Annotated in this window: 57 protein-coding genes, 3 pseudogenes and 1 riboswitch (1 of these 61 only partly in view); of the genes and pseudogenes, 30 read left to right on the top strand and 30 right to left on the bottom strand. The window is 63.5% G+C overall.

Features of this window, described 5'->3' with window-relative positions:
- The first annotated feature begins 261 nt into the window (after positions 1-261).
- Entirely contained in the window at positions 262-762 is a 501-nt protein-coding gene (locus ACFQDL_RS13870; protein WP_379909529.1) for a hypothetical protein, read from the top strand.
- Positions 763-854: 92 nt separating this feature from the next.
- Positions 855-1571 carry a tRNA-uridine aminocarboxypropyltransferase gene (locus ACFQDL_RS13875; RefSeq protein WP_379909531.1) on the top strand — a complete coding sequence of 239 codons (717 nt, stop codon included), beginning with the start codon at positions 855-857 and terminating at the stop codon, positions 1569-1571.
- 5 nt (positions 1572-1576) lie between these two features.
- Here the strand turns inward: ACFQDL_RS13875 and thiS are convergent, their stop codons facing one another.
- Positions 1577-1780 (bottom strand): sulfur carrier protein ThiS, encoded by a 204-nt coding sequence (gene thiS / locus ACFQDL_RS13880; RefSeq protein WP_379909533.1) that lies wholly within the window; start codon positions 1778-1780, stop codon positions 1577-1579.
- 229 nt (positions 1781-2009) lie between these two features.
- Between thiS and ACFQDL_RS13885 the strand changes: the two genes are divergently transcribed.
- The 6 genes from ACFQDL_RS13885 (at position 2010) to ACFQDL_RS13910 (ending at position 9964) form a co-directional block, all read left to right on the top strand.
- On the top strand, positions 2010-3398 hold the full coding sequence (locus tag ACFQDL_RS13885) for an aminotransferase family protein (RefSeq protein WP_379909534.1): 1389 nt from the start codon (positions 2010-2012) through the stop codon (positions 3396-3398).
- Between the two features lie 225 nt (positions 3399-3623).
- Positions 3624-5090: a MocR-like pyridoxine biosynthesis transcription factor PdxR gene (pdxR, locus tag ACFQDL_RS13890; RefSeq protein ID WP_379909535.1), complete on the top strand. Its 1467-nt coding sequence runs from the start codon at positions 3624-3626 to the stop codon at positions 5088-5090.
- Between the two features lie 262 nt (positions 5091-5352).
- Positions 5353-6462 (top strand): alanine dehydrogenase, encoded by a 1110-nt coding sequence (gene ald / locus ACFQDL_RS13895; RefSeq protein WP_379909536.1) that lies wholly within the window; start codon positions 5353-5355, stop codon positions 6460-6462.
- A gap of 64 nt (positions 6463-6526) precedes the next feature.
- Positions 6527-8290 (top strand): sulfoacetaldehyde acetyltransferase, encoded by a 1764-nt coding sequence (xsc, locus tag ACFQDL_RS13900; protein ID WP_379909538.1) that lies wholly within the window; start codon positions 6527-6529, stop codon positions 8288-8290.
- A 204-nt stretch (positions 8291-8494) separates the two neighbouring features.
- Positions 8495-9433 (top strand): bifunctional enoyl-CoA hydratase/phosphate acetyltransferase, encoded by a 939-nt coding sequence (locus ACFQDL_RS13905; RefSeq protein ID WP_379909539.1) that lies wholly within the window; start codon positions 8495-8497, stop codon positions 9431-9433.
- A gap of 231 nt (positions 9434-9664) precedes the next feature.
- The gene (locus ACFQDL_RS13910) at positions 9665-9964 is read left to right on the top strand and encodes a DUF6506 family protein (protein WP_379909540.1); all 300 of its coding nucleotides are present in this window, start codon (positions 9665-9667) and stop codon (positions 9962-9964) included.
- A 170-nt stretch (positions 9965-10134) separates the two neighbouring features.
- Here ACFQDL_RS13910 and ACFQDL_RS13915 read toward each other — a convergent pair whose 3' ends face one another.
- Positions 10135-10800 (bottom strand): hypothetical protein, encoded by a 666-nt coding sequence (locus ACFQDL_RS13915; RefSeq protein ID WP_379909541.1) that lies wholly within the window; start codon positions 10798-10800, stop codon positions 10135-10137.
- A 256-nt stretch (positions 10801-11056) separates the two neighbouring features.
- Here ACFQDL_RS13915 and ACFQDL_RS13920 point away from each other — a divergent pair, with 256 nt between their 5' ends.
- The gene (locus ACFQDL_RS13920; RefSeq protein ID WP_379909542.1) at positions 11057-11224 is read left to right on the top strand and encodes a hypothetical protein; all 168 of its coding nucleotides are present in this window, start codon (positions 11057-11059) and stop codon (positions 11222-11224) included.
- 76 nt (positions 11225-11300) lie between these two features.
- Here the strand turns inward: ACFQDL_RS13920 and ACFQDL_RS13925 are convergent, their stop codons facing one another.
- The 9 genes from ACFQDL_RS13925 to ACFQDL_RS13965 form a co-directional block, all read right to left on the bottom strand.
- Positions 11301-11822: a universal stress protein gene (locus tag ACFQDL_RS13925; RefSeq protein WP_379909543.1), complete on the bottom strand. Its 522-nt coding sequence runs from the start codon at positions 11820-11822 to the stop codon at positions 11301-11303.
- 89 nt (positions 11823-11911) lie between these two features.
- The gene (locus ACFQDL_RS13930) at positions 11912-13255 is read right to left on the bottom strand and encodes a TRAP transporter large permease (protein ID WP_379909544.1); all 1344 of its coding nucleotides are present in this window, start codon (positions 13253-13255) and stop codon (positions 11912-11914) included.
- A 12-nt stretch (positions 13256-13267) separates the two neighbouring features.
- Complete coding sequence (locus ACFQDL_RS13935; RefSeq protein ID WP_379909545.1) at positions 13268-13822, bottom strand: TRAP transporter small permease; 555 nt, start codon at positions 13820-13822, stop codon at positions 13268-13270.
- A 132-nt stretch (positions 13823-13954) separates the two neighbouring features.
- On the bottom strand, positions 13955-14971 hold the full coding sequence (locus ACFQDL_RS13940) for a TRAP transporter substrate-binding protein (protein ID WP_379909546.1): 1017 nt from the start codon (positions 14969-14971) through the stop codon (positions 13955-13957).
- A gap of 335 nt (positions 14972-15306) precedes the next feature.
- Positions 15307-15750 (bottom strand): hypothetical protein, encoded by a 444-nt coding sequence (locus ACFQDL_RS13945; protein WP_379909548.1) that lies wholly within the window; start codon positions 15748-15750, stop codon positions 15307-15309.
- A gap of 298 nt (positions 15751-16048) precedes the next feature.
- Positions 16049-16348, bottom strand: a complete 300-nt coding sequence (locus ACFQDL_RS13950; RefSeq protein ID WP_379909549.1) for a hypothetical protein — start codon at positions 16346-16348, stop codon at positions 16049-16051.
- Positions 16349-16781: 433 nt separating this feature from the next.
- Positions 16782-16988, bottom strand: a complete 207-nt coding sequence (locus tag ACFQDL_RS13955; protein ID WP_379909550.1) for a hypothetical protein — start codon at positions 16986-16988, stop codon at positions 16782-16784.
- A gap of 580 nt (positions 16989-17568) precedes the next feature.
- Positions 17569-17643, bottom strand: a riboswitch (cyclic di-GMP riboswitch).
- Between the two features lie 346 nt (positions 17644-17989).
- Complete coding sequence (locus ACFQDL_RS13960; protein WP_379909551.1) at positions 17990-19813, bottom strand: cobaltochelatase CobT-related protein; 1824 nt, start codon at positions 19811-19813, stop codon at positions 17990-17992.
- Entirely contained in the window at positions 19806-20789 is a 984-nt protein-coding gene (locus tag ACFQDL_RS13965) for an AAA family ATPase (RefSeq protein WP_379909552.1), read from the bottom strand. The genes ACFQDL_RS13960 and ACFQDL_RS13965 overlap by 8 nt, the downstream gene beginning before the upstream one ends.
- A 395-nt stretch (positions 20790-21184) precedes the next feature.
- Here ACFQDL_RS13965 and ACFQDL_RS13970 point away from each other — a divergent pair, with 395 nt between their 5' ends.
- The 9 genes from ACFQDL_RS13970 (at position 21185) to ACFQDL_RS14010 (ending at position 29463) form a co-directional block, all read left to right on the top strand.
- Positions 21185-22546 carry a molybdopterin-dependent oxidoreductase gene (locus ACFQDL_RS13970; protein WP_379909553.1) on the top strand — a complete coding sequence of 454 codons (1362 nt, stop codon included), beginning with the start codon at positions 21185-21187 and terminating at the stop codon, positions 22544-22546.
- A gap of 289 nt (positions 22547-22835) precedes the next feature.
- Positions 22836-23864, top strand: coding sequence for a molybdopterin dinucleotide binding domain-containing protein (locus tag ACFQDL_RS13975; protein ID WP_379909554.1), 1029 nt, complete (start codon positions 22836-22838; stop codon positions 23862-23864).
- Positions 23825-24139 (top strand): hypothetical protein, encoded by a 315-nt coding sequence (locus ACFQDL_RS13980; protein WP_379909556.1) that lies wholly within the window; start codon positions 23825-23827, stop codon positions 24137-24139. Before ACFQDL_RS13975 ends, ACFQDL_RS13980 begins: the two co-directional genes overlap by 40 nt.
- A gap of 12 nt (positions 24140-24151) precedes the next feature.
- Positions 24152-24289: a hypothetical protein gene (locus ACFQDL_RS13985; RefSeq protein ID WP_379909557.1), complete on the top strand. Its 138-nt coding sequence runs from the start codon at positions 24152-24154 to the stop codon at positions 24287-24289.
- Positions 24290-24301: 12 nt separating this feature from the next.
- Entirely contained in the window at positions 24302-24997 is a 696-nt protein-coding gene (locus ACFQDL_RS13990) for a 4Fe-4S dicluster domain-containing protein (protein ID WP_379909558.1), read from the top strand.
- 18 nt (positions 24998-25015) lie between these two features.
- A complete protein-coding gene (locus ACFQDL_RS13995; protein WP_379909559.1) occupies positions 25016-25945 on the top strand; it encodes a dimethyl sulfoxide reductase anchor subunit family protein in 930 nt (309 codons plus the stop codon).
- 78 nt (positions 25946-26023) lie between these two features.
- On the top strand, positions 26024-27391 hold the full coding sequence (locus ACFQDL_RS14000; RefSeq protein WP_379909560.1) for an NAD-dependent succinate-semialdehyde dehydrogenase: 1368 nt from the start codon (positions 26024-26026) through the stop codon (positions 27389-27391).
- 95 nt (positions 27392-27486) lie between these two features.
- Positions 27487-28233, top strand: coding sequence for a TSUP family transporter (locus ACFQDL_RS14005; RefSeq protein WP_379909561.1), 747 nt, complete (start codon positions 27487-27489; stop codon positions 28231-28233).
- Between the two features lie 108 nt (positions 28234-28341).
- Positions 28342-29463: a CapA family protein gene (locus ACFQDL_RS14010; protein ID WP_379909562.1), complete on the top strand. Its 1122-nt coding sequence runs from the start codon at positions 28342-28344 to the stop codon at positions 29461-29463.
- Positions 29464-29588: 125 nt separating this feature from the next.
- Here the strand turns inward: ACFQDL_RS14010 and ACFQDL_RS14015 are convergent, their stop codons facing one another.
- The 8 genes and pseudogenes from ACFQDL_RS14015 to ACFQDL_RS14050 form a co-directional block, all read right to left on the bottom strand.
- Positions 29589-31487, bottom strand: a complete 1899-nt coding sequence (locus ACFQDL_RS14015; RefSeq protein ID WP_379909563.1) for an ABC transporter substrate-binding protein — start codon at positions 31485-31487, stop codon at positions 29589-29591.
- A gap of 137 nt (positions 31488-31624) precedes the next feature.
- On the bottom strand, positions 31625-32362 hold the full coding sequence (phbB, locus tag ACFQDL_RS14020; protein WP_379909565.1) for an acetoacetyl-CoA reductase: 738 nt from the start codon (positions 32360-32362) through the stop codon (positions 31625-31627).
- 57 nt (positions 32363-32419) lie between these two features.
- Positions 32420-32920 (bottom strand): hypothetical protein, encoded by a 501-nt coding sequence (locus tag ACFQDL_RS14025; protein ID WP_379909566.1) that lies wholly within the window; start codon positions 32918-32920, stop codon positions 32420-32422.
- 134 nt (positions 32921-33054) lie between these two features.
- Positions 33055-33693, bottom strand: a complete 639-nt coding sequence (locus tag ACFQDL_RS14030) for a response regulator transcription factor (RefSeq protein ID WP_379909567.1) — start codon at positions 33691-33693, stop codon at positions 33055-33057.
- 108 nt (positions 33694-33801) lie between these two features.
- A complete protein-coding gene (locus ACFQDL_RS14035) occupies positions 33802-34113 on the bottom strand; it encodes an ATP-binding protein (RefSeq protein WP_379909568.1) in 312 nt (103 codons plus the stop codon).
- A gap of 218 nt (positions 34114-34331) precedes the next feature.
- A pseudogene (locus ACFQDL_RS14040) lies at positions 34332-35825 on the bottom strand (MASE1 domain-containing protein); the annotation flags it as partial.
- Positions 35826-35926: 101 nt separating this feature from the next.
- Positions 35927-37537, bottom strand: a complete 1611-nt coding sequence (locus ACFQDL_RS14045) for a BCCT family transporter (RefSeq protein ID WP_379909569.1) — start codon at positions 37535-37537, stop codon at positions 35927-35929.
- A gap of 127 nt (positions 37538-37664) precedes the next feature.
- Entirely contained in the window at positions 37665-38921 is a 1257-nt protein-coding gene (locus tag ACFQDL_RS14050) for a M24 family metallopeptidase (protein ID WP_379909570.1), read from the bottom strand.
- A 163-nt stretch (positions 38922-39084) separates the two neighbouring features.
- Here ACFQDL_RS14050 and ACFQDL_RS14055 point away from each other — a divergent pair, with 163 nt between their 5' ends.
- On the top strand, positions 39085-40014 hold the full coding sequence (locus ACFQDL_RS14055) for a LysR substrate-binding domain-containing protein (protein ID WP_379909571.1): 930 nt from the start codon (positions 39085-39087) through the stop codon (positions 40012-40014).
- 7 nt (positions 40015-40021) lie between these two features.
- Here the strand turns inward: ACFQDL_RS14055 and ACFQDL_RS14060 are convergent, their stop codons facing one another.
- Both ACFQDL_RS14060 and ACFQDL_RS14065 read right to left on the bottom strand, forming a co-directional pair.
- Positions 40022-40255, bottom strand: coding sequence for a hypothetical protein (locus ACFQDL_RS14060; RefSeq protein WP_379909572.1), 234 nt, complete (start codon positions 40253-40255; stop codon positions 40022-40024).
- Positions 40256-40515: 260 nt separating this feature from the next.
- Positions 40516-40863: a DUF3461 family protein gene (locus ACFQDL_RS14065; RefSeq protein WP_379909573.1), complete on the bottom strand. Its 348-nt coding sequence runs from the start codon at positions 40861-40863 to the stop codon at positions 40516-40518.
- A gap of 235 nt (positions 40864-41098) precedes the next feature.
- Between ACFQDL_RS14065 and ACFQDL_RS14070 the strand changes: the two genes are divergently transcribed.
- A complete protein-coding gene (locus ACFQDL_RS14070) occupies positions 41099-41335 on the top strand; it encodes a hypothetical protein (protein ID WP_379909574.1) in 237 nt (78 codons plus the stop codon).
- Between the two features lie 86 nt (positions 41336-41421).
- Here ACFQDL_RS14070 and ACFQDL_RS14075 read toward each other — a convergent pair whose 3' ends face one another.
- Entirely contained in the window at positions 41422-41817 is a 396-nt protein-coding gene (locus ACFQDL_RS14075; protein WP_379909575.1) for a DUF3461 family protein, read from the bottom strand.
- Positions 41818-42045: 228 nt separating this feature from the next.
- Entirely contained in the window at positions 42046-42408 is a 363-nt protein-coding gene (locus ACFQDL_RS14080) for a glutathione S-transferase N-terminal domain-containing protein (RefSeq protein WP_379909576.1), read from the bottom strand.
- A gap of 191 nt (positions 42409-42599) precedes the next feature.
- Between ACFQDL_RS14080 and ACFQDL_RS14085 the strand changes: the two genes are divergently transcribed.
- Genes ACFQDL_RS14085 through ACFQDL_RS14100 form a run of 4 tightly spaced genes read left to right on the top strand, consistent with a single transcriptional unit; the run spans position 42600 to position 46341 of the window.
- Positions 42600-43934, top strand: coding sequence for a vWA domain-containing protein (locus ACFQDL_RS14085; protein ID WP_379909577.1), 1335 nt, complete (start codon positions 42600-42602; stop codon positions 43932-43934).
- Positions 43935-43967: 33 nt separating this feature from the next.
- Positions 43968-44585, top strand: a complete 618-nt coding sequence (locus tag ACFQDL_RS14090) for a hypothetical protein (RefSeq protein ID WP_379909578.1) — start codon at positions 43968-43970, stop codon at positions 44583-44585.
- On the top strand, positions 44585-45658 hold the full coding sequence (locus ACFQDL_RS14095) for a sensor histidine kinase (RefSeq protein ID WP_379909579.1): 1074 nt from the start codon (positions 44585-44587) through the stop codon (positions 45656-45658). The genes ACFQDL_RS14090 and ACFQDL_RS14095 overlap by 1 nt, the downstream gene beginning before the upstream one ends.
- The gene (locus tag ACFQDL_RS14100) at positions 45655-46341 is read left to right on the top strand and encodes a response regulator transcription factor (RefSeq protein ID WP_379909580.1); all 687 of its coding nucleotides are present in this window, start codon (positions 45655-45657) and stop codon (positions 46339-46341) included. The genes ACFQDL_RS14095 and ACFQDL_RS14100 overlap by 4 nt, the downstream gene beginning before the upstream one ends.
- Before the next feature lie 146 nt (positions 46342-46487).
- On the opposite strand, the gene ACFQDL_RS14105 is transcribed toward ACFQDL_RS14100, so the two are convergent.
- A complete protein-coding gene (locus ACFQDL_RS14105; RefSeq protein ID WP_379909581.1) occupies positions 46488-46889 on the bottom strand; it encodes a putative signal transducing protein in 402 nt (133 codons plus the stop codon).
- Between the two features lie 160 nt (positions 46890-47049).
- Between ACFQDL_RS14105 and ACFQDL_RS14110 the strand changes: the two genes are divergently transcribed.
- On the top strand, positions 47050-47937 hold the full coding sequence (locus tag ACFQDL_RS14110) for a hypothetical protein (RefSeq protein ID WP_379909582.1): 888 nt from the start codon (positions 47050-47052) through the stop codon (positions 47935-47937).
- A gap of 106 nt (positions 47938-48043) precedes the next feature.
- Here ACFQDL_RS14110 and ACFQDL_RS14115 read toward each other — a convergent pair whose 3' ends face one another.
- Both ACFQDL_RS14115 and ACFQDL_RS14120 read right to left on the bottom strand, forming a co-directional pair.
- Positions 48044-48313, bottom strand: coding sequence for a ubiquitin family protein (locus ACFQDL_RS14115; RefSeq protein WP_379909583.1), 270 nt, complete (start codon positions 48311-48313; stop codon positions 48044-48046).
- A gap of 59 nt (positions 48314-48372) precedes the next feature.
- The gene (locus tag ACFQDL_RS14120) at positions 48373-49794 is read right to left on the bottom strand and encodes an aminotransferase-like domain-containing protein (protein WP_379909584.1); all 1422 of its coding nucleotides are present in this window, start codon (positions 49792-49794) and stop codon (positions 48373-48375) included.
- 285 nt (positions 49795-50079) lie between these two features.
- On the opposite strand from ACFQDL_RS14120, the pseudogene ACFQDL_RS14125 reads away from it, so the two are divergent.
- A pseudogene (locus ACFQDL_RS14125) lies at positions 50080-50511 on the top strand (LysE family translocator); the annotation flags it as partial.
- A 126-nt stretch (positions 50512-50637) separates the two neighbouring features.
- Here the strand turns inward: ACFQDL_RS14125 and ACFQDL_RS14130 are convergent.
- On the bottom strand, positions 50638-51363 hold the full coding sequence (locus tag ACFQDL_RS14130; RefSeq protein WP_379909585.1) for a sulfite exporter TauE/SafE family protein: 726 nt from the start codon (positions 51361-51363) through the stop codon (positions 50638-50640).
- 175 nt (positions 51364-51538) lie between these two features.
- Between ACFQDL_RS14130 and ACFQDL_RS14135 the strand changes: the two genes are divergently transcribed.
- Positions 51539-52426 (top strand): LysR family transcriptional regulator, encoded by an 888-nt coding sequence (locus ACFQDL_RS14135; RefSeq protein ID WP_379909586.1) that lies wholly within the window; start codon positions 51539-51541, stop codon positions 52424-52426.
- Here the strand turns inward: ACFQDL_RS14135 and ACFQDL_RS14140 are convergent.
- Positions 52368-52895, bottom strand: coding sequence for a GreA/GreB family elongation factor (locus tag ACFQDL_RS14140; protein ID WP_379909587.1), 528 nt, complete (start codon positions 52893-52895; stop codon positions 52368-52370). The two genes, ACFQDL_RS14135 and ACFQDL_RS14140, sit on opposite strands and share 59 nt — an antisense overlap.
- A gap of 154 nt (positions 52896-53049) precedes the next feature.
- Here ACFQDL_RS14140 and ACFQDL_RS14145 point away from each other — a divergent pair, with 154 nt between their 5' ends.
- Positions 53050-53484 (top strand): DUF3465 domain-containing protein, encoded by a 435-nt coding sequence (locus ACFQDL_RS14145; protein WP_379909588.1) that lies wholly within the window; start codon positions 53050-53052, stop codon positions 53482-53484.
- 118 nt (positions 53485-53602) lie between these two features.
- On the opposite strand, the gene ACFQDL_RS14150 is transcribed toward ACFQDL_RS14145, so the two are convergent.
- Positions 53603-54241, bottom strand: coding sequence for a DUF2238 domain-containing protein (locus tag ACFQDL_RS14150; protein WP_379909589.1), 639 nt, complete (start codon positions 54239-54241; stop codon positions 53603-53605).
- A gap of 57 nt (positions 54242-54298) precedes the next feature.
- Here ACFQDL_RS14150 and ACFQDL_RS14155 point away from each other — a divergent pair.
- Both ACFQDL_RS14155 and ACFQDL_RS14160 read left to right on the top strand, forming a co-directional pair.
- Positions 54299-54556: pseudogene (locus ACFQDL_RS14155) on the top strand (cupin domain-containing protein); the annotation flags it as partial.
- A 170-nt stretch (positions 54557-54726) separates the two neighbouring features.
- A complete protein-coding gene (locus ACFQDL_RS14160; protein WP_379909590.1) occupies positions 54727-54951 on the top strand; it encodes a cupin domain-containing protein in 225 nt (74 codons plus the stop codon).
- 173 nt (positions 54952-55124) lie between these two features.
- On the opposite strand, the gene dtd is transcribed toward ACFQDL_RS14160, so the two are convergent.
- Positions 55125-55485 carry the 3' portion of a D-aminoacyl-tRNA deacylase gene (gene dtd, locus ACFQDL_RS14165; protein ID WP_379909591.1) on the bottom strand. It continues 77 nt past the right edge of the window, so only the last 361 of its 438 coding nucleotides appear in the window; its start codon lies beyond the right edge, outside the window; its stop codon occupies positions 55125-55127.

Below are 55485 nucleotides of genomic sequence, written 5' to 3' on the forward strand. Positions count from 1 at the left end.
CTGTGCCTCCTCAAGGCAGGGCTCGTGCCGGTTGTTAGATCGGATAACGAGATGTTGCCGATTGTCGGGCTTCGTGACGTCGGCACTCTACCTGCACTTGCTCCTGCAGTGCAGGTATTTCCACCGTCCCTGGTGGTCCACCCAACTTGCATCTGTTCGCTAAGTCTAGCCGAACTGTCTTCTGCTGCAGTTGACCGGTGACAGGAAACGGGCGGACCTCTGTCATTGACCCCGCTGTCGCGAAAGGGGTAGGGTGGAAACATGCTGAATATTGCATCCTTTACCTTTCAGTACGATCAGCACGAGGATCGCATCCGCCTGATCGGCAATCTGAGCAACGGCCAGCCGCGCATCGACTTCTGGCTGACGCGCCGGCTCTGCCTGCGCATCCTCGGCGCTGCCGACCAGCTGGTACAGCAAACGTCGGAGCGCGTCAGCCACAGCCCGCGGGAGCACCGGGGCGCCATGGCCCAGTTCGAGCACGAGCAGGCGCGGCAGGCCATGCAGGTGGAGGAAGCGCCGCTCAAGACCCGGGACCGGGCGATGTTGCTGCATCGGCTCGATGCGAGCTTCCGAGACGGCCGCTACCAGTTGACGTTTTTTGCCGGCGACAGGGAAGAGGCGGCGGCGACCAGCATTCTCAACTATGCCGAGTTGCACCAGGTGTTGCACCTGATACACCGGGGTTGCGAGGTGCTCGAATGGGGTGCGCCGCCCAAGCTGTTCAGTAGCGGCGCCGAGGAAGCTCCGACACTGCAGTAGAGGTCTGTATGCAGCCTCGTCGCGGCATTGACAGGTTGCCGGGGGCTCCTTATAGTCCCCCGTCTTCCATCCGCAGTCACCGCCTGCCCGCCATGACTTCCAGTACACTTCATCCCCGCAAGCCTTTTGTTGCCCGCGGTTCCAACATCCGGCGCTGCGACAGTTGCCTGATGCCGCACCACCGCTGCATCTGCGAATATCGGGTGAGGGTCAATGCCCAGGCACGTTTCTGGTTGCTGACGCATCGCAAGGAGGTCTACAAGCCCACCAATACCGGGCGCCTGATCCTCGATACCATCGAGGGCTCCGAGGTGTTCGAATGGAGCCGCACGGAGCCTGAGGCGGGGTTTGTCGAGCAGTTGCAGAGCGAGATGTTCGATCCCTATATCGTCTTTCCGGAGGCCCCGGATTACTCGGATCGGATGGTCGAGTTCGAGCGCAAACCCGGGCGGGAACCGGTTTTCATCGTTCTCGACGGCACCTGGCGCCAGGCGCGACGCATGTTTCGCCATAGCCGCTACCTGGACCGGATTCCGGTGATCGAACCGCGTACGACGCGCCAGACCCGTTACGATCTGCGCACCCAGGTGGAGTCGCATCACCTGTGTACGGCGGAAGTGGCCGCCGCGATGCTGGAGCAGATCGGTGACGATGCCAGTGCGGCGGTGCTGGATGCCTACTTCCAGGTGTTCAACGAGTACTACCACGCTTCGCGCCGGACCCGGCCGATGAAGAACCTCGATGCCCCCAAGGAGCTGCTGGCACTGGCGCGCGACGTGCTCGATCTTGCCGCAAACCGCCCGGGCTGAGGTTTTCAGCCGCCGCCGATGGCGTGAACGATCTCGATCCGGTCACCGGGCTGCAGCCTGACATCCCGATAGAGGCTGCGGGGCACCACGGTTTCGTTCAGCTCGACCGCCAGCCGCCGGTTGCCGAGTTCGAGCTGTTCCAGCAGGTCCTTCAGTGTGGCCTCCGAATGCACCGGCATCGGATCGCCGTTGATCAGCAACTCAATCACCGTCCCATCTCCTTTCGAATCAGCAACCTGCATCTTCGTCGATCGCCTGCGCGGACATTAGCACCAGTGCGGCACTCGCGACTGGGCCAGCAGTGCGCCGCCTCCCTGGCATCATTCGGCGCAAATATCTGGTTCTAACCCGGCCGGGGCAATCGATTTAGCGTTGTAGTCATCCGCCGGACCCGGTCTCGGTCCGAACAATAAGAATGCCTGTCAGGAGGTGACACCCATGACTATCGATCTGAACGACTTCGACTCCTCCAAGGTGGTGGCCAGTGACCGCAAGCACGTCTGGCACCATATCACCCAGCACAAGCCGTTCGAGCAGAACGATCCGATGGTGATTGTCGAAGGCAAGGGCATGCGTGTTCGGGATGCCAGGGGCAACGAATACCTCGATGCGGTTTCGGGCGGCGTCTGGACCGTCAATGTCGGCTACGGCCGCGAGAGCATCGCCGATGCGGTGCGCGACCAGCTGGTGAAGATGAACTACTTTGCCCAGTCCGCCGGTAATGTCCCGGCCGCGTTCTTCGCCGAGAAGCTGATCGAGAAAATGCCGGGCATGAGCCGGGTGTACTACTCGAACTCCGGCTCCGAAGCCAACGAGAAGGCGTTCAAGATCGTGCGCCAGATCGCCCAGAAGAAATATGGCGGCAAGAAGTACAAGATCCTGTTCCGCGAGCGTGACTACCACGGCACGACGATCACCGCGTTGAGTGCCACCGGACAATTCGAGCGCAAGAACCAGTACGGCCCCTTCACACCCGGCTTCGTCGAGTTCCCCCACTGCTGCGAGTATCGCTCCCAGTTCGGTGACGTCAGCGACTACGGTGTGCGCGCGGCGCTGGAAATGGAGAAGGTGATTCTGGCAGAAGGTCCGGAAACCGTCGGTGCCGTCTGCCTCGAGCCGATCACCGCCGGTGGCGGCGTGATCACGCCGCCCCATGGCTACTGGGAGAAGATCCAGGAGATCTGCAGGAAGTACGATATCCTGCTGCATATCGACGAAGTCGTCTGCGGCCTGGGCCGTACCGGAACCTGGTTCGGGTATCAGCATTACGGCATCAAGCCGGATATCGTCACCATGGCCAAGGGGGTGGCGTCGGGTTATGCCGCCATCTCCTGTACGGTCACCACCGAGGAGGTGTTCGAGGCCTTCAAGGATGATGCCTCAGATCGCATGGGCTACTTCCGCGATATCAGCACCTTTGGCGGCTGCACGGCCGGTCCCGCTGCGGCACTGGCCAATATGCAGATCATCGAGGAGGAGAACCTGCTCGAGAACGTGACCCAGATGGGCGAGTACCTGCTCGGCCGCCTGCGCCAGTTGCAGGACCGGTACGAGGTGATCGGCGACGTGCGTGGCAAGGGGCTGTTCTGCGGTCTCGAGCTGGTCAAGGACCGCCAGACCCGAGAGCCGGTCGATGAGAGTCTGCCGATCGCGATCGCGGCGGACTGCATGAAGCAAGGCGTCATTATCGGGCGCACCAATCGCAGCTTCGAGCAGTTCAACAATACGCTCTGCCTGAGCCCGGCGCTGATCGCGACCCAGGCGGATCTCGACGAAATCGTCGAGGCGCTGGACAATGCCTTCGCCCGGCTGGCCCCGAACAGCTGATCCGCGTCCCCTGGCAGGGCTTGCCTGCCGACCCCGCCGGCGACCGTCCCATGACGGCCGCCGGCCTTTCACGTTTTGTGGCACGTTATTTTCCGACACCTTGCCGCTCTGATCGAGGGCCTAACTTGATATACTGAAAATCCGGTTCGGTTCCGGAAGTTCATCAGACCCATAACAAGAGCGCCCGCGCGTTACGGGCGTGATAACCAAGGTGACGGTTCGCGGATGTTTCAACTCTTCCATCTTTCGCCCGACAAGCCCACCAGCCTGCAGCAGCAACTGCGCGAGCAGATAGCCGCCGGCATTCTCAACGGCAACATACCGGTCGATACACCGCTGCCCTCCAGCCGCAAGCTGGCGAAGCTGCTCAATATCGCCCGCAATACGGTGGTGCTGGCCTATGAGCACCTGCTCGACGACGGTTATCTGATTGCCCGTGAGCGCAGTGGCTATTACGTCAACCCCGATATCCTCTCGGGCAAGGTCAAGGTACGTGAGATGCCCGACGAAGCAATGGAAGGCACACCGCCGGACTGGCAGAAGCTGCTCAAGAAGCATCCGGCGGAGCAGCAGAATATCGGCAAGCCGCGGGACTGGCAAAAGTATCCCTACCCCTTCATCTACGGCCAGTTCGACCCGAGCCTGTTCCCGACCAACAACTGGCGCGAGTGCTGCCGCGATGCGGTCACGGTACCGGCCATCCGCGACTGGGCCTCGGACCACTTCGACGACGACGACCCGGTGCTGGTGGAGCAGATCCGCACGCGCCTGCTGCCCCGGCGCGGGGTCTGGGCCGCGGCGGACGAGATACTGGTCACCGTGGGCGCGCAGCAGGCGCTGGATATTCTGGCCCGCCTGCTGCTCGACAAGGACAGTACGCTCGGTATCGAGGATCCCGGCTATGTGGATATCCGCAATATCGCCGCGCTCAATCCGTCCGGGCTGAAGCCGCTGCCCGTGGATCAGGACGGCCTGATCGTCGATGAGGGACTCAACGACTGCGACTGCCTCTATACCACGCCGAGCCATCAGTGTCCGACGACCGCGACGATGCCGATCGAGCGGCGCTACGAGCTGCTTCGCCGTGCCAACGAGCAGGATTTCGTCATCATCGAGGACGACTACGAGAGTGAAACCAATTTCAAGTCCAATCCGATCCCGGCCCTCAAGAGCCTCGACAAGAGTGGCCGGGTGATCTATATCGGCAGCCTGTCGAAGACGCTGGCCCCGGGGTTGCGTCTGGGCTACCTGGTGGGTGACGCGGCATTCATCCGTGAGGCCCGCGCGCTGCGGCGCCTGATGGTGCGTCATCCGCCGGCCAACAATCAGCGTTCGGTAGCGCTCTTCCTCGAGCGCGGTTACCACGATGCGCTGATCATGAATATCATGCGGGTCTATCAGGAACGCTGGCAGGAGATGGGAGCGGCACTGGCCGAGTACCTGCCGGACTCGTCCAGGAAGCCGAGTTTCGGCGGTTCCTGTTACTGGGTCGAGGGACCTGCGGGGCTCGATGCCCGCCTGCTGCGCAAGGAAGCGGCCGACCGCGGTATCCTGATCGAGCCGGGCGATATCCATTTCTTCGGCGACAATCCGCCGCTGAACTTCTTCCGCCTGGGCTACTCGTCGATCGCGACCGAGCGGATCCGTCCGGGAATCAAGGCGCTGGCCGAACTGATCGCGGACATGACCTGATGCGACGAGGGTGCCGGCCCGCAATGGGCTCGGCACTTTATGGAGTTTTGCTGCGCTTATCGCTGCAACATTCGATTTTTTCTGCGATTTTCCCCTTTCGATAACTCTCCAGCCGCACTGGACCCGTCTGGCGCAACATCTGCCCCGGAACTGGTTCTACTTTGGCAATGCCGCCACTCCTATTCTGGACTCCAAGGTTGGCCGAAACGATCCGGCCCCGACCTCGAATCCGAGTACAACAAGAATGACGGGAGTGGTGACAATGCTGATCGGAGTCCCCAAAGAGATCAAGAATCACGAGTACCGCGTCGGTATGGTACCCGCAAGCGTTCAGGAACTGTGCAGCCGCGGCCACCAGGTGATGGTGGAAGCCGGCGCCGGCGCCGGTATCGGTTTCAGCGACGATGACTACCGCGCCGCCGGTGCCGGCATTGCGGCCAGCGCGGAAGAGATCTTCGCCGAAGCGCAGATGATCGTGAAAGTGAAGGAGCCTCAGGCGGTCGAGCGCAAGCAACTGCGTCCGGGCCAGTTGCTGTTCACCTACCTGCACCTGGCGCCGGACCTCGAGCAGACCGACGACCTGCTGGCCAGCGGCGCGACCTGCATTGCCTATGAAACCGTCACGTCCGACAGGGGTGGCCTGCCGCTGCTGGCACCGATGTCCGAAGTCGCAGGGCGCATGTCGATCCAGGCCGGTGCCGCCTGCCTGGAAAAATCCCGCGGCGGCCAGGGCATGCTGCTCGGCGGCGTGCCGGGTGTCGAAGCGGCCAAGGTGGTCATCATCGGCGGCGGTGTCGTCGGTACCAATGCGGCACGCATGGCCATCGGCCTCGGTGCCCAGGTGGTGATCCTGGACCGCTCGGTCGACGTGCTGCGCCGGCTGGTGGGCGAGTTCGGTACCCGCGTCCAGACCGTCTACTCCAGCAAGGCGGCCCTGGAAGAGCACGTGCTCTCGGCGGACCTGGTGATCGGCGGCGTGCTGATTCCGGGCGCGGCGGCACCCAAACTGGTCACGGCGGAGATGGTGCGTCGCATGAAGCCGGGTTCGGCGGTCGTCGACGTGGCGATCGATCAGGGCGGCTGCTTCGAAACCTCCCGGGCGACCACCCACCAGGAACCCACCTACATGGTCGACGACGTGGTGCACTACTGTGTCGCCAACATGCCGGGCGCCGTGGCGCGGACCTCGACCCTGGCGCTGAACAACGCCACCCTGCCGCATATCCTCGAACTGGCCGACCTCGGCTGGGAGAAGGCGATACAGCGCGATCCCCACTTGGCCAACGGTCTCAATATCCATGCAGGCAACGTGACCTGTCCTGAAGTCGCCGAAGCCCTCGGCAAACCCTTTGTGCCCTACCAGGCCGCCTGAATCCATCCCTGAACCCAAGGGCGGCGGCGCTGCCGTCGCCACAGCAACAAGAAGGAATACAGTTATGGCACGTATGACTCCGAGTGAAGCGCTGGTCGAAACCCTGGTGGCCAATGGCGTCACCGACATCTTTGGCATCATGGGCTCCGCCTTCATGGATGCGATGGATATTTTCACCCCGGCGGGCATCCGCTTTATTCCGGTGGTGCACGAGCAGGGCGCCGGACACATGGCCGACGGCTACTCCCGCGTCAGCGGACGTCACGGCGTCTGTATCGCCCAGAACGGCCCCGGCATCACCAACTTCGTCACCGCCATCGCGGCCGCCTACTGGGCCCATAGCCCGGTGGTCTGCATCACCCCGGAAACCGGCTCCATGACCAACGGTCTGGGCGGCTTCCAGGAAGCGCAGCAGCTGCCGTTTTTCGAAACCATTACCAAGTACCAGGGACATGTCGCGAATCCGGCGCGCATGGCCGAACTGACCGGCCGCTGCTTCGATCGCGCCATGCTGGAAAACGGCCCGACCCAGCTGAACATTCCGCGTGACTTCTTCTACGGCGATATCGACGTCGAGATTCCGCAGCCGATCCGCATTGAGCGCAGTGCCGGTGGCGAGCAGAGCCTGGCCGAAGCCACCCGGTTGCTGGCGACCGCGAAGAACCCGGTGATCATCTCCGGTGGCGGTGTGGTCATGGCCGATGCGGTCGGCGAATGTGTCGCCCTGGCCGAGTTCCTCGGCGCGCCGGTGGTGAACAGCTACCTGCACAACGATTCCTTCCCGGCGTCCCACAGTCTCTGGTGCGGTCCGCTCGGTTACCAGGGTTCCAAGGCGGCGATGAAGCTGCTGTCCCGCGCCGACGTGGTGCTGGCGCTCGGTACCCGTCTTGGTCCGTTCGGCACCCTGCCGCAGCACGGTCTCGATTACTGGCCGAAGCAGGCCAAGGTGATCCAGGTAGACTGCGATGCCAAGATGCTGGGCCTGGTGAAGAAGATCAGCGTTGGTATCTGCGGTGATGCCAAGGCCGCTGCCACCACGCTGTTGCAGCGTCTGCAGGACACCGACGTCGAATGCCTGGTGACCAAGGGGGCACGCGCCGAGGAGATCGCCGCCGAGAAAGCGACCTGGGAACAGGAGCTGGACAACTGGATCCACGAGAAGGACGAGTTCTCGCTGGACATGATCGCCGAGCAGGAAGGCGAGGAGGGCAGCTACCTGCATCCGCGTCAGGTGCTGCGCGAGCTCGAGAAGGCGATGCCGGAAAACGTCATGGTCTCGACCGATATCGGCAACATCAACTCGGTCGCCAACAGCTATCTGCGTTTCGAGAAGCCGCGTTCGTTCTTCGCCGCGATGAGCTTCGGCAACTGCGGCTACGCGCTGCCGACCATCATCGGCGCCAAGGTCGCCGCACCGAACCGTCCGGCCATCTCCTACGCCGGTGACGGCGCCTGGGGCATGTCGATGATGGAGATCATGACCTGCGTACGCGAGAACATCCCGGTCACCTCGATCGTTTTCCACAACCGTCAGTGGGGCGCCGAGAAGAAGAACCAGGTGGACTTCTACAACCGTCGCTTCGTCGCCGGTGAGCTGGAGAACCCGAGCTTCGCCGACATCGCCCGCTCCATGGGGGCCGAGGGCGTCACCGTCGACAGGCTGGAGGATGTCGGTCCGGTCCTGAACGCCGCGATCGAGCGCCAGATGGAAGAGGGCAAGACCACGGTGATCGAGATCATGTGTACCCGCGAACTGGGCGACCCGTTCCGCCGCGACGCCCTGTCCAAGCCGGTTCGTCACCTCGAGAAGTACAAGGACTACGTCTGATCCGACGCAGATCCGAAAACCAGCCGGCCGGGGAAAACCCCGGCCGGTTTTCTGCGAATCCGGTTTCAACATTAAATCGTAGGTTGAGTGGCGTCCGAAGGACAAAACCCAACACCCGGGTCCCGGCAACATTGATGGGTTGCGCTTCGCTCCACCCATCCTGCGAACTACGGTAATAGCAAGAATCTCCGAGGGTTTAACGCCATGTTGAGCAAAATTCCCGTGGAATGTCCGGCCAGTCTGCTCGCGAAAGCGCGTGCGCTGCCGAAGGTGGCGACGGCGGTGGTCAACCCGGTCAACCGGGTGTCGCTGGAAAGCGCCCGGCTTGCAGCCGACGCCGGTCTGATCGAGCCGGTACTGGTGGGTGACAGTGACAGCATTCGCCGCCTCGCCGACGAGATCGAGTGGGATCTGGGCGCCATCCAGATCGAGACGGCCGGCAACGAGGGCGAGGCCGCCCGACTCGCCGCGGCCATTGTCGGCGCGGGCGATGCCCATTCGCTGATGAAAGGCCATTTGCATACCGACACCCTGCTGCGGGCAGTGCTGAGCCGCGAGGCGGGATTACGCACCGAGCGGCGCCTGAGCCATGTGTTCCACATGACGGTGCCGGGACACGAGCGGCCGCTGTGCATCACCGATGCGGTAATCAACGTGCAGCCGAGCGTGATCGACAAGGCCCATATCCTGCGCAATGCCATCGACCTGCTGCATGCACTGGGTATCGCCCGCCCAAAGGTGGCGCTGCTGTCCGGCACCGAAGAGGTCAGCCGCGCGATGCCATCGAGCATCGAAGCCGGCGAACTGGTCAAGCTGGCGGCGCTTGGCGTAATGCAGGATGCGATCGTCGAGGGGCCGCTGGCATTCGACAACGCCATTTCGCGCGAGGCGGCCGAACTCAAGGGCATCAAGAGCCAGGTGGCCGGTGACGCCGACCTGCTGCTGGTGCCCAATATCGAGACCGGAAACTGCATGTTCAAGCAGATGGTCTATTTCATGAGCGCCACGGCTGCAGGCCTGGTGCTGGGCGCCCGCGTGCCGGTCATTCTGACCTCCCGCGCCGACCCGCCGGCGGCCAGGCTGGCTTCCTGCGCGCTGGCGTCCGTTTACAGTCACTACCAGGACCATTCGGTGGCCGCCTGAGCCGCGTAGGGTGGAATGAGTGAAACGAATTCCACCGACTGCAACCAGGGTACTCCCTGGTCCAGTTCAATCAGCTTCTTTGCCGCCCGATATTCCCGGTGGAATTCTCGCCTTCGGCGCTCATTCCACCCTACATTGGCTCCAGAATTCTTGCGATTTTGGCGCTAAACGCCAGCCGCTGAGCGCGTTCTAATGGAATGGTCTTCTCAATCCTGAATACCGGAGGTACCGATGGCACTGGCACGTTACGGCTTTATCGTGAAAGGACCGGATCTGGAGCTGATCAAGCACCATGGCCGCATCAAGACCGAACTGTTCGATATGGCGGTTTCCGGCGTGCAGAACGTCGAGGAGGCGATGCTGGTGGCCCAGGAGCTGCTGACCAAAAGGGTGCAGCTGATCGAACTCTGCGGTGCCTTCAGCGCCGAGGAGGCCGACCGGATCCGTGAAGCGGTCAATGACCAGGTGCCGGTCGGCCGTGTGCAGTACAGCGAAGCCGAACGCGAGCGCCTGCAACGGGAGTTCGGCTGAAAGCGGCAGGAGACTGATTTCCTGAAAAGAGACGAAAGCCCTTTGGCCCCGGACGCCCAATCCGGGGCTTTTTTACGTGTGCGTGTAGGGTGGAATGAGGGAAACGAATTCCACCGGCCTTGGTGCCCGGATGCCCGCGTGAGCGGTGACAGGCATTTATCACCAGACCGCTACGACGTAAAGGTCGGGCGCAGCTCCTCGACCAGCAAGCGTCTCGGCCACCAGTCGCTCTGTGCCAGCAGGGTGTCGATCAATTCCCGCTCCCGCGGCTGTCCATAGCCGGCGGTCGGGCATTCATCCTGATCTTTCAGCGCCCTGAGCTGTTGCAGGCAGCCTTGATGGAAGCCGGCATAGCGGCCCGCCCCGATGCCGCGGCATGGAAATACCGGCAATTGCGGGCACAGAAAGAACAGCACCTCGCTGGCGGCGTCCGCGTCGCTGGCGGGCCCAAAGAGCTGAAGGCGTGCGGTTTCGACCAGTTCGATCGCCCGGATATCGCGTTCCGTCGCCCCGGGTTGGGCCAGCTGTACCCATTGCGGCTGCAGCTCTGCCCGTATGAAGCTGTCGAGCCGCGCCGCCATCTCATCGAAACTCAGGCCGTTTCCGGGCAATGCCCGGGCCGTCCAGAGAATTCGCAGATAGGTCTTGTCGACCAGCGTGCGCCCGGCATTGAGCCAGCCGTAACGGGCCGCTTTTTCCAGGCTGCCATAGAAAAGCACCAGCATTGCATTCTCGCTGCTGCGGGGATCCCGGCCCGAGGAGAAGGATGGATGGGGTTGTTGCCAGCGCTCGCGTGCGACCTGGCTGGTTTTCCGAAGGGGCGTTGTATCAGTCAAGCTGTCGGACCTCCTGCAGCGGATCGGTTTGCGTCTACTTTAGGAAGTGAAGGCGGCGGGGCATAGCGCCAGGCGTTAGTCCGAACTGGCACCAGCCGAGGGTGTTATTCCCTTTTGTGATATAGATAGGAAATGATATTCCATTACATGCTATGCCATTCTGTCTATACTGGTTCCAGTTCGATAAAGGAACTGGCGCCATGAACGCAGCAGCGGGCGCCGGTTTTGACTGCCAACGCCAAAGGAGGCTTGAAGCATGAACGCAACCCTGACTGTCCGGCCCGAAACGACCCAGCCTGCCCGCACACGCGTGGAACTGGCCGTTGCCAAACCGATGCCCGAACAGCGCAAGGCGCGAATGCCCGAAGCTACCCAACCGGCGGAAGCGGCTCCGCGCTACGATTTTGTAGGCATCGCCGGCTAACCGATTGGCGTTGCCGCCACGCGATAGAACGTTGTTGTTCTTTTCCGGCCCGTACCTGGAGTGCGGGCTTTTTTATTCACTCCACCGCCGCCAGCCCCGCTTCCTCCTTGTCCGGCAACGGCACAATCAGCGTCGGTATCCGCGAATGGCGAAGCACACTCTTGGCGACACTGCCGAGGAAGGTGTGCATGATGCGGCCCTTTTCGTGGGTGCCCATCACGATCAGGTCGCACTCCATTTTCCGCGATTTCTTCAGAATCGTTTCGGCCGGTTCACTCTCTACGATGTCGATCGATGCGATCTGGCTGCGCAGTGCCTTGTCCTGCGGAGCCAGCACGTTCCAGAAATAGTCCTGCCGTTCCTCGAGGCGTTTGCGGGCATGTTCGATACGGTGATGCAGGAAGTCGTCGCGGCTTTTGTCGTTCTGCACATAGGTCTGGAGCGCGAAATAGGCGTCGGAAGAGAGCTTTTCGACGATATGCAGAATATGGATCTCGGCGCCGGTCACCTTGGCCAGGTAGGCGGCGTACTTGAAGGCGAAAGAGGCGTTCTTCGACAGGTCGGTACAGTAAAGGATCTTTTTGACTTCCGGCAGCATGGAAATACCCTCGGAGTTGAAGGAAATCGATGTCTCGGTTGAGGTGCCCTTGTGTAGGGCACCCTGAGCGCAGCGAAGCGTGCCGTGGCTCAGTAACCCAATAACCGAGGCAGGAACAGGGTCAGGTCCGGGAAGAAGGCGATCACGAAGACGCCGGCCACCGAGGCGAAGGCGAACGGCAGTGCCCGCAGCGAGATCTCTTCGATCGAGGTGTCCGAGATGCCCGAGGCGATAAAGAGGTTCTCGCCCAGCGGCGGGGTCTGGAAGCCGATGCCGAGGCAGCAGACCACGACAATGCCGAAATGGATCGGATCGATGCCCAGGCTGTAGGCGATCGGCAACAGTACCGGGGTCAGAATCATGATCGCCGCCAGGGTCTCCATGAACATGCCGACGAACAGCAGGAAGGCGATCAGCATGGCCCAGATCAGGTAGAGGCTGTCGGTGACGCTGAGCATCGCTTCGGCGACGATGGCCGGGATCTGGTTCTCGACCAGCAGGCGTCCGAATACGGTGGCGGTGAACAGGATCAGCAGCACGCGTCCTGTCAGCCAGGTGGTGGTTTCCAGCGAATGGAAGATACTCTCGATCTTCAGTTCCTTGTGGATAAAGATCCCGACGAAGAGGGTGTAGAAGATCGCGACGATGGCGGATTCGGTCGGCGTGAAGTAGCCGGTGTAGATGCCGCCAAGAATGACCAGCGGCGCCAGGACCGACCAGAAGCCGTCCTTGAAGGCCTTGCCGATGGTGCTGGCGGACCAGCCTTCGGAGGTGCCATGGTAGCCACGCTTCTTGCAGATCACGTAGTTCATGATCAGCAGCGTAATGGAGATCACCATCCCGGGCACGAAGCCGGCAATGAAGAGTTTCGGGATCGAGACGGTCTGGAACTCGCCGAACCGGGCGATCGCTTCGGGCGGTGCCACCATGCCGATCGCGGAGATGCCGAAGATCACCATCGGGATCGACGGCGGAATGATGATGCCCAGGCTTCCGGACGAGGCGGTAATCGCCGAGGCGTAACCCTTGTCGTAGCCGCGTTTGATCATCGCCGGGATCATCAGCATGCCGACGGCGGCGGTGGTCGCAGGGCCTGAACCGGAAATGGCGCCGAAGAACAGGCAGGCCAGGACCGCCGCGGCGGAGATGCCCCCGGTTACCGGCCCGGCAAAACTTTCCGCCAGGTTGACCAGTCGGCGCGAGATGCCGGCCGCTTCCATCAGAGATCCGGCCAGAATGAACGCCGGCAGCGCCATCAGCGGGAAAGAGCCGACCGATGTGAAAGCGATCTGAACGAACTTGATCGGGTTTTCACCGAGGTAGAGAAAGGAGAGCAGGGCCGATACCCCGAGGGATACCGTGATCGGAGCGCCGATCAGCAACAGGCCGATAAAGCTCCCGAACAGAATTAAGACGACAGATGATTCGACCATGACGGACCCCAGTTAAGCCGCTTTATTATTTTGATGATCACTGTCCATCAGCTTTTCGACTTCCAGCGACTCCGGATCGCGAATATCGATCCCCTTGATCAGCTTGTAGTAATTGACCTGAAGAATGCGGATGGTCATCAGGCTGAAGGCGATGGGCAGCACCAGGTAGATATATTTCATGGGTATGCCGAGGGTCTGGGACTTCCAGAACAGGTTCATCCGGTTAAAGACGAAGTCGTAACTGAGATAGACGAAATAGCAGTTGAAGCAGATCCAGATCAGGTCGGACAGCGCTTCCAGGGCTATGCCGACCTTGTGCGGCAGCAGCTTGAACTGGAAGGTCACGCGGTTGTGGGCCGACAGCCTGGCGGCGTAACTGGCGCCGAAAAACACGAACCATACGAACATGTAGGTCGACAGTTCTTCGCTCCAGGAGAATGAATGCTCGAACACTTCCCGGGCGATAATCTGCATGAAAAGCAGTATGACGAAGGCTGCCAGCAGCGTGCGGCAGATGTAGCTTTCGATGTTCCCGAGAATCTTGTAAAGGGTCGCTGCTTTTGCCATGGGAGACCTCCTGAAAAAAGCGCCCCCGTTCGGGGGCCTTTTATACTGACTCATGGATCGCGGGTCTGGACGGCCGGGCCGGTCAGGTGTTCAACCGGCCCGGACAGTCCGGCGGCTCAGCGTCCGGCCGGATCAGATCTCGTCACGACCCAGGGTCTTCAGTACATTGTTCAGGACGTCCTTGCCGCCAATGCTGTCGAAGTATTTCGGCCAGACCTTGCTGGTGGCCAGATCGATCCACTCCTGCTCGCCGTTGGCCGGGTCAGCAATCTGCATACCCTTTTCGGCCAGCTCCTGCTTGATGCGGGCTTCCTGTTCGACCAGCCACTTGGCGCTGTGCTCGGTTGCGGCCTGGCCGGCTTCGAGGATCGCCTGCTGATCTTCCGGCGACTGCTCCTGGAATACCGCTTCGCTGACGATCAGCGGTTCGATCGAGAACAGGTAGCGCAGGTTGGTGACATGATTCTGCACCTCGTCGAACTTCATCGCATAGACGGTGATGTAGGGGTTGTCCTGGCCATCGACCACGCCCTGCTGCAGGGCGGTGAAGGTTTCGGACCAGGCCATCGGCGTCGGATTGATGCCCCAGGCCTTGTAGGTGTCGATCATGATGGCGTTTTTCGGTACCCGCACCACGACGTCACTCAGATCCTCGGGGGTGGTGACCGCGTGCTTGGAGTTGGTCAGCACGCGGAAGCCCGAGTAGGCCCAGCCGATGATGCGTACGCCGGCATCGCGCAGGGTGTTCTCGACCAGCTGCTGACCGACTTCGCCCTGCGTCAGGGTAATGGCATCGTCAAGGCTCTGGATCATGTAGGGCAGTGTCAGCACGCCGACGGAAGGGGAGAAGGGGGTGACGTTGTTGATCGCCAGGATGGAGAAGTCGAGGGTGCCGATGGAGGCATCGTTCACGGTGTCCTGTTCGCTGCCGAGCTGGCCGTTGAGAAAGAGCTTGGCGTCATGCTTGCCGCCGGTTTTCTCCTGCAGGACTTCGTTGAACTTCTTGCCCAGTTCGTGCTGGGTTCCGCCTGCTGCATCCCCGACGGCAACCTTGAAGGTCTTGGCCTGGGCCATCGTCGCGGCCGCGGCTGAGACCGCGAGGCAGAGTGACAGGGACAGTACTTTGGCAACCTTGTTCTTATGATTCATTGCTAGCTCCAGTTTGTGGTCCATCGCTCTTACTTGGATTCTTTTTATTTTACATGGATCCTGTGAGCCCCTGGGGGCTGAGGCGAAGGCGGTGCCTCTGTGAGGCCTGCCGTCTGCGCCGGTTGCGACCGGCGGTGAATTAATCTTCAACCCTGGGCTGCGGAATGTTTAGAACCACTTCCAAATCGCAGCTGGGACCAGAAAAAAGCGGCAAGCGGGAAGTGGGTGACTCGCAGGTCGGTCTGAGGCCGGAGACCGAAGCCCGACAAATGCAAGCGGCAAGGCGACAGGTCATAGGAGCCCGCTCCGGGAGGGAAGGGCGGTGGAGGTCCGGACTACCTCGCCCGCGAGCGCCGGCGTGCCCGGCCTCTGGTCGGGTGGCCCGATTTCTGCTTCTGTCGCGCAAGCTGACGTTTGCGTCTTTTCTGCAGGCGGGCGAGGCGGGTGGCGGCGAATACCAGCAGGGCCAAGCCGCCAGAAACGTAGGCCCAGGTCGGCAGCCCACGAAAGCCGAGGTCGGTCTCGGTGACGCTGTTGCCGATGAAGTTGAGGTCGTGCTCGCGGTTCGTAGTGGTGTCGTTCGGGTCGAAGCTGACCCTGATGCGCGCCTCCTGCTCGCCGGCCCGCACTGTCAGCATCCGGCCCAGGTCCTCGTTATGCAGGTGCAGGTTGATGCTGTAGAAGCCGCGATGATCCGTCACGCGCTGGCCGGACAGGCCGTTATCGGCGATCGCCACCACCTTGACGTCGGGTCGCGGGTTCTCCTGCTCATCCAGCACGAAGCCCTTGACGGTGTAGCGGTGGTCCGGCGCCGTCGAGGGGCTGCGTCCACTCCGGTCGGGGCGAGCAGAAAAAGGGCGAGTACAAGGCTGCTGATAAGGGCTGGTAGACGCATCTGGGATATCCGTCGCGTACTGGGATTACTTGAAGTGTAAGCGAGAAGAAGCCGCTTCGCGTGCTTGCGCGGAACAATTCAAACCGAAAAACAGGACTTCATATAAACCGGATACCACTCCCTGGTTGAAACAAAAAGGCCGGTGTCTCCGGCACCGGCCTTTGTCAGTCAGTGAGTACTGATCACAGGCCGTTCGCCAGATCCCTGGCATTGATCAGCATCGACTGACCAATCGAGACGTACGTTGGATCTGACAGCGGGGAGCCGAACCCCTCGATCAGCAGTTGTTCTTCCTCGCCGTCGCAAGCTTCAAGCGCATCGCTGATCAGGGCTTCAGCCGCTTCGACCACATTTGGCTCCAGATCGGTTGCGTTGTCTAGAGCCCACTCCGCTTCCGCCAGTTCATTGTCACAGTGGCCAGCGAGGGCGCCGCCTGATGACAAAGCCAGCAGCAGAGTGCAGATACCGGTAATGATTTTCATAATATAGCCTCCTGCTCGACCCGGTTTTAGTTCGTCAGTGCGCAGATAGCATACGCCGTGATGTTGCCGGTTGCGTTGCCACTTTGCTTGGTGAGCGTTACCGTCCAGCTGGCATTGCTTACCGGGTAGCTGCTGGTAAGACGCCAACCGTCAAAGCCGTTGGCGACGCCTCCACCGAGAACCTTCTTGTCGCCCGTGCAGGTGGCTGTACAGGTCGTATTCGAGCCTCCGATTGAACAAGTTTCTGTAGAGATCTCCCAGTTGCTCAAGCCTGAAGGCCCTTGCTCGCCCTGAGGCCCCTGCTGCCCGGTGTCACCCTGTAGGCCTTGTGGCCCCTCTACTCCCTGTGGTCCTACAGGACCGATCTCGCCCTGAGGTCCCTGTGGCCCGGTGTCACCCTGTGGGCCTTGCGGTCCCTCTGCTCCCTGTGGCCCTACAGGGCCGATCTCGCCCTGAGGCCCCTGCGGCCCGGTGTCACCCTGTGGGCCTTGCGGCCCCTCTGCTCCCTGTGGCCCTGCAGGGCCGATCTCGCCTTGAGGTCCCTGTGGCCCGGTGTCACCCTGTGGGCCTTGCGGTCCCTCTGCTCCCTGTGGTCCTGCAGGGCCGACCTCGCCCTGAGGTCCCTGGGGTCCTGTTTCACCTTGCGGTCCTTCTTCTCCTTGTAGCCCTTGAGGGCCGACCAGATTGCCGTTTGTCAGCTCACTCATGAGCGTTCCATAGTCGGATTCGAGTTGCGATACCCTATCCGACACGGCCCCCAGGCCGCCTTTGAGGTTATCGGTATTCGCCTTGAGACTGGATGCGTCCGTCTTGAGTTTGCTGACATCCGTTTCCAGCGTGTCAGCAGCCATTACGCCGCCCGCGTGAAGGCTGGCGGCGGCGATGGCGATTGCGAGCAGCGAAAGTCTGTTCATTTGGTTCAACCCTCGGTTTCCTGTTACCGGATCGGCTCTGTGTGGGCCGATTCCTTTGGCCCTGGTCCCGGGCCTCGGGTCAACTGGCGGACGCCTGCCTTTGATGCGGGCGAGCAGGCGATGTCACCGACGAATTTACGTTCCAGCGACTCTGAGCGGGGGAGGGTCTACGGCTGGGAAAATGGGCGACAGAGGAAGCCGCACGAGCAACAAGCGCCAGCCAATCCATTGCTTTTCAGCGTCTGCGCACGCAGGGCCTGAAGCACCCCAAACAGCGGCCGTTGGGCCATATCAGGTATCGAAACTCAGGGCAACCCGGCCATCTCGGTGAGATCCGTGGCTTTCCGGCCCCGCATCGCTGCAGGTGTGGCTTGATCAAGGGAGTCGGGTCTCGCCATGAGTTTACAGCTGTTAACCTCATGGCGGGTATCTCGAATATAGCTGTAGTATTCGGTTAACAGGATGGTTGGCGTTTAGAATATTTTCGGAAGATTTGTCGCTTAAAAGCGACGGTTTTAGAATAAGCTGGCAAATCAATTTCTTACTTTGCCGATTTTTGTTTCGCTGGTGGTACGGAAGGTTGGCGTGGCGCCCGAAGGGCATGATCCATCACCGGGGAAGCGACAGGCCAACGCCTGTAGGAGCTCGCTCCGCGAGCGAACAACGCTTGCCAGCAAGAGGTCGTGTCGGGTTCGCCCGGAGACCGGGCTCCCACGGACATCATCCTTCACCCTGGAGAGCCGCTTCCCCGCGCCAGCAGCTGCAGGATTTCGTCGAAGGTGGCATTGTCGAGCCGCTGTTCGAGGTCCAGCAGCAGGCCGTTGTGGTACCAGTGACTCAGGTCCAGGCCGACGCCCAGCGCATAGAGTTCCACTTCAGGGCGAGACTCCATCTGATTCACGACCTGACGCAGATGGCTGTCGAGGATATCGTCGTCGTTGGCATGCAGCGTCGCGCTGTCCATCGGGCAGCCGTCGGAGATGACGATCAGGATGCGGCGCTTTTCCCGCCGGGCCAGCATCCGCTTGCGGGCCCAGAGCAGGGCTTCGCCGTCGATCCCTTCGCGGAACAGGTCCGCTTTCAGCATGGCGGCCAGCGCCGGGCGGGCGCGGCGCCAAGGGCTGTCGGCGCCCTTGTAGACGATATGGTTGAGCTCGTTGAGGCGCCCTGGATTCGGTGGCTTTCCGCGGCCAAGCCAGGCTTTCATCGGCCGGCCGCCATTCCAGTGACCGGTCGTGAAGCCCAGTACCTCGGTGCGTGCGCCGGTCTGTTCCAGTGCCCGGACGAAGACGTCGACCAACATCGCGATCGATTCGATATGGGCTTTCATCGAGCCGGAATTGTCGACCAGGAAGCTGACCAGGCAGTCGTTGTGCAGTTGCAGCCGCTCCTGGCGGAACAGCTGGCGATATCCCGGCGATGTGACCAGGCGCGGCAGCCGACGGGCGTCGAGACGCCCCTCTTCGAGGCCGAACTCCCAGCCGTCCCGGCGTGGCGCCGACAGGATACGGGCCAGCTTGCGTGCCAGCCCCGGCACGTTGAGCCCCTGGCTGCGAATACGGCTATCGAGGCGCTCGCGCAGCGCCTGAAGCAGCGCGGGGCGCACCAGCTTGCCGGCCTGCAGTTCGCGGTCATAACGGCGATCGAATACAGAGTAGCCGGTGTTGCCATCGCCCTGACGGTCGCTGTCGGCGCCGTTGCTGCAGTCGCCAGGTCCATCGCCATCACCGTCCATTTCCAGCAGCAGGCTGAACTGGCGGTAGCTGTTTTCGAAGGCCTCCGACGCGGCGCGCTCCTCGTTACGCAGCATCTGTTCGTTGAGCTCTTCGATCAGGCCCTGGATAACCCCGGCAATGATGACGGCATGTTGCGCGAACGCCTGCTGATCATCGCGGCTGCGACGCAGCAGACCGAAGTGGCGGCCGAAGTGGCGCCCCAGCTCGACGCGCGACGCTTCGATCAGCATCTCCGTCTCCTCGTTCACGGCATTGCCGCTGAGCAGCGCCCAGGCCATCTGCGACAGCGTATAGAGCATTAGCCCGATATGGTTCTCGGTCTGGCCCGAGGCATGGAACTGCTGGCTCCAGGCTCGGAAACGATGCGCCAGATTGCGGCGCACGCCCGGATGATGGTCGTCGGCGAGGGATTCGGCTCTCAGTTGTTCCAGCAGCTCGAATACCAGGCGTGCGATCGCCCCGTCCGGCTTGAAACGGGCATGTATCCGGCTATCGCTGTGGATCAGGCGCAGGGCGATGCCGTCCGCGGCACCTCGGAAAGAGGTGAAGTCGTCACGCTCGATATCGGTCTGCAGGTGTGGTGCGTGCAGCGGCCAGGGCCGGCCATCGATTTCCAGCCGGTGGCCGCGAAAACGCAGCTGACGAACCGCCGCAGACGCGCGTATCAACGCTGCGCTCAGTTCCTCGACCTGTTGCTGCCTGCGCTCGGAGCGCGGTGCGTTTGGATCCGGGTCGGGCGGGCGGCTGCTCAGTTGCGGCGCCTGCTCCGGGTGCCAGGCGCTGAGCGGTTTGTTGAAGCCGGTCATCTCAGCCATTCACCGCCTGCAACCGGCAGGACTCCGCCAGCTCCAGGTCGAAACAGCGCTGATAGTATTCGGCGATCAGCGCACGCTCCGCCTCGTCGCATTTGTTCAGGAATGACAGCCGGAACGCCAGTTCGGTATCGTGGAAAATCTCGCAGTTTTCCGCCCAGGAAATCACGGTGCGAGGCGACATCAGTGTCGAAAGATCGCCGGCGGCAAATCCCTGTCGTGTCAGCTCGGCGACCGCCACCATCGCCCCGACCTGGCGGCGACCGGCCGCATCGGCAAAGGCCGGTACCCGGGCCTGGACAATCGCGACCTCGTCGTCGCGGGGCAGGTAATTGAGCGTTGCGACGATGTTCCAGCGGTCGATCTGCGCCTGGTTCAGCACCTGGGTGCCATGATAAAGCCCGTTGAGATTGCCGAGGCCGACGGTATTGGCGGTGGCGAACAGGCGGAAGCCCGGGTGCGGATGGATCACCTCGTTCTGGTCCAGCAGCGTGAACTTGCCGTCGCGTTCGAGAATGCGCTGGATAACGAACATCACGTCGGGCCGGCCGGCGTCGAACTCGTCGAAGATCAGCGCCACCGGGCGGCGCAGCGCCCAGGGCACGATGCCTTCCTGAAATTCGGTGATCTGCTTGCCGTCACGCAGACTGATGCAGTCCTTGCCGACCAGGTCCAGCCGGCTGATATGGCCATCGAGGTTGACCCGTACACAGGGCCAGTTCAGCCGGGCGGCGACCTGCTCGATATGGGTAGACTTGCCGGTACCGTGCAGCCCCTGAATCATTACGCGGCGGTCGCGGCTGAATCCGGCCAGTATCGCCAGGGTCACATCCGGGTTGAACCGGTAGGCCGGGTCGATCTCCGGCACATGATCGTCGCGCCGGCTGAAGGCCGGCACCCGCAGGTCGGAATCGATCCCGAAGCAGCCCCGCACCGAGACGGTCGTATCCGGATGTTCGGGCAGCGTTATTTCAGTCATAGCTCCAACCTCAATTCTTCTATTCCGGCGGCACCAAACTTTCCGCGTTAACGTGGCGGTGCGCATCGCTTCGCTCAGCGGCACCCTACAGGGTGCCGTACTTGTAGGGTGCTGGTAAGCGGAGCGCACCGCACCGCCTGCCAGATTCTTGGCGACGAGTTTAAAAAACATGACCTGGCTGTAAGGAACCAGATGCCCCCGGCCGATACGGCCAGCCGTCCTCTGGTCCCATCAATCGCCGCTGGTTGGCATTTGTGGACCCATCGCATGGGCTTTTAGGATGAATGGCATCCCTTCAGGTGTCGCCCGGTATTGCCGGCGTCGCCGCGAACAGAGCGCACTGTTCCCCCACCGCGAGGCGGCGGACAGTGCCAGTACCGGTTTGGTGAATAATAATGAATACGCTGAAAACCGACGTGCCGTGCAATATGGACCCACAGACACTGATCCAGACAGTCGCGGCCGACTTGCCCGAGTTCGAGGCCCGCGATCGCCAGCAGACCAAGTACACGACCTGCTACATGTGCGCCTGTCGCTGCGGTATCAAGGTCACGGTCGAGGATAACCAGGTTCGCTTCATCCAGGGCAACCCGAACCATCCGATCAACAAGGGGGTGCTCTGTGCCAAGGGCAACTCCGGCATCATGAAGCAGATGTCGCCGGCCAAGCTGCGTGCCCCGTTGCTGCGCAGGCCCGGCACCGAGCGCGGCGCCGGCGAATTCGAGGAGATCTCCTGGGAGCGGGCGCTCGATATCCTCGAGCAGCGCCTGGCGCATATCCGCGCCACCGATCCCAACAAGCTGGCCTACTTCACCGGTCGCGACCAGATGCAGGCGCTGACCGGCATGTGGGCGAGCCAGTTCGGCACCCTCAACTGGGCCGCCCACGGCGGCTTCTGCTCGGTCAATATGGCCGCCGGCGGCCTCTATACCCTGGGGCATGCTTTCTGGGAGTTCGGCGACCCGGACTGGGACAACACCAGGTACTTCATGCTCTGGGGTGTGGCGGAAGACCACAGCTCCAACCCGATCAAGCTGGGGCTGAAAAAGCTCAAGGAGCGCGGCGCCAAGTTCGTCGCGGTGAACCCGGTGCGTACCGGCTACCAGGCGATCGCCGACGAGTGGATCGCCATCCGCCCCGGCACCGACGGTATGCTGGCGCTGTCGATGGTGCATGTGCTGCTGCAGCACCAACTGATCGACGATGAGTTCCTCATTCGCTATACCAACGCGCCGCAGCTGGTGGTGAACACGCCGGGGCAGAAGGGCGACGGCCTTTTTTATCGCAGCGAGGAGGGGCGTATACAGGTCTGGGACCTGAACAGCGATACCTTCGCCGATGCCAGCCGTGCCGATATCGCGCCGGCGCTGTTCGGCGAATTCACGGCGCCTGACGGTACGCCGCTGCGTACCTCGATGAGTATCCTGGTCGAGAAATACCTCGACGACGAGTATGCTCCCGAAAACGCCGCCAGGGAGTGCGGTGTCCCGGCCGAGACCATCGAGCGGCTGGCGCTGGAGATGGCGCATGTCGCCTTCAAGGAGAGCATCACCCTCGATATCGAGTGGACCGACTGGGCCGGCCGCAAACAGACGCAGTTTATCGGCCGGCCGGTGTCGATGCATGCGATGCGCGGCATCTCGGCCCACTCGAACGGCTTCCAAACCTGTCGTGCCATTCACCTGCTGCAGGTGCTGCTCGGTACTGTCGACTGCCCCGGCGGGCACCGGCCAAGCCGCCCTTTCCCAAGCACGTGACGCCGAGCATCAAGCCGGCGAAAGCCTCGGCACCGAACACGCCACTCAAGTCGCCGCCGCTGGGCTTCCCGACCTGCCCCGAGGACCTGGTGATCGATGCCGACGGCAATCCGCTGCGCATCGACAAGGCCTACAGCTGGGATGCGCCGATCTCCTGCCATGGGCTGATGCACATGGTGATCAGCAACGCCGTCAAGGGCGATCCGTACAAGATCGATACGCTGATGCTGTTCATGGCCAACATGGCCTGGAATTCCAGCATGAACACCGCCCAGACCCTGGAGATGCTGTGCGCCAGGAAGACGACGGCGAGTACAAGATTCCGTTCATCGTCTGCTCCGACGCCTTCCATTCGGAGATGGTCAGCTATTCCGACCTGGTGCTGCCCGACACCACCTACCTGGAGCGCTACGACACCATCTCGATGCTGGACCGGCCGATCTCCGAGCCCCATGCGGCCTGCGATTCGGTGCGCATTCCGGTGATCCAGCCGGATCGCGACGTGCTGTCGTGGCAGGAGGTGATGATCGAGATGGCGGGCCGACTCGGCTTCCCGGCCTTCACCCGCGAGGACGGCGGCCGCAAATACGACGGCTACAAGGACTTCATCGTCAATTTCGAGAAGGAGCCCGGCATCGGCTTCCTCGCCGGCTACCGCGGCAAGGACGGTACCCGGTCGCTGCGCGGCGAGCCCAACCCGGAGCAGTGGGAAGCCTACGAGGAGAACGAGGGCTTCTTCGAATTCGAGCTGGAGCCGAACCAGCGCTATCTGCGTCACGCCAACCGCGACTATCTGACGCTGGCGAAAGAGGCCGGTTGGGTCGGTTCGACCGACCAGATCGTGATCGAGCTCTATTCGGAAAAATTGCAGACCTTCCGCCTCGCCGGCCAGGGCCTCTACGACGGCCCGATGCCGACCGAAGCGCATCACAGGGAGCGGCTGCAGAAGTACTTCGATCCGTTGCCGTTCTACTACATGCCGCTGGAGGAGCAGCGTATCGACCGGGACGAGTATCCGTTCCATGCCGTGAATCAGCGGCCGATGTTCATGTACCACAGCTGGGACAGCCAGAACGCCTGGCTGCGCCAGATCATGTCGCAGAACTATCTGTTCATGAACCGCGTGGCGGGCGAGAAGGCCGGCATCGAGGACCTGTCCTGGGTCTGGGTCGAGTCCCACAACGGGCGTATCCGGGTGCAGGTCAAGCTGATGGAGGGCTGCAATGAACAGACGGTCTGGACCTGGAACGCCATCGCCAAAAAGGGCGGTGCCTGGGGTTGTCGAAGGATGCCAACGAGGCCACCGACGGCTTCCTGATGAACCACCTGATCTCCGAACTGCTACCGCGCAAGGGCGATGTGCTGGATCGCGTCACCAACTCGGACCCCGTGACCGGCCAGGCGGCCTGGTACGACCTGCGGGTGAAGATCACCAGGGCGTCGCCGGGCGAAACCGGCGCCTGGCCGACCTTCGGCGCGGTCAAGCCGCTGCCGGGCGCCAAGGAATCGCCGCAGATGCTCAGCTATGCGACTCACAGGAACGTCAACCTCAAGCGTGCAATGGCAGATGTCCTGACACGCGGCGAGAAGTAGGAGGAAAGCACCATGGCAAAACTCGGACTCGTCGTCGATCTGGATACCTGCGTCGGTTGCCACGCTAATGTGGACAGTGCGACGGCCTGCAAAAACGTCAACCACGAGCGCCCGATGCTCGACATTTCGCTGACGCGCGGCGAGAAGTAGGAGGAGAGCAAAATGGCAAAACTCGGACTCGTCGTCGATCTGGATACCTGCGTCGGTTGCCACGGCTGCGCTACAGCCTGCAAGCAGTGGAACACCTCCGGCACCATCGGCCCGCTGTCGGACAAGGACCCCTATGGCCGCGATCCCTCGGGCGCCTGGCTCAACCGCATCCGCACCTACGAGGTGGGGGACACCCCCAACAGCAAGACCGTCAACATGCCGATGTCCTGCATGCACTGCGAGGACGCGGCCTGCGTCACCGTCTGCCCGACCGGCGCCTCCTACAAGCGCAAGGAGGACGGCATCGTGCTGGTGGACCAGGACAAGTGCATGGGCTGCAACCTCTGTTCCTGGGCCTGCCCCTACGGCGCCCGCGAACTGGATCCGCAGCAGGGCACGATGAAGAAGTGCACCCTCTGCGTCGACCGCATCTACGACGAGCGGCTGCCGGAGGAGGAGCGCAAGCCGGCCTGCGTCATCACCTGCCCGACCAAGTCGCGGGTGTTCGGCGACTTCGACGACCCGGACTCCGAGGTCAGCCGGCTGGTGCGCGAGCGCGGCGGCCAGCAACTGATGCCGGAGCTGGGTTACAACCCGGTCAACACCTACCTGCCGCCGCGCAACAAGAAGGTGGTCGAGACTTACGACGTCAAACCGTCGTTAGGCAAGACGATGAAGAAATGGGTCAACAAGGTTATCGCCCGTTGAGGTGGAGGAGTTAAACGAATGCATCCGGCATTTTCCGTACTGATCTTTACCGTCACCTCGGGGGCGGGCTATGGCCTGATCACCCTGCTGGTGCTGGCCCAGTTGGCCGGCCTGCCGGCGCTGCAGGACCGCACCCTGCTGCTGGCAGGTGGCGGCCTGGCGCTATTGATGATCACCGTCGGCCTGCTGTCGTCGACGCTGCACCTGGCCAATCCGAAGAACGCCTGGCGCGCCTTTGCACGCTTTCGCACCTCCTGGCTGTCGCGCGAGGCGGTATTCGCCGTGCTCTTCTATCCGGTGGCGCTGCTCTATCTGTTCGGCGTCTACACCCAGGGCGCCGACCTCAACGGCTTCTTTGTTTTCTGCGCCATACTGGCGGCGGTGCTGGCGATGGTGACGCTGTTCAGCACCAGCATGATCTACGCCAGCCTCAAGACCATCCGCCAGTGGTGCACCGCGCTGACGCCGCTCAACTACCTGGTGCTGGGGCTGATGTCCGGCGCGCTCTGGCTGTTGGCGCTGCAGGCGCTGCTGCAGGATCGCCTGTCGCCGGCTCTGCAGGGCACCGCCCTGGGGCTGGTCGTGCTCGGCGCCGTCGCCAAGCTGATCTACCTGTTCTGGATCGGCAAGCCGGCCGGCGCCACCATCCGCACCGCCACCGGCTTCACCCAGGCGAGTGTGCGCCTGCTGGATGCCGGCCACAGCGCCGGTACCTTCCTGACCGACGAGTTCGGCTATACCGTTGCGGCGAACAAGCTGCTGCGGTTGCGGTTTGCGATGCTGGGACTGGCTTTTCTGCTACCCTTGGTGCTGCTGTGGCAGGGACCGGCCATCGTTGTGCTGCTGGCGGCGCTGCTGTGCATGGCGGGGCTGCTGGTCGAGCGCTGGCTGTTCTTTGCCGAGGCCAGACATGTGGTCCGTCTGTACCACGGCGACGCAAGGACCTGAGCGGCGCTTGCAGAATAGATTCGGGGTCGCAATCATGCAGTATCGGCCCCGCTGAACGGAACAGGAGACAAGGCAACGATGATGTTCGAATCGCGCAATCCGGCGACCGGTGAACTGCTCGAAGTGTTCGATCTGCTGGCGGACAACCAGCTCGAGGACCGGCTGGTCCGGGCCCGGGCCGTCGGCCATGACTGGCGTAAAAGCAGCCTGGACGAGCGTGCCGGGCTGCTCAGGCGCATCGCGCTGCAGCTGCGGGAGCAGCGCGAGTCCCTGGCCCGCACCCTCTCGCTGGAGATGGGCAAGCTGCTGCCCGAGGCCCTGGGCGAAGTGGACAAGTGCGCGCTGTGTTGCGACTACTATGCCGACCATGCCGGCGAGATGCTGGCAGAAGAACCGGTGGCCACCGAGGCGCGCGATTCGCGAGTCGTTTTCGAGCCGCTCGGCACCATTCTCGCGGTGATGCCCTGGAATTTCCCGCTCTGGCAGGTGTTCCGTTTCCTGGCGCCGACGCTGATGGCCGGCAACAATGCGCTGCTCAAGCACGCGCCGAACGTCTCGCGTTGTGCCCTGAATGTCGAAGAGATCCTGCACCGTGCCGGTGCGCCCGAGGGGCTGTTCAGTACCCTGCTTATCTCCGTCGAGCAGACGGCAAAGGTGATCGCCGATGTCCGGATCAAGGGCGTCGCCTTTACCGGCAGCGAGGCGACCGGACGCAAGATCGCGACCCTGGCCGGCCAGCACCTGAAAAAGGCAGTGCTGGAGCTCGGCGGTTCCGATCCCTTCATCGTGCTCGAGGACGCCGCTCTCGACCGTGCCGTCGACATGGCGATGCGCCTGCGTTTTGCCAATGCCGGCCAGATCTGCGTCGCCGCCAAGCGCTTCATCCTGCTGCCCGGCATTGCCGAAGAGTTTGTCGGCCGCCTGGTCGAGCGGGTGGCTCAGCTGCAGACGGGCGACCCGCTTGACGCTGCTACGACGCTGGCGCCGATGGCACGGGAAGACCTGCGTCTGCAGTTGCAGGCCCAGGTACAGGCCGCCATCAGCGATGGCGCCAAACTGCTGACCGGCGGCGAGCCGCAACATGGCGACGGCTGGTTCTACAAGCCCACGGTGCTCGACGGCGTCAAGCGCGGCAACACCGCCTTCGACGAGGAGCTGTTCGGCCCGGTAGCGTCGATCGTGCGGGCCCGCGACGAGGCGGACGCCATCCGGCAGGCCAACGCCACCCGTTTCGGCCTTGGCGCCAGCGTCTGGACCGCGGACATCGAACGGGGCGAGGCCATCGCGCGCCGGATCGAGGCCGGTGCCTGTTTCGTCAACGCCCCGGTGGTCAGCGACCTGCGCATGCCGTTCGGCGGCACCAAGGCGTCGGGCCTGGGCCGGGAGCTTGCCAGTTACGGTATCCGCGAATTCTGCAATATCAAGTCCCTGTGGATCACCGAATGACCAGATCTGTCAATGTAGTGGGCATCCGGGAGTTCAGCGCTCTCAACAATCTTCGGAAATCCCTCAGGGTAGCTGAATGACAATGATGCACGATCTTGGGCAGCTCTGAACTGCTGCTGCTCTGTCTCGCGGCGGGCAGCTATATCCAGGCGACGACCGGCTTCGCCTTCGGGCTGATCGTGATGGCCAGCGTGACGGCGCTTGGTCTGGCACCGATTGACGTCACGGCACTGCTGGTCAGCGGCCTGAGTCTGGTCAACTCCGCCACCACCCTCAAGGGCGGGCTCTGGCGCCATATCAACGGCCGTGCGTTGAGTTGGGTGCTGCTCGCCTGCATCCCGGCTACCTTCGCCGGCCTCTGGCTGCTGAACCACAGCAGCGATGACCAGCGTGGCCTGCTCCAGGGCACCCTCGGGCTCTGCCTGATCGGCAGCAGCCTGCTGATGATGTACCGCGTGCGGCAGCTCGAGAGACCATCGTCCGGCCCCGCTTTCGCTGCCAGCGGGGTGCTCGCCGGGCTGATGGGCGGGCTCTTCTCCACTTTCGGGCCGCCGGTGACCTTCATGATGTATCGTCAGCCGGACTCCATGCTGGCTGTTCGGGCCACGCTGCTGTGCCTGTTCAGCGTGACTGCAGTGTTGCGTCTGAGCGCAGTGCTCTGGACCGAGCCGCTGGACAGCCGGGTGGTCAGCCTGTTTCTGCTGGGTGCGCCCGCCGTGATGCTGGCGGCCATCGCCGCGCGCCATTTCCCGCCGCCGCTGTCGAACGATGCGCTGCGACGCTTCGCTTTCGGCCTGTTGCTGCTCTCCGGCACCGGCCTGACGCTGAGGGGCTTTCTGTAGGTCGGGGCAGGCGTGCATGGCACAGGGGCTGTCATCCTGCCGAGCTCGGAGCGCGCCGTAACCCACCACGCGATCCTCCAGCGTCTACGCTTGTAGCGGAGGCTCAGGATGCAAAAAGGTACTCACTCCGAAACGCGACTCTTCTTCTGCGGCGACTTGATGACGGGTCGCGGTATCGACCAGATTTTGCCGTACCCGTCCGAGCCGCGCCTCTACGAGCCCTGGGTTCGCGATGCCCGCGACTACGTGGCCCTGGCCGAACGGCGCAACGGGCCGATCGAGCGGCCGGTGGCGTTCGACTACTGCTGGGGTGACGCCCTGGCGGAACTCGAGCGCTTTGCGCCGGATCTGCGCATCGCCAATCTCGAAACCGGCATCACCACCTGCGACGACTGCTGGCCCGGCAAGGGCATCAATTACCGCATGCATCCGGACAACCTGCCGATACTGACGGCGGCCGGCCTCGACCTCTGCACACTGGGCAACAACCATGTGCTCGACTGGGGCCGCGCAGGCCTGATTGAAACCCTGGACTGCCTGGCCCGGGCCGGTATCGCGACGGCAGGTGCCGGACGGGATCCGGCGCAGGCCCGGGCTCCGGCAATCATGCAGCTGCCGGGCAACGGCCGGCTGGTACTGTTCGCGCTGGGGATGGCGGACAGCGGCGTTCCGCCGGCCTGGGCCGCGAGCGGGTGCCGGGCCGGTATCTGGCGGGCGGATGAAGAGGAGTCCGGTGCTATCGTTGCCTATGCCCGGAAACTGCATGCGAGGCGAGACCCCGGGGACATCCTGGTCTGCTCGATCCACTGGGGCGGCAACTGGGGCTACGACATCGGCCGCTGGCGACGCGAGCTGGCGCACCGGCTGATCGAGGCGGGCGTCGATATCGTACATGGCCATTCGTCCCACCATCCGCTGGGGATCGAGTGTTACCGGCAGCGCCTGATCCTCTATGGCTGCGGCGACCTGCTCAACGACTACGAGGGTATCCGTGGGCACGAGGAGTATCGCAGTGAACTGCGGGTGCTTTATCTGGTGCGCTTCGACGCGGCCCGGAACTGCCTGCTCGGGCTGGAGGTGGTGCCGCTGCGGATTCGCCGCATGAGGCTCCAGCGGGCGCAGCCGGGCGAGGCCGCCTGGCTGGCGCAGCAGCTCGACCGTGAGAGCCGTCGGCTCGGCAGTCGGGTAACGTTGGGCAAGGATGGCCGGCTCTACCTGCAAGTCCAGTAGGTTGGAATGAGGTCCGAAGGGCGAATTCCGCTCCACGCCATCCCCCGGAATTCGCCTTTGGCTCATTCCAGGCTACAGATGATCACCGCCAAACTGACTCCGAATGCTTCCTGAAAATCCGCCATTCAAAGGCCCAGCCACTCGGGCCGGCGCGGAATATCGACCGAAAAGACACGTTCCATGCGGATCGTGCCGTCTTCGATCAACGCCTGTACGTCGGAGCCGTCAGTGGGCCCGGTGATATGGCTGCGGTAGACCAGCACCCGGTTGACGCCGCGATGGTCCTGCGGCGTCCAGGTCGCCGGGGAGCAGACGCCCTCCAGCCCTGCCGGCACCCAAACCTGGTGCTGGTAGATGGCCTGGCGGATATTCGGCCCGGTAATGCCGCCGTTACTGTCGGCCCATTCCATCGCCTCCTTGAGATAGAACATCGAGCAGATGCCGCGGATATAGTGCACCGGCCGATAGAGGTGGCCCGCCGGGTCGGACATCTTCGAGACCTCCTGGACACGGTACATGCCGGGCACCTCGTCACCCCATTTCACCGCACCCATCACCCAGACCACGCCGTCGGCCGCGGCGCCCGCGGCCTTCATCACGGTTTCGTCGAAGCCCCAGATATTGACCATGAACTGGGATTCGACGCCCAGGGCATGGCAGTGCTTCAGCAGCGCCGAAACGGACAGGGTGGTGTTGGCCAGAAACGCGTAGTCGGCGCCCAGTGTCTTGAGACGCCGGCACTGGGCGCTGAAGTCTCCCGGCACCATCGAGTAACTTATCGACGGCAGCAGCTCGAAGCCCAGCTCGGTGGCGAAGGCTGCGCAGGCCTTTTTCGGCGCATTGGGGTAGGGGGAATTTTCGCCCATATGCACGAAACGCGGTATGCCTGTCCGGCCCCGCTCGCGCCAGTCCGACTGGGCCCACAGCACCAGCCCGCGACAACCGTCGGAGTAGGAGGGACCGTAGAAGAAGTTGTAGGGTGTGGCCCGGCCACTGTGCTGGCCGGTCGGGTCGGTCAGCGAAGCGGCATAGGACGACGAGAAGAAGGGGGTCCGGTCCTCGGTCACGGATTTGACAAGCGCCTCGGTGGTCGGTGTCCCCCAGCCCTGGATTGCCATCAGCTCCTGGGTCTGCCACTTGCGGTAGGCCGCCAGCGCCCGCGGTACCAGGTAGGAGGTATCGGTGGTGTCCAGATCGATCAGCTTGCCGTTGATGCCGCCGTTGGCGTTGATCCAGTTGGTCGCGTCGATCACCGCCTGACCGTAGATGCGCCCGCTGCCGGCCGTCACGCCGCCGAGATCCACGAGCTGACCGATCAGCAGATAGCTGCCGGCCGGGCGCGACCCGGCTTTCGCCTCGTCGGGAGCGGGACCCTGCCGCGGTGCCGGCAGCAGCCAGATCGCCAGGGCTCCCAGCGCAAGGCCGGTAATCAGGCTGAGGACGGCGACCTGCCAGCCGACGACCCTCAGCGTGCGTACCCGGGTCGGCATGACATTGGTCGCGCGGACCCGGTAAACGTTGATCGGCTTGGCGATATTCTTGACCTGCTGTTCGCCAAGGAAATCGTAGCCGCACTGCACCTTGCCTTCGACGGCGTCGTACACAGGGCTCGAGATGCAGATGCCGCCGGGGTCGGCCAGTGTCTCCATACGTGCGGCGATATTGACGCCATCGCCGTAGATGATGCCGTCTTCGTCTTCGATCACGTCGCCGAGGTTGACGCCGATACGAAATTCCATGCGCCGCTGCGGCGCAAGTTCGAGATTGCGCCCCTCGAGCACCTTCTGGATCTCGACGGCGCCGTCCACCGCTTCCACGGCGCTGGGGAATTCGGCCAGGATATTGTCGCCCGGCGCGTCGACGATGCGCCCCTGGTGGCGGTCGATGACCCGGCCGATCGCCTGCTTGTACTGCTTGAGGGTCTCCAGTGTCGCCTGTTCGTCTTCGCCCATCAGGCGCGAATAGCCGACGACATCGGCACTGAGAATGGCGGCCAGCTTGCGCTGACCCTTCGGCTGGTTCATCGAACTGGCTGCACTTCTGCTTTTCGGTGGTTCCGGGTGGGACCCCGGTCTCAATCAGCAGTGTAGCCTTATATGGCGGTGGCGGTGGCGGTAGAGGAGGGCGGCAGCCGGCAGGGGCACCGGCTGCCCAAGGCGGATCAGTGCATGTACTGGCCGCCGTTGACCGAGAGGTCGGAGCCGGTGATGAAGCCGGCATCCTCGGCGGCGAGGAAAGCGACGGTACGCGCGATCTCCTCCGGCTTGCCGAAACGCTTGACCGGGATCTGCTGGCGAATCTGTTCGCGAATTTCCTCCGGCACCGCCATGATCATGTCGGTGGCGATATAGCCCGGCGATATCGTATTGACGGTAATGCCCTTGCTGGCCACTTCCTGGGCCAGCGCCTTGGTGAAACCGTGCATGCCGGCCTTGGCGGCACAGTAGTTGGTCTGGCCGAACTGGCCCTTCTGGCCGTTGATCGAGGAGATGTTGATGATGCGGCCGTACTGCTGCTCCAGCATCGCCTCGAGGCAGACGCGCGACAGGTTGAAGACGCTGTTCAGGTTGGTCTGGATGACCTCGTTCCACTGCTCGGGCGCCATCTTCCTGAGACTGGCGTCACGGGTGATGCCGGCATTGTTGACCAGCACCGAGACCGTACCGTATTGGGACCATATCTCCTCGTAGCATCGCTGACAGGATTCGAAATCCGCGACGTTTGCATAGGCGATACCGAAATCGTAACCCTCCTTCTGCTGCGTCTTTTGCCAGCGTTCGGCTTTCTCGGCGTTGCTGTAGCCGGCGATCACCTTGAAGCCGTCATCGGCGAGACGTCGGCAGATGGCTGTTCCGATACCGCCGGTTCCACCGGTTACGAGGGCAATTTTCTGACTCATGATGGCAGGTCTCCTTCAGTCGTTTGGATGTTCGGGGTCGGGCGATCCCGGCGCGGCTCAGCCAGCCGCGGCGAGGACGTAATCGGACGGCATCGCGCTTCTGCGGGGGAAGGACAGGTGCTCCATCGCTTCCTGCAGAATCTGAACATGGGCGTCCTTGAAGGCACAGAGATTCTGGTACAGTGCGCTCAGCAGCGAGCCGTGGGGCTCCTGGCTCTGGCAATAGCGGTAGAAGTGCCTAGCCTCCTCTGCAAGTTCCAGTGCCGCTCCGATCAGGGCGCGTGCGCCGTTGGCGTTGAGTACGAAGAAATGCTCGGCGTCGGTCGCGTTGCCGGCAACGCTCGGGTTCGACCCTTCCGGTTTCCAGAGCTGGTGGCGCAGCATTTCGCGCCGGTAGCTTTCCATTTCCCGCGCCTGCAGGGTGAGTATCAGTGCCAGTCCGGCATCGTAGGGTTTCAGCTTCAACGACCATTCCCGAAAGCAGCGCTGCTGCTCGTCCTCGAGGGCGATGGCCGTGGCCAGGTTCTTTTGCGGACCTTCCGAAGCGGAGGAATACATCGGTGCTTGTTCTCCAGTCGCATGACGGCCGGGGCCGGCGACGTCGCGATTGTTATTGGTATAAGGGACGACCCTGTCCGGGGAGGCTGCATATTAAGCCCCAGCGGCGCGATGGGAGCTATACGTGCGACCACCTATGGATGTGGGCCCTTGTTCAGATCGAGGATCCCGCCGATCAGGGCCTGGGCGATGAGGTCCGGGAGGGAGCGGGCTTCCATCTTTTCGAGTACCCGCGAGCGGTGGATCTCGACGGTGCGATAGCTGACGCCAAGCAGGCGGGCGATCTCCTTGCTCGAGCGGCCGGTCACCATCCGTCCCATCACTTCCTGTTCCCTCGGCGTCAGACGTCGGTAGCGCTCCAGGATGGCGGCCTTGCGGGCGGCCTCCCGGCGGCTTTCGCGGTCCAGCTGGACGGCGTCCTCGACGATGGCCAGCAGCTCCTGGCCCGGCACCGGCTTGGTCAGGAAGTCGAAGGCGCCGGCCTTGATGGCGCGTACCGACATCGGGATATCGCCATGGCCCGACAGGAAAATGACCGGCAGATGGCAATCCAGCTCGTTCAACTGTTGGTGCAGTTCCAGTCCATTGAGGCCGGGCATGTGCACATCCAGGATCAGGCAGCCACCGTTTACCGGATCATAGCGGTCGAGAAAGTCTTCGGCCGATGCAAAGGCGGCGACACGCCATCCGGCCCGCTTAAGCAGGAGGCTCAGGGCATGACGGACGAAAGGATCGTCGTCGACCAGATAGACGGTGGCTGTCGTCTCTATCATGATACGGCTCCATTCATGATGCGGGCTCGGCGCCGGGTCGCCCCAGGCGCTGTCGGTGGACTGGCACAGACTAATGGCCAGCGCACCGGGGGGAATACGTGCAGCCCCCTATGGACAAGCCTGCGTCGCAGCTTTCTGTTCCTGTCGTGCCAGCGGCAGCGTAAAGCGGAAACAGGCCCCCGGTCCCGCTCCGCTATCGGCCCAGAGCCGCCCGCCCCTGGCCTCGACGATCGAGCGGCTGATGGTCAGGCCCATGCCGAGGCCGCTGGGTTTGGTCGACTCGAACGGCTCGAAAATGCTTTCGCCCAGTTGCGGCGGGATGCCGGGACCCGAATCCTGCACCCGGATCTCGATATGACGGCCCTCGCAAAGCCGGCTGGCAATGGTGATCTCCCGCTGCGGGCTCCTGGCGTCCAGCATCGCCTCGCAGGCATTGCGCAGCAGATTGACCAGCACCTGCTCGATCTGCACGGCGTCCAGCCACAGCGGCGGCAGCGGTTCTTCGAGTGCCAGGTGGATGGCGACGCCCTTGCGGCGGATTTCCGCTGCCAGGAAGCCGAGGGTTTCCTGATCAGGGCGTTCAGGTCCACCCAGCGGCTGTCGTCCCGGCTCTTGCCGACAAAACCACGCAGGTGGCGGACGATGGCGCCTGCGCGGTGGGCTTGATGGGCGGCGCAGTCGATCACTTGCAGCAGCTCGCCGTCCCGGTCTTCCGCCAGCGAGCGGGCCACCTCGCAATAGCTCGAGATCGCCATCAGCGGCTGGTTCAGTTCGTGGGCGAGGCCCGAGGCCATCTCGGCCGCGGTGGCGACGCGGTCGAGGTGTGCCAGCTGCGTCTGCCAGCGCCGGGCATCCTCTTCGGCACGCCGCCGCTCGGTGATATCGAGGCCGATACCGACGACGTACTCTATCCGGCCGTCCTCGCCCTGCAGGACATTGCTCGACCAGGAGATCAGGTGCAGGCTGCCGTCACGGGCGCGCCAGTGGTTCTCATAGTACTCATGCAGCTTGCCTAGCCGTACGCCGGAGGCGATGTCATAGGCGGCCTGGCGCTCGTCGTCCGGGACCAGGTCGAGGTCCCAGAACGGACGACCCAGTACTTCGTGCGCCTGTCGGCCGCTCACTGCCTCGCAGGCTTTGTTGAAGCGGACGATACGCCAGTCCCGGTCCAGTACGATGATCAGCGCATCGGCGGTGTCGAGGATGGTGGAGACGAAGTTGCGCTGCTGACGCAGCTGCTCCAGCGTGCGACGCTGGGTCGAGACGCCGGCACCGAGCAGCAGCGACAGCAGTCCGTAGATCGTCACGAAGGACCAGAGCAGCGCCAGGCTACCGGTGGCGCTGCGCCTGACGAAGGGGCCGTGACCCAGTGCCGTACCGAGGATGGCGGCGCCGGCGACCAGCAGTATGGCCAGTGTCGTCCAGTGCAGCGGCAGGCGCATGGCGATCCAGATCAGCACGGGGACCGGCAGAAAGGCGAGCGGAACGAGGCTTTCGTTATCCGGCGGCCAGCTGCCGAAACTGATGGCGCAGACGAGGGCGAGCAGCAACAGCATGCCAAGCCCTTCGGTCGAGCGGCCTGCTGGTGGCCGGTCGGCGGGCGAGGTCAGCAGCAGCAGCGGCGGTGTCAGCAGCAGCACGCCGGCAGTATCGCCGAGCCACCAGATCAACCAGTGCCAGCCTTCGATGGGCCCGCTCAGCGGGCTGACGAGGAAGCCCAGCATGCTGAGGGTGACATTGAGGGCGGCCGGTACGGCGCCGCCCAACAGCACCAGTGCAATGATATCGGAGATCCCCTGCAACCGGATATCGAATCCCGGCCAGTGCCGCAGCAGCCAGGCGCCCAGCAGCGGCGACAGAGCACTGCTCAGGGTCACCGTCAGCAGGGCCAGCGGAGGTAGCTCGGCCACCAGTGCCAGCGCCGCCGTACCGAGTACGGCGCCGGGCCAGATACGATAGCCGTAGCGCAGTACCGCGGCCAGGGCGATACCCGCCGGTGGCCAGACGGCAGTGCTCTGGGTTTCGCCATAGGCAACCGCCAGCCCGGCGAAGCCGGAAACGAAACAGGCGGTTGCCAGCGCCGTGATGGACGCGATATCGCGCCAGGACAGGAACTTCATTACACAGGGCATCTCTTTACGAAGCGCCACCAGCCCCGACGATGGTCAAGACCGGTGGCGGTCGCAGCGTCATGCACGGATCGGGAATAAATCCATGCCTTTGCTTTACATCATTAGCGCCCCGTGACTGAAATGGCAACCTCGGAAGGTGAGCTCAACAGCGCCTTGAGCATCGACAGGCACATCAGCAGCATGACCAGCGAGAACGGCAGGGCGCCGATGATCATCGCTTTCTGGATCGCGGTGAGGCCGCCGGCCAGCATCAGCGAGCCGGTGACGAAGGTCAGCGCCAGTCCCCAGATCACGCGATGACGGGTGGCGGGATCGGCGTTGCCGCCGGCCATGATGGTGTTGAGCACCAGCACGCCGGAGTCCGCCGAGGTCACCAGGTAGGTGACGATCAGAATCACCGAGGCGATCGCGGCCAGCCTGCCGAGCAGGCCAAGGTCCAGCTGCTCGATGGTCACGAACAGCGAGGCGCCGATATTGCTGTTGACGGTCTCGGTGATGACGCCGGCGGCCTGGCCGCTGGTCTCCATGTCCAGGGCGGTACCGCCGAGGAAGGCCATCCAGATGAAACACATCAGGGTCGGTACCAGGATGCCGCCGAGCACGAATTCGCGGATCGTACGGCCGCGGGAAATGCGCGCCAGGAAGAGGCCGACGAAGGGCGCGAAGGCGATCCACCAGGCCCAGTAGAGAATGGTCCAGCCGGTCTGCCACTGTCCCAGCTCGCTGTCCTTGTCCCAGACCGAGAAGCTCAGCGACGGCAGGCTGGCGGTATAGTCGAGCAGGCTGCTGCCGAACAGTTTCAGGGCATAGAGGGTCGAGCCGAACAGTACGAAGACGCCGAGCAGGGCGAACGACAGGTACATGTTGATATGGCTGAGCCATTTCACGCCGCGCTTGACGCCGGTGACCGCCGACAGGATCGACAACGCCATGATCAGCGCCAGAACCAGCACCAGCGCGACGTTGGTCGGCTTGCCGTCGGCGTCGAGCAGCAGTCCAGCGCCGCTGATGGACTCGATGCCCGAAACCAGCTGGGAGACGCCGGTGCCGACGGTCGAGGCAACACCGAGGATGGTGGCGACCACGGCGATGACGTCGACCAGGTGGCCCAGGTGACCGTTGAGACGCTCGCCGAACAGCGGATAGAGGGTCGAGCGGATCGTCAGCGGCAGGTTGTGACGGTAGGCGAAGTAGGCCATCGCCAGGCCGGCGGCGATATAGACGCCCCAGGCATGCAGGCCCCAGTGCAGCAGGGTATAGCGCATCGCGGAGGGTACCGTTTCGGCACTGGCACCGGCGACGACGCCGCTAATAATGTCGGGGTTGTTCTGGAAGTGGTAGAGCGGCTCGCCGATGGAGTAGAACATCAGGCCGATGCCCATGCCGGCGCTGAACAGCATCGCGAACCAGGAGAAGAAGGAGAACTCCGCCACCTCGTTGTCCCGACCCAGCTTGATGCGGCCGAAGCGGCTGCAACTGACGAAGGCGCAGAAGATCAGCATGAAGGAAACGGCATAGATGTAGTAGCTGTTGAAGTTGGCCAGCAGAAAGCTGTTGATGCCGCCGAGGAAGTCGACCGCCATCTCGGGATAGACGGCGGCATAGACGACCAGCGAGACGATGATCAGCTTGCTGAACAGGGTGACGGTCGGGTTGAGCCCTTCATAGAGGCCTCTCTGGGCCAGGGCGACATTGAGGTTATTGTTGTTCATCGTTGGGACTCTTGGCTGTTATCGTTATTGTCTTGGTTGGGCAAAAAGGTGCTCGTCCCTGAGCGAAGGCTGCATGTCCATGAACGCAATCGGTTCGGGGCGGCCAGACCCGGTCGGGCATTGCCCGCTAGCGCAGCAGTTCCTCCTCGAACGGGAATTCGGACAGCAGCCGGATACCGGTCTCGGTCATCAGCAACTGCTGTTCGAGCTTGACGCCCTCACGGCCGCCCGCTTCGCCGATATAGCTTTCGACGCACAGCGTCATGCCCGGCAGGATCTCGCCGTCGTATCCGGCGGCGGGGAAGTCGGCATGGTGATAGAGGTAGGGATACTCGCCGGTCATGCCGACGCCATGGGCCGAGAGGTAGTAGCGGTTGGCGTGGTATTTCTCAGGAATGTTCCAGGCCCGGTCGGCATAATTGCGAAAGCTCATGCCGGGCTTCAGAATGTCCATGTTGTGGTGAACCTGCTCGTAGGCCAGCTTGTAGAGGGTGCGCTGCGCCTCGGTCGGCTTGCCGGGGCCTGTGTGGAAGGTCCGCGAGAAGTCGGAGTAGTAGCCGTGGCATCCGACGACGTCGGTATCCAGCGCCACCAGCTCGTTCTCGCCGATGACGTGGCTCGAGCACTCCTGGAACCAGGGGTTGGTGCGCCGGCCCGCACTCAGCAGCCGGGTTTCGCAGTAGTCGCCGTTCTGGGCGATCACCGACTGGTGCAGCACCGACCAGAGCTCGTTTTCGGTGACGCCGGGGCGGATCGCCTCGCGCAGCCTGCCGACCGCCACCTCGGTCGCCCGCAGCGAGGCGATCACGCATTTGACCTCCTCGTCGGACTTGATGGCGCGCGCCATCTCGATCGGTTCCTGGGCATCGACGATGCGCACCCCCAGCTGCGCCATGGCGATGGCGGCACCGGCATTCATCCGCTCCAGGCCGACGGTGGCACCGGGGCCGACCAGCTCGGTGATGGTCGCGACGATCTCGGCGGCCCAGGCCTTTTCGCGGACGGCGATGTCGGGCCCGGCGGCGACGAAGCTGGCGGTCATCGACGGGCGCACCTCGTCGATGGTCTCGTAGCCGGCGGCCAGATGCTCGCAGCCGGTGAATTCGAACAGGATGGTGCGCTGCTCGGTGACGATCAGGTAGCGGGACGGCGTGTTGCGGGCGCAGAAGATCTGCATGTTGCGGGTGCCGGTGGCATAGCGGATATTGACCGGGTCCGAGATCACCAGGGCGCCGATGGCCCGCTTGCGCATTTCCGCACGCACCCGCCCGAGGCGGTAGCGGCGCACGGCCCCGAGGTCGATGCCAAGGCTTTCGGGCGCCTGATCCAGTAACTGGATATCGTTGAGGTCGGCGCGCTCAGCGTGCCAGTCCAGAGTTGTCATCGTGTTGTTCTCGCCTTTGGGGTTCGAATAACCCCAGTTCATAAATGAAGGTCGCAATCAGACTGGTGAGGATCTGAATAGCTCTGCGATACTTGGCAGTCTAAGAAAGGTCAGATGTCCAGTACATCCGATGGTTTTTCATCTCTGGAGATAACTTCAGGTTATGAAGAGTTTGAGGCACCGGCTGCCGTCACTGACCAGCCTGATGGTGTTCGAGGCGGCGGCGCGCACCCTGAACTTCACCCGCGCGGCCGAGGAGCTGCATGTCTCCCAGGCGGCCGTCAGCAAGCAGATCCGCTATCTGGAGGACTATTTCGGTTTCGAGCTGTTTCAGCGCCATGGCCGACGCGTGACGCTGTCATCGCGGGGACAGCAGCTGCTGCAGAAGGTCAGCGCGTCTTTCAACTACCTGGCGGATGCAGTGGATGAACTCGGTACCCATACCTCCGTGGCTTCGGTCACCCTGGCGGCGAACACCGCGATGTCGCATTACTGGCTGAGTGCGGCGATCAACGCTTTTCGCGATCGCTACCCGGCGTTTGGCGTCAATATCCGGGTGATCACGTCCGACCACACGCCCGATCATTTCGCCGACGACGTCAATCTGGCGGTGGTCTACGATCCGTCACGGCGGATCGGCTGGAGTGGCGAGCTTTTGTTCGAGGAGGAGCTCTATCCGGTGGCCAGCCCCGACTATATCCGTTCCCACCCGCTCTGCGGCGAAGGGCCCGAGGCGCTGTTGTCCCATCGGCTGCTCGACTACGAACGGGTGGAGCCGAACTGGATCAACTGGCCGGTCTGGTTCGAATCACTGGGGGTCAACGCACGGGGGTTGAAGGCATCCGGCCACGGCAACAACTATACCGTGCTGGTGGATGCGGCGGCGCGGGGACACGGGGTGACCCTGGGTACGCGCTACCTGCTGGATCTGGAGCTCCAAAGTGGCAGGCTGGCGCGGTTGTCGGACTTCAGTGTCCGTTCCGGCAGGGGGTACTACCTGATGCTGAACAACGAACAGCCCTACCGCGAAGAGGTCGGCCTGATTCATCAATGGCTGCGGGAATTCCGGGTCGATGCCGCAGAGGGAGGTTGAACGGCGATCAGATTTCGATATCGAGCAGGGTGCCGAGGACATTGTCGGCGGCCTGGATCACCTTGACGCCGGACAGTGCATAGGTTTCCGCCTGCTGCAGGCCAATGAGGGAATCGGTCAGCGGCGCCTCGACCGGCAGGTCCGCGGATGCACGGGCGATATTGCCGGCATGCCCGTTCAGGCTGGCCGAGGCATTTTGCAGCGTTTGCACGCCGCTGGCATAGGCGCTGATGGTGTTCATGGAGCGGGCTCCAAAACCGACGGATTTCGCAGATTCTGAACGGTTTCGGCGCCCAGGTACAGTTTTCGCGATTTGGTCAAAAAACAGGGCCCGGCCGGGCCCTCAATGGCGGGCTTGTTTCCATCGTCTGAGCCCGTAGCCTGGAATGAGCCCCAGGCGATGCGCCCCAGACGAATTCCGGGTTTGGAGGCCATGGCATGGAGCGCCACCTGGTCGGAATTCGCCCCTCCGGGGCATCATTCCAACCTGCGTTCTACGTCTCATTTCCACTGCTGCAGGTTATGCCTCAGCTCCTCGATCTTGGCACTGAACACCAGTTCCAGCTGGTTCAGTTCGGTCAGCAGCTGATGCCGTGTCGGCGCCGGCTGGCCGTTGCGCGTCAGTTGCCTGAGCTCGTCCAGTGCCTGCAGCAGTTCGGGCGCGGCGCTGCGGTTGTCGTGGCACGGACGGTCGAAATGAAACTTCATGCTTTGCGGCTGGTGACCGCCCGGCGCCTGCCGGAAGTAGACCTTGAGCTCATCGCTGTGGCTGCCTTCGTGCAGCGTAAAGCGGCTAATCTCCTCGGTATGTCGAATGCCCATCGCGGTCAGGGTCGGAAATGTGGACATGGGGCCTCCTGTTGCAACGACGGTCGGTCCGCGACCGGATCGGGATTCAGCTTAGGTTTTTTGACCTTGGGGCTATAGCGCCAGTCGCGCACGATTGATGATGCCAGTGGACCGGCTGGTCCCAGGCGCGGGTCTGCGCTGGATCTATGGCGGTGTCACCAGGCCCCGCACTATGTCAGTCAGAGCGGCCGCGATCAGGTGGCCCTGTCGTTCAACTGCACCGGAGGTAAGGCTGATGTCGACGCAGACTGTGGAAATCAAACTGGGTGCCGAGGCAAGGGAGCTGTTCGAGGCTTACGAGCGCCATACCCGGGTGACTGCCGAAGTCTATATCGGCGAGCTGGTGGACAAGACGCTGCCCACGCTGCGGGCAATGGTCGAGGCGTTCGACGAGTGTCAGGACGACCCTGAAGCGGTGATGGAGGTATTTGGCCGCAAGATGGGCGAGATGATGCTGCGTAGGGTGGGTTAGCGGCGCAATCACGAGCGCCGGTTCCGGTTACCGATTTGCCTGGGCGCCGCGTAACCCGCCGGTTGGCGTCTACGCTGGTACGGATTCTACTTCAGCTCCTCGATCTGGCGCCGCAGCTCGCCGATCTTGGCGTTCATCACCTTTTCCAGATGGTCCAGTTCCTCGAGGAACTGCGTCCTGAGGTCCTGGTTCGACGGCACAGTCTCGGGCCGGGTCAGGCGGCTCAGCTCCTCGACCGCCTTCTGCAGCGTCGGGCTGCTGTCCTTGAGATCCTTCCACTCGGCCAGGCCACGAAATTCCAGCGGGATGGATTTGCGCGGCCGGGCGAAGGAGAACTTCTTGCTGCGCGAGCGCAGTGAACCCTTCGGGCGCTGGTAGTAGATCTTCAGCACGTCGACGTCGCGCTCGCGGCGCAGGCTGTACCTGGTGATTTCGTCGAAGGAGGTAATGCCCATCTCTTCGAGGGTCGGATAGTCTGACATGGGTCTGTCCCGGCAATAACAAGCGGTGGCTGAAAATTTTGTCCCTATTCGGGTATAGCAGTGGTCACCGCGAAATACCCGGAACAATGTTTTTGTTATTGTCGAGGCCCTGGTCCGTTCAGGGCAGGCGCCAGTATAGTGCGCGCGTCGGAGCCGAATAGAGCCAGGCTTCGGTGGCGTGTGGAGCCAGGCCGGCCGCGAGCAGGCCTGGCTGGAGGGGGCGGTGCGTCAGGCCGCGACCGAATCGAGGTAGCGGACGATATCGCCGGATTCATACATCCACTGCACGTCGCCGTTGTCGGTTTCGATGCGCAGGCAGGGCACTTTCAGCTTGCCACCCTGTTCCAGCAACTCCTGACGGAAGCGCTCTTCGCGCTTGGCGTCGCGGGTTTCGATCTTCAGCGACTGGCGCTTCATCGCCCGGCGCACCTTGACGCAGAATGGGCACGCCTTGTACTGGTACAGCGCCAGGCGCGACGTCTGACTGTCGAGCACGGCCTGCTGATCGGCCGGTCGCTTCACGCCGCGCGGCGTGGTCAGGAAATCGAGCAGGAGAATGATGCGTCCGAGAATCCAGCGGATGATTGCCATTGAGTGTTGCCCTCTGAAAACGAGCCTGTGAATTTGCGGCGGCTTTATACCACAAACGCTGCCTGGCGGTCGAATATTGATCAGCGCAGGGTGGCGCTTACAAATCTTTTACAAAGTGCAGACGTTTGGCTGACCATTGCCCGGGAAGCGGTCGCTAGAGTGCATACATCATTCGCACAGGGAGTCCAGCCATGACTATTTCACTTGCCAGCCTGCGCTGGTTCCATTCCGTTTTGCTTCTGCTGCTGTGCCTGCCGCTGACCGTACAGGCGCGGGAAGTGCAGCTCGATCTCAGTCTTGCCACCCCGGTAATGAATGCCGGAGTGGCACAGAACGCCTTTATCAAGATCGCCCTCGACGGTTTCGAGCGGCGGGGACTGGCGGAGCGCACGCCCGCCAATGTCGCCATCGTGCTGGACAAGTCCGGCTCGATGGGCGGCGACAAGATCAGGCAGGCCAGGGAGGCCGCCATCATGGCGCTGGAACGTCTCGACGAGCGCGATATCGTCTCGGTCGTCACTTACGATTCGCGGGTCGAAGTGGTGGTGCCGGCGACCCGGCTGCAGGACCGCGATCCGATCTACCGTGCCATCCGCCGCATTCAGGCCGGCGGCAACACGGCGCTATTTGCCGGGGTCAGCAAGGGCGCCCGCGAGGTACGCAAGTTCCTCGATCGCAACCGCGTGAACCGGGTGATTCTGCTGTCCGACGGCCTGGCCAACGTCGGGCCGCAGACGCCGCAGGAGCTGGGGCGGCTGGGGCAGTCGCTGGCACGGGAGGGTATCAGCGTTACCACCATCGGTCTGGGGCTCGGCTACAACGAGGACCTGATGACGCAGCTGGCCGGCTTCAGCGATGGCAATCACGCTTTCGTCGAAAACGCCGGGGACCTGGCGCGGATCTTCCAGTACGAGTTCGGCGACGTGATGTCGGTGGTGGCCCAGGATCTGACCATCGAGATTCGCTGTCTCAACGGTGTCAGACCGTTGCGGCTGCTCGGACGCGAAGGCGAGGTGATCGGTGATCGCGTGCGAGCCCGCCTGAATCAGCTTCACAGCGAGCAGGAGAAATACCTGGTGCTGGAGGTCGAAGTCCCGGCCCAGCCGCCCGGCAGCGAACTGGAGCTGGCCAGCGTGCAGGTGGACTATGCCAATCTGGCGACCCGCGAAACCGCTCAGCTCAACGGCCGGGTGCGTGCCGTTTTCAGCCTGTCCGAGGAGGAGGTGCGGCAGGCGGTCGACAAGCCGGCGCTGGAGGCGGCAGTCGAGCAGGTGGCCAACGAATACAGCCGCGAGGCGACCGAGCGCCGCGATCAGGGGGATGTCGAGGGGGCGAAAAGCATTCTGCAGAAAAGTGCCGAGCTGCTCGGCGCCCAGGCCGAAGCGCTTGATTCGCCGAAGCTCGAGGCCCAGGAACAGGAAGCGCTGCAGGACGCCGATGAGCTATCCTCCGATGATGACTGGAATCGCAAGCGCAAGGAGTTGCGCGAGCGCCAGTACAAACGTGCGACACAACAGACCTATTGATCCGGCAGGCCGCGCCCGGGAGTGACTGACATCTTGAATTACCGTGCCCCGTTGTTGCTGATCCTGCTGATCCTGGTGCCGCTGCTGCTGCTCGGCTGGCTCGGTGTCAGGCTGCAGCAGAACGAACGGCAATTGCTGGGGCTGCAGCTGCAGAAGCTGGTCGAACAGCAGCTGGAAACGGTCGACGGCCAGCTGCAGGGGCATTTCCAGCAGCTCGAGCGCCTGCTGCAACAGCAGGCGCGCCGGCTGCATCGCCTGGCCGACCGCGACTATCCGGCCGACCGTCTGCGGGCCTTTCTCAAGGATTCCGCCCAGGTTCGGCAGCTGTTCGTGCTCGACGACCGCGACGAGCGTCTCTTTCCGCCGCGCCAGCAGCCCCTGAGCGCAGACGAACAACGCCTTGTCGAACAGTTGCAGCCGCTGTGGCAGTCCCCGGACCTGTTCCGGCCGGCCGGTGCGGATCCGCTGGCACTGGATACGTCCGCTGGCGGTGACCGGGACTATCTGGCCAGCGGCCAACTGGCGCGCCAGGCTCCGGCGGAACTGGCCGATGCCTTCAGGACCGAATCCGAGCCCGCTGCCGCCCCGGCCGCCGAAGGGGGCCGGCGACAGCCTCGGGTTGGATCGCCTGGTATGCCAATGCCGGCCTGATGCATATCTACTGGTGGCGGGATCCGCAGGGGCGCATCCTCGGTTTTGTGCTCAACGATGCGCGCTTGCTGTCGGATCTGATCAACCGGCTGCCGGACGGTGGGGAGGGGGACAGCCAGCTCGGGCGCGCCGAAATACGCCTGCTCGACAGCCATGACGAGACGCTCTACAGCTGGGGCGCCTATCGTGGCGAGGGCCCGGCCCTGCGCAGTATCGGTCTCAGCCATCCGCTGGGCAGCTGGAAGCTGGAGTACCATGCCCCGGAGCTGCAGCAGGTCTCGTCCGGCGGCTGGCTCGGTTCGCTGGTCTCGCTGCTGCTGCTCGCGACCGGGCTCGGCAGTCTCGGCTACCTGCTCGATCGCGAGCACCGGCGCGAGCTGCGTCTGGCGCAGCAGCGGGTCAACTTCGTCAACCAGGTGTCCCACGAGCTGAAAACACCGCTGACCAATGTGCGGCTCTATGCCGAGATGCTGCAGGAGCGCCTCGACGATGAGGGGACCGAGCCGACGGTACGCCGTTACCTCGGGGTGATCGCCGGCGAGAGTCAGCGCCTGTCGCGGCTGATCGACAACGTGCTCAGCTTTTCCCGGCTGCAACGCCAGCAGCTGCGGCTGACGCCCGAACCGGGCAATCCCGACGAGCAGGTCGAGCGCATCCTGCAGACCTTTGCCCCGCTGCTGTTGCAGCGGGGCATCGATCTCTCCTTCGATGCGGGCATTGACCGCAGTCTCCGGTACGACCCCGCGGCGCTGGAGCAGATCCTCAACAACCTGCTGAGCAACTGCGAGAAATACGCCCCCGACAGCGGCCTGCTGCGGATCCGCTCCTGGCTCGATGGGGCCATGCTGTGCATCGAGGTGCAGGACCGGGGGCCGGGCATCGATGCGGGCGAGCGCGAGCGCATCTTCGAGCCGTTCTACCGCAGCAGCAACCGCATTACCGACGGCGTTGCCGGTACCGGCATCGGGCTCGGGCTGGCCCGGGATCTGGCGCGGGCCCACGGCGGCGACCTCAGCCTGGAACCCGGCGGTTCCGGTGCCTGTTTCAGGATCCGACTGGAGACGACCCGATGAAAACGCTGATCGCCGAGGACGATTTCAACATCCGGCTGGGACTGCGCGACCTGCTGGAGGGCGAAGGCTACGACTGTATCGAGGCGGCCGACGGCGAACAGGCCTGGGCGCTGTATCTCGAGCAGCGTCCGCAGCTGGCGCTGCTCGATATCATGATGCCGAAGCTCGATGGCTACAGCCTGTGCCGGCGCATCCGGCAGCAGGACCAGCAGCTGCCGGTGATCTTCATCAGCGCCAAGTCCGAAGAGATCGATCAGGTGGTCGGCCTCGAACTCGGCGCCGACGACTACATCAAGAAGCCCTTCGGCAGCCGCGAGGTGATCGCCCGCATCCGCGCCGTCACGCGGCGCTGTCTCGAACGCGCCGGGCCGCCGGCGGACGACGACAGTTTCCGGATGGCGGATCTGCAGGTGTTCCCCGCGCAGCTTCGGGCCGAGCGCGACGGCGGCAGGATCGATCTGAGCCTCAGGGATCTGCGCATTCTGCAGCTGCTGTACCGCAATCGCGGCCGGGTGCTGAGCCGCGACCAGCTGTTCGACGAATGCTGGGGGCGGCATTACCTGCCCAGCAGCCGCACCCTCGACCAGCATATCTCGAAGCTGCGCAAGGCGGTGGAGCGCGATGCCCGCAACCCCGCGATCATCGTCACGGTGCATGGCATCGGCTACCGCTTCGATGGCTGACGAGAGGGTAGGGTGGCAATGAGCGACGCGACCGCCATGGATGGCGGGGGCCGCCCCGCGTGCAGGAGCAAATGCCAGCGAACTCCACCATTGATTGCGTTAGGCGTTAGGCGTTAGGCGTTAGGCGTTAGGCAATGGATGTCGATTCAGCGATACAGCCGGCTGAGGGCGCCGCAGTCGTCGCATTGAACGGCGTGGCGTACCGGAAACAGCGGGAAGTCGAGTCCGATAAAGACCAGGAATGCCAGCCGGCGCCCGACGGGGCGATAGCGGGTGCGGTCGCTGCCACAGCAGGGGCAGATCAGCGGGTCGGCACCGGTCTGGCGGTCGATATCCTCGCTGCGATCTTCGGCAAGAATGGCACGGGCGCGATGCAGATCCTCGGCATCGACCTGCACCCGCACGCCGCCCAGGGCATTGCTGTAGAGCCACTGCATGCCGATGGTGTGCTCGTCGGCAACGAAGGCGTCGATGCCTTCGGCCTCCAGCCGTGAACGTGCCAGCTGGGCCTCCCAGGGAAAGTCGTAGTGGACGGCGGTGAGCAGCATGGGCCTTCGCCGGTGGCTCAGGGATCGAACCGCACGACATTGATCGGCGGCAGATGGGCCGAGAGACACTGCCAGCTGTTGCCCTGATCCTCGCTGGTCCAGAGCCCCCGGTGGTCGAGCCGAATGCGAGCACCTGGCCGCTTCGGTCCACATCCAGGCCATGACGGTAGACCAGGTCGTAGGCCGGATCCTCGGGCAGTCCGCTGTTCAGCGTCTCGAAGCTCTGGCCGCCGTCCCGGGTACGGGTCACCACCAGGCGGGCGTCGACCGGAACCCGGCATTCATCCTTGACGCCCGGAACGAACCAGGCGGTATCCGGATCGGTGGGGTGGACCGCGACCGCGAAACCGAACACCGAGGGCTGTACGCCCTCGATTTCGGTGAAACGGCGGCCACCATCGTCGGAGCGGAAGATGCCGTTGTGGTGCTGAATCCAGAGCCGGTGCGGCGAGGCCGGGCAGCGCACCATCCGGTGCGGGTCCTGGCTGACGGGTTCGTAGGCCTGTTCCGGCGGCAGGAAGGCCGCCCTCAGTCCCTGGCCTGCCTGCTGCCAGTTCGCGCCGCCGTCGGGGCTTTCCCAGACGCCGCCGCAGGAGACGGCGAGGCTGATCCGGTCGCCGTCCTCAGGGTGTACGCTGATGGAGTGTATGCCGGGCGCGTCGTAACCGCCGCCGAACCAGAATTCCCGTTCGGGCCGCTGCCACAGCGACTCGATGAGCGACCAGCTGTCGCCGCCGTCCGCCGATCTGAAGAGCCCGCCGGGGATGGTGCCGGCCCACAGGGTGCCGGGCTGGTCGGGATGGCCGGCGGCCAGTTCCCAGATCTGGGTGACGGCAGGGCCATCGTCTTCCCCGCTGAGGGGGAACCGGGGGCATCGAGTTCCTGCCAGTTGTCGGAGCCGGCGCCGGCACGAAAGAGTTTGACGCCGAAGTGTCCGAGGTTGAGTGCCGCAAGGCGATCCCCGCTGCGGGGATCGGTCAGGATCATCGTCACGGGATCGCCGAGAAAGGCCGGCGGCTGCAGGATGCGCCAGTCGCCCGGCGCCTGACGTTCAATGGTAAACAGTCCCTTGCGGGTGCCGACTCGCAGTATCAGGCTCATGATTGTTTCCTTCGCGCAGTCATCGATGCAGGGAGGGCCGGGCAACGGCGGGTTCAGCCCCCGGAGAGCGCCTGCAGCACGTAAATTTTCGAGTCGGGCGCCAGCGCGTCGCTGAGGTGACGGCGGTCCCGTATCTGACATCCATCGACAAAAATAGCAATGTTTCTGCGCAGCCGCCGCTGGTCATCGAGAATATAGCCGGCCAGCCGCTGGTTGCCGTCGAAGGCCCGCTCGAGTGCTTCCGCGACCGTATCGGCATCGACGCTTTGCGGCGGACAGTCCAGATAGCGGTCCAGATGACGGGTAAAGGTGATCGTGGCCATGGCGGTTGCGGCTGTCTTTGGGGAAGGTACTTTTGATTCTAGCAGGTCCCGCCGTGCGATCAGATCGGCATGGCCTTCACCGGCGGGGCCTCGGCGAGCAGGTCGGTCAGACGCTCCAGCGCGGTCTGCAGCAGCGCCCGGTCCGGTGGCGGCGTGATGCAGATCCTCACGGCCTGGGGTGCCGGCTGACTGCCGACGCAGAAGGGTTCGGGGCCGATCAGCGTTACTCCGCGCTCGGCGGCGCGCGCGACGAAATCGACCGCCCGCCAGGGCTCCGGCAGGTGCAGCCAGGCGTGAAAGCCGCAGGGGTGGGACTGGACGTCGTAGCCGGCCAGGCAATCGTGAAGCAACTGCTGCCGGGCGCGGACCTCCTGCCAGTGCCAGTCGATGATGGTGTCCGCCATGCCCGACGCGAGCCATTCGCAGGCGACGGCGCCGGGCAGGCTGTTGGTGGCCCAGCACTGGGCACGAAGCCCCGCACTCAGTTGCGGGATCAGGTTCGCCGGTGCCCGCAACGCGCCGAAGCGAAGCCCGCCGGCGAGGATCTTCGACACGCTGAAGATGTACAGCGACCGTTCCGGTGCCAGCCGATAGAACGGCTGACCCCGCTGCTCGGGCAGCACGTACTGCACGCCGTCCTCGAGCAACAGCAGGTCGTGGCGTCGGGCGATCGCGACGATGGCTTCGCGCCGGGCCTGGCTCATCCGCGCGCCGGTGGGGTTGTTGTGTTCCGGCATCAGGTAGAGCAGGCGGATGCGCTGCTGCTGGCAGAGCCGCTCCAGCGCGTCCGGGCGCATGCCTTCGGTGTCCATCGGCACCGGCAGGTGCTTCAGTCCCAGCTGGCGCGCCGCAGCGATCATGCCGGGGTAGGTCAGGGCATCGGACGCCACGGCCTCGCCGGGGCGTACCAGCGTCTGCAATGTCAGATAGTCGGCATGCTGACCGCCTTCGGTCAGCAGCAGCTCGTCGGCGGGCATCGGCAATCCCCGGGCGCCGAGCCAGGCGGACAGGGTTTCCCGTTGTGCCCGGTTGCCCTGCTCCGGCTGATAGGCCAGTGCGGCGTCGAGGGTTTCGGTCTGGGTCGCCAGTCGCGTCATCAGGGTGGCCAGCTGCTGGCTGCGCAGCGGGTTGGCGATCGGCGTGCTCAGCGACAGGTCGATGCTGTCGCCGGAGGCATGGGACAGATGATGGAAGTCGGGGGCGCGGCTTTGCCGCTCGCGTACCCGGGTGCCGCTGCCAATGCGGGCCTCCACCAGGCCGCGCCGTTCCGCCTCGCGATAGGCCCGGGTGATGGTGCCGACAGTGACCTGCAGGGCATCGGCGAGCAGCCGCTGCGGCGGCAGCCGTTCGCCGGGGCCGAGGACACCGCTGGCGATATCGCGGGCCAGTTGATCCACCAGCGCCTTGTACAGCGGGCCACTGGCGCGATCCGGCTCGGGCAGCCAGTGGCAGCGGATTCGGGCACGTTCCTGAACATTCATCTCGATGCGTCCTCCGCGGTTGGCGCAGTTTTTGTCAGGGTGACAATTGATTGTAGCGGCGACAAATTAGCGATTGAAGCGCCGCGCGGGTCGAACAATACTGCATATTGTATCGATGCCGTTCGGTAAATGTATCGATTTTTTGTCAATTGTACCCTTTCAAATGCGGCGCTTCGCCGCTGTACGGGAGTCGTCATGAACGCTACGCCGGAATTGCTCGCGGTGGCCGGTCCCTTTGTTTTCTTCGCCTTCAGCATGTCGGCCACGCCGGGGCCGAACAACATGATGCTGACCGCGTCCGGGGCGAACCACGGTTTTGTGCGTACCCTGCCCCATATGCTGGGCATCTCCGCCGGTTGCATGGGGCTGATGGGGGCGGTGGCGCTGGGACTGGGAACGCTGTTCGAACAGTGGCCGGTCACGCAGCAGGCGCTGAAGCTGATTGGCAGTCTCTATCTGCTCTGGCTGGCCTGGAAGATCGCCAACGCGCCCACGCCGGAAACGATGGCGCAGCGCGACAAGGCGCGCCCGCTGACATTCTGGCAGGCGGCGGCGTTCCAGTTCGCCAACCCCAAGGCCTGGGTGATGGCGATTTCCGGAATTGCCTCCTTCACGCTCGCGGGAGACGCCTTTGTGCTGTCGGCGGTACTGGTGATTCTGCTGATGGGACTGGTCAACCTGCCGTCGATCGCGCTCTGGACCAGCTTCGGAATGGCGCTGGGGCGCCTGCTGAAGACACCGCGCCACTGGCGTTGCTTCAACCGCCTGATGGGGGCTGACCGCTGCCTGCGTGGCAATGATACTGCTGTAGCGCTATCTGATCCGGCGGCGGACAATCGGCGCTCAACCGAAGGCAAAGAGCTTGAGTGCCGCAATAGAGGCCATGATGCGGATCAGCCACTTGAACTGGGCCAGATTGAGGCGGCGCAGCAACCAGTAGCCGACGGCCGCGCCGGTCGCCAGTGCCGGCAGACCCCAGAGGCTCAGCTGAAGGCTTTCGCTGGAGATCAGTCCCAGAGAGGCAAGCATCGGCAGCTTGGCGAGGTTGATCAGCATGAAGCCCCAGGCCCGGGTGCTGACATAGGCGTTCTTCGACAGGCGCTGTTCGAGCAGATAGAGGCTGAAGAGTGGTCCTGCGGCATTGGCGATCATGCTGATGAAGCCGGCCACGAGGCCCGTCAGGCGTGCGGCAAGGGGATGGCGCATCAGCGCGGTGGGGCGGTGATCGAGCCACAGACCCAGGCCCAGCATGCCGAGGATCAGTGCGCCGAGCAGCGGCGTAAAGGCGCTGGCATCGAGTTCCGACAGCAGCCAGGACCCCAGCACCACACCCGCGAGGGCGGGTGGCAGCAGCCCGGCGAGCACCTTCCAGGCGATCTCGCGGCGGTACATCACGATCGCCATCAGATCGGTGGCGATGTACATCGGCACGATCACGCCCAAGGCCTCCGGGCCCGGCATTGCGATCATCAGCAGGGGCAGGATCAGCAGGCCCATGCCGCCGACCGAGAATTTCGAGAAGCCGGTGACCAGACCGGCCGCGAGTACGCACCAGAGTGCCAGATCCAACTGCGATTCTCCTTTAGCAGGGGGCCGCTTGTCGTGACGCGTGACGCGTCACCTGTCACGGCTAGCGCCAATGAGCCCCTTAAAATGATGCTGCCAGCTTACGCCTGAAGATGAACACAAGATAACGATATCTTTCGGTTATAATGATCGTTATTCGCGATCATATGGTGGATCCATGACCAACGAGCAGCTGCGTGCCTTTGTCGCGGTGGTGGAGCAGGGCAGCTTCAGGGGCGCGGCGGTGCAGATCTTCAAGACCCAGTCGACGGTCAGTGCAGCGGTGCGCGCGCTCGAGGACGAGTTCGGCTTGCGGCTGCTCAGTCGCGACAGTTATCGCCCGGCGCTGACGACGGAGGGCAAAGCCTTTTACCGGCAGGCGAAAAAGCTGCTGGGGGAGGTGCAGGTGCTGGAAAATCTCGGCCACCACCTGGCCCGCGGAGAGGCACCGACGCTGACGCTGTCGCTCAGCGCCATGTGCGCCATTCCGCTCTGGCTCGATGCGGTCCGGCGATTCTGCAGCCGGTCCCCCGGCATGCGCCTCAACATCAATACCCAGCATCTGTCCGGCGTGCTGGAACAGTTGCTGCGGGAAAAGGCCGACCTGGCCATCGGTCCACGCATCGGTCTCGATGAGCGGTTCGATTTTGTCGGTATTGGCGATATCGGCATGGTGACGGTCGCCGCACCGGGTTATCTGGAGGGCGGTGGCGAGCGGACCATTGGCCAGACCGAGTTGCGTAACCGGCCGCACATCCTCATCAGCGACAGCGGTTCACTGGCGCCTTTCGATCATGTCAACGTGATTCCCGGCGGGCAGCGCTGGTATGTCGGCGATTATCAGATGAAGAAGGCCCTGATGGTGGCGGGACTCGGCTGGGCGCGGATTCCCGATCACATGGTGGACGCGGAATTGGGCAATGGCCTGCTGGTCGCGCTCGAGGTCGAGAACTTCAACTCCCGCAGCCGGGTGCCGATCTATCTGATCCGGCGGCGGGACCTGCCGCTCAGCGAGCTGGCCCAGGCGTTCTGGCAGGAGATGACGGCGGAATCCAGATCTCGGTGATCTCGATCTCCAGAGCACCGGCCGGCCTTGGCCAGATCGCACTGTCGCCGACGCGCTTGCCGAGCAGAGCCCTGGCCAGCGGCGAAGACCAACTGATCCTGCCCCTGGCGATGTCGGCCTCGTCCTCGCCGACGATCTGAAAGTGGAAGGGCTGTTCCTGCTCGTCGACAAAACCGACGGCAGCGCCGAAAATAACGGTTTCCGGCGCCGAGGCCGGCGGTTCGACAGGCAGCGCGGACTGCAGCCGCGCCCGGTAGTAGCGGATATCCCGCTCCAGCGCCGGCAGGCGGCTGCCGGCTGCCCATTCGCCCGAGGCCTTCAGTTCGGCGTGCTCGCGCTCGAGGCTGGCCAGGCTGTCGGCCATCGCCGCCCTGCCGGCCGGAGTCATGTAATTGGGCAGATCGCTCTGCGGCCGGTCCGGCAGGCGCTCGGGCTGGTCGCTGTCTTCTTTTATAAAGGCTCGGCTCATGAATCTTGCGTTCGGGATTGCTGAAAAGCTTAAACTAAGGCTTCCGTTTCCGTGCCGCCAGCCCGTTGAACCCCGGATGACGCTCAGGGCTAAAAAGCTGTCGCTTGGTAATCAGTAACGCCGAGCTTCTTCACTCTTCAAGGTTTTGACTGCAATGAAAAAACTGCTGCTGCTCCTGATCCTGGCTGCCGGCTTTTACGGTTTTGTCGAAAAGGGCGGTCTGCCGCTTCAGGGCCCGGCGGCCCGGGCCGAAACCGCGAACGACCTGCTGGCCGAGGCTTTTCGCAACCGGCAGAGCAACCTGCAGGTACAGGGTGAAGGGCGGGTACTCAGGCTGCTGCCGGACGATCGTGACGGCAGCCGTCACCAGCGCTTCATCCTCGAACTCGGCTCCGGCCAGACGCTGCTGATCGCTCACAATATCGATCTGGCGCCACGCATCGACGGCCTGCGCGAAGGCGACCGGGTCGAGTTCTTCGGTGAATACGAGTGGAACGAGAAGGGAGGGGTCGTGCACTGGACCCATCGGGATCCCCGGGGACGCCATCCCCACGGCTGGCTGCGGCACGATGGCCGCACCTACCGGTAGGGTGGAATGAGCCTGCGAATTCCACCGGTGATTTCAGCGACTTCCGTGGTTGGTCCACGCAAACGCCGGAAGCCTGATAGTTCCGGTGGAATTCGTGCCTTCGGGGCATCATTTCACCCTACGGAGATCGATCCATCAGCGGCGCCATCTGCCGGTCGTGCAGGCGCGACAGTGTCAGCAGCGCGAGGCCTGCCCCGATCAGCGCCATCAGCATGTCGGACTGGGTGTCCCAGACATAGCCCTGGGTGCCGAGGAAAGACTCGGCGGCGCTGGCGCTGAGCAGCGCCACCCACCATTCGATCAGTTCGTAGAAAGCGCTGAGCGCCAGGCAGAAACAGAGCACGAACAGCACCCGCCAGCCGTTGCCGTTCACCACCCTCTTGCGCAGCAAAAGCTCCCGGGCGACGATGGCGGGGACAAAGCCCTGCGCCAGATGTCCAATCTTGTCGTAGTTGTTGCGGGTCCAGCCAAACCAGTCGGCCAGTTGATCGAACAGCGGCACTTCGGCGTAGGTGTAGTGGCCTCCAACCATCAGAATGAAGCAGTGCAGCAGGATCAGCACATAACTGAGCTTTGTCAGCGGGAAGGGCCGCCGGGTCGCGGCGAGCAGCAGCAGGGCCAGCAGTGCCGGCAGGACCTCGAGCCACCAGGTCAGCCGGTCCCTGGGCCCGATGGCGGACCAGGTCAGTACGATACTGAACAGCAGTAGCCAGAGCAGAGCGCCAGGCGAGAGGCGTTTTACGGTGCGTTGTAGCATAACCGGTTCCATTTACAGACCCCGAAGGTGCCCAACATGATAGCAGTCAATGGTGATATGGCCCGCCGGGCAGAGGTCCACAGCGATCAGCTGGACTGGCAACCCAGCCCCGGGGGCGAGGTGCTGCGCAAGCGCCTGCATCTGGTCGGGACCGCCGAGGGCGGCGAGGTGACCTCGCTGGTGCGCTATCCGGCCGGTGCCGTTTTCCCGTCCCACCCCCATCCCGGCGGCGAGGAGATTCTGGTGCTCGAGGGCACCTTTTCCGACCAGAGCGGCGACTGGCCGGCCGGCAGTTACCTGCTCAATCCCGAGGGCTTCGAGCACGCGCCGAGTTCGGACGGTGGCTGTCTGCTGTTCGTGAAACTGCGCCAGTACCCGGGCCGGCGTCGTCACCTGGCGCTCGACACCGCCTCGATGGCCTGGCAGCCGGAGGCCCCGGCGTCGAGATCAAGTGGCTTTATCGCGAGGAGGGTTTTGACGAACGGATGCGCCTGGAACGCTGGGCACCCGGTACGGTGCCGGAATCGCGCAACTATCCCGGCGGTGTCGAAATCCTGGTGCTGGAGGGCGCCTTCGACGACGAGCAGGGCGAGTACCGGCGCCACGACTGGCTGCGCCTGCCGGCCGGTTCCGGCCACCGGCCCGCCAGCCGCGACGGCTGCATGCTCTATATCAAGGAGAATGGCCTGGGTGGTCTGGCATCTTCGTAGGTTGGGTGCAGCGGCACAGCCGCGTCACCCAACACCCTTCCCCTTGTACCAACCGAAACCAACCGATCTGTACGGCGATCGATATGACGGGTTCCGCGATGCCCTGGCTTCCCCTGGCCGTGATGAATCGGGTGCCATTGCATCGCTGCACCCATCCTACGAACTCACCACTTTCAGCTTTCCAGCAAAAAAGTCACCGGTCCGTCGTTGGTCAACGAGACCTGCATATTGGCGCCGAAGCGTCCGGTCGCGACGTCGTGGTGCAGGGCCCTGGCGCGCTCGACGAAGTAGTCGTAGAGACGTTCGCCCTGTTCGGGGCTGGCGCCGGACGAGAAGCTCGGGCGCAGGCCTTTGCGGGTATCGGCAACCAGGGTGAACTGGGGCACGATCAGCAGGCCGCCTTCGGCCTGCTGCAGATTGAGGTTCATCTTGCCGTCGGCGTCGGCGAAGATGCGATACCCCAGCACCTTGTTCAGCAGCTTGTCCGCGGCCGCCCCGTCATCGCTTTTTTCGACCCCTAGCAGCAGCAGAATG

The sequence above is a fragment of the Marinobacterium aestuariivivens genome (assembly GCF_042661465.1).
Taxonomy (GTDB): Bacteria; Pseudomonadota; Gammaproteobacteria; order Pseudomonadales; family Balneatricaceae; genus Marinobacterium_A; species Marinobacterium_A aestuariivivens.

Bases quoted from the DNA above. Each gene is read 5' to 3' on its own strand.
- ACFQDL_RS13935 (WP_379909545.1), bottom strand. From the start codon at position 13,822: ATGGCAAAAGCAGCGACCCTTTACAAGATTCTCGGGAACATCGAAAGC.
- ACFQDL_RS14135 (WP_379909586.1), top strand. From the start codon at position 51,539: ATGACCAACGAGCAGCTGCGTGCCTTTGTCGCGGTGGTGGAGCAGGGC.
- ACFQDL_RS13905 (WP_379909539.1), top strand. From the start codon at position 8,495: ATGTTGAGCAAAATTCCCGTGGAATGTCCGGCCAGTCTGCTCGCGAAA.
- ACFQDL_RS13920 (WP_379909542.1), top strand. From the start codon at position 11,057: ATGAACGCAACCCTGACTGTCCGGCCCGAAACGACCCAGCCTGCCCGC.
- ald (WP_379909536.1), top strand. From the start codon at position 5,353: ATGCTGATCGGAGTCCCCAAAGAGATCAAGAATCACGAGTACCGCGTC.
- ACFQDL_RS14065 (WP_379909573.1), bottom strand. From the start codon at position 40,863: ATGTCCACATTTCCGACCCTGACCGCGATGGGCATTCGACATACCGAG.
- ACFQDL_RS14120 (WP_379909584.1), bottom strand. From the start codon at position 49,794: ATGAATGTTCAGGAACGTGCCCGAATCCGCTGCCACTGGCTGCCCGAG.
- ACFQDL_RS14100 (WP_379909580.1), top strand. From the start codon at position 45,655: ATGAAAACGCTGATCGCCGAGGACGATTTCAACATCCGGCTGGGACTG.
- ACFQDL_RS14080 (WP_379909576.1), bottom strand. From the start codon at position 42,408: ATGGCAATCATCCGCTGGATTCTCGGACGCATCATTCTCCTGCTCGAT.
- ACFQDL_RS14150 (WP_379909589.1), bottom strand. From the start codon at position 54,241: ATGCTACAACGCACCGTAAAACGCCTCTCGCCTGGCGCTCTGCTCTGG.
- pdxR (WP_379909535.1), top strand. From the start codon at position 3,624: ATGTTTCAACTCTTCCATCTTTCGCCCGACAAGCCCACCAGCCTGCAG.
- ACFQDL_RS14160 (WP_379909590.1), top strand. From the start codon at position 54,727: ATGCGCCTGGAACGCTGGGCACCCGGTACGGTGCCGGAATCGCGCAAC.
- xsc (WP_379909538.1), top strand. From the start codon at position 6,527: ATGGCACGTATGACTCCGAGTGAAGCGCTGGTCGAAACCCTGGTGGCC.
- ACFQDL_RS13990 (WP_379909558.1), top strand. From the start codon at position 24,302: ATGGCAAAACTCGGACTCGTCGTCGATCTGGATACCTGCGTCGGTTGC.
- ACFQDL_RS14030 (WP_379909567.1), bottom strand. From the start codon at position 33,693: ATGATAGAGACGACAGCCACCGTCTATCTGGTCGACGACGATCCTTTC.
- ACFQDL_RS13950 (WP_379909549.1), bottom strand. From the start codon at position 16,348: ATGAAAATCATTACCGGTATCTGCACTCTGCTGCTGGCTTTGTCATCA.
- ACFQDL_RS14075 (WP_379909575.1), bottom strand. From the start codon at position 41,817: ATGTCAGACTATCCGACCCTCGAAGAGATGGGCATTACCTCCTTCGAC.
- ACFQDL_RS14145 (WP_379909588.1), top strand. From the start codon at position 53,050: ATGAAAAAACTGCTGCTGCTCCTGATCCTGGCTGCCGGCTTTTACGGT.
- ACFQDL_RS13995 (WP_379909559.1), top strand. From the start codon at position 25,016: ATGCATCCGGCATTTTCCGTACTGATCTTTACCGTCACCTCGGGGGCG.
- ACFQDL_RS14060 (WP_379909572.1), bottom strand. From the start codon at position 40,255: ATGAACACCATCAGCGCCTATGCCAGCGGCGTGCAAACGCTGCAAAAT.
- ACFQDL_RS14105 (WP_379909581.1), bottom strand. From the start codon at position 46,889: ATGCTGCTCACCGCCGTCCACTACGACTTTCCCTGGGAGGCCCAGCTG.
- ACFQDL_RS14010 (WP_379909562.1), top strand. From the start codon at position 28,342: ATGCAAAAAGGTACTCACTCCGAAACGCGACTCTTCTTCTGCGGCGAC.
- phbB (WP_379909565.1), bottom strand. From the start codon at position 32,362: ATGAGTCAGAAAATTGCCCTCGTAACCGGTGGAACCGGCGGTATCGGA.
- ACFQDL_RS13910 (WP_379909540.1), top strand. From the start codon at position 9,665: ATGGCACTGGCACGTTACGGCTTTATCGTGAAAGGACCGGATCTGGAG.
- ACFQDL_RS14115 (WP_379909583.1), bottom strand. From the start codon at position 48,313: ATGGCCACGATCACCTTTACCCGTCATCTGGACCGCTATCTGGACTGT.
- ACFQDL_RS14070 (WP_379909574.1), top strand. From the start codon at position 41,099: ATGTCGACGCAGACTGTGGAAATCAAACTGGGTGCCGAGGCAAGGGAG.
- ACFQDL_RS14095 (WP_379909579.1), top strand. From the start codon at position 44,585: ATGCATATCTACTGGTGGCGGGATCCGCAGGGGCGCATCCTCGGTTTT.
- ACFQDL_RS13925 (WP_379909543.1), bottom strand. From the start codon at position 11,822: ATGCTGCCGGAAGTCAAAAAGATCCTTTACTGTACCGACCTGTCGAAG.
- ACFQDL_RS14050 (WP_379909570.1), bottom strand. From the start codon at position 38,921: ATGACAACTCTGGACTGGCACGCTGAGCGCGCCGACCTCAACGATATC.
- ACFQDL_RS14035 (WP_379909568.1), bottom strand. From the start codon at position 34,113: ATGCTGGACGCCAGGAGCCCGCAGCGGGAGATCACCATTGCCAGCCGG.
- ACFQDL_RS14110 (WP_379909582.1), top strand. From the start codon at position 47,050: ATGACGGTAGACCAGGTCGTAGGCCGGATCCTCGGGCAGTCCGCTGTT.
- ACFQDL_RS13940 (WP_379909546.1), bottom strand. From the start codon at position 14,971: ATGAATCATAAGAACAAGGTTGCCAAAGTACTGTCCCTGTCACTCTGC.
- ACFQDL_RS13930 (WP_379909544.1), bottom strand. From the start codon at position 13,255: ATGGTCGAATCATCTGTCGTCTTAATTCTGTTCGGGAGCTTTATCGGC.
- ACFQDL_RS13960 (WP_379909551.1), bottom strand. From the start codon at position 19,813: ATGGCTGAGATGACCGGCTTCAACAAACCGCTCAGCGCCTGGCACCCG.
- ACFQDL_RS13875 (WP_379909531.1), top strand. From the start codon at position 855: ATGACTTCCAGTACACTTCATCCCCGCAAGCCTTTTGTTGCCCGCGGT.
- ACFQDL_RS14015 (WP_379909563.1), bottom strand. From the start codon at position 31,487: ATGAACCAGCCGAAGGGTCAGCGCAAGCTGGCCGCCATTCTCAGTGCC.
- ACFQDL_RS13985 (WP_379909557.1), top strand. From the start codon at position 24,152: ATGGCAAAACTCGGACTCGTCGTCGATCTGGATACCTGCGTCGGTTGC.
- ACFQDL_RS14055 (WP_379909571.1), top strand. From the start codon at position 39,085: ATGAAGAGTTTGAGGCACCGGCTGCCGTCACTGACCAGCCTGATGGTG.
- ACFQDL_RS14045 (WP_379909569.1), bottom strand. From the start codon at position 37,537: ATGAACAACAATAACCTCAATGTCGCCCTGGCCCAGAGAGGCCTCTAT.
- ACFQDL_RS14000 (WP_379909560.1), top strand. From the start codon at position 26,024: ATGATGTTCGAATCGCGCAATCCGGCGACCGGTGAACTGCTCGAAGTG.
- ACFQDL_RS13970 (WP_379909553.1), top strand. From the start codon at position 21,185: ATGAATACGCTGAAAACCGACGTGCCGTGCAATATGGACCCACAGACA.
- ACFQDL_RS14025 (WP_379909566.1), bottom strand. From the start codon at position 32,920: ATGTATTCCTCCGCTTCGGAAGGTCCGCAAAAGAACCTGGCCACGGCC.
- ACFQDL_RS13965 (WP_379909552.1), bottom strand. From the start codon at position 20,789: ATGACTGAAATAACGCTGCCCGAACATCCGGATACGACCGTCTCGGTG.
- ACFQDL_RS14140 (WP_379909587.1), bottom strand. From the start codon at position 52,895: ATGAGCCGAGCCTTTATAAAAGAAGACAGCGACCAGCCCGAGCGCCTG.
- ACFQDL_RS13870 (WP_379909529.1), top strand. From the start codon at position 262: ATGCTGAATATTGCATCCTTTACCTTTCAGTACGATCAGCACGAGGAT.
- ACFQDL_RS13885 (WP_379909534.1), top strand. From the start codon at position 2,010: ATGACTATCGATCTGAACGACTTCGACTCCTCCAAGGTGGTGGCCAGT.
- ACFQDL_RS14085 (WP_379909577.1), top strand. From the start codon at position 42,600: ATGACTATTTCACTTGCCAGCCTGCGCTGGTTCCATTCCGTTTTGCTT.